A 57,671-nucleotide genomic window follows, 5' to 3' on the forward strand; every position below is an offset into this window, starting at 1 on the left:
AGTTGCAGTATTTGTATCACATTCCGAAACACCAGCAAGATCAATATCTATTCCGCCTTCTTCTCCAGGGTATTCCTCTTTTGTAAGGTTCCATTCAGCAACTAAATTGCCATTACCTCCCCAGCTTTCAACAGTAACACAAACTTCTTGTGGCGCACTTATATTACCATCAGCATCATACACACAGATTACATAGCAAAAAGTACCTGGTTCAATATTAGAATTGAAATCAACATCTAACGTATCATCATCTTCCTTGGCGGTAATAAGCGAAACATTTTTTCCGTTTTTTCCCATAAATCTTTTTAAAGACTTAGCAGATGAAGAGTTAGCATTAATATCAATATCATAATAGCTATCCGCCATAGTGCCGTCATTTGCTTTAAATTGAAGATAAGCCCCTGTTATGGCGGCATCAGAATCAATGGAAACTTCAAAACCTTCTCCTAATAAGGCCGTTTTGCTTGAAGCCGAAACGTCCAACGAAATTGCTTCGTTTGGTGTAGGTGGAGTTCCGTCATTCTTTGTTCCGCCTTGAATAACTACATTATTGGCAACTTCATTTGCCTGTAATGGTGTGTTTTCCAATTCTTCAATAGCTTGGTCGTTCTGATCATTATCCGATTCACTATCCTTACTACAAGCAGCTAATGTTACTACTAGGGCCAGTGCCCAGATTTTTAGATTGTTTGTCATGTTTTGTATTGGGTTATTATTTAAAGCCTAAAAATAAAGTTGAAAAATTGCGTTGTAAAAACTTTGTTGTAAAGCCCATAAAAACAATTGTCAAAGTTCAAAAGATGTAGCTTTGTAAATTATGCTGATAAAATGGAGAAGCCATTTCTTAAACATATCAACACTCCTAAAGACCTCAAAAAATTAACTTTGGATGAGTTACCTCAGCTTGCCCAAGAATTAAGAGAATTTATCATTGATGTTGTATCTACCAAAGAAGGACACCTTGGAGCCAGCTTGGGCGTTATAGAGCTCACTATTGCATTACATTATGTTTTTGATACTCCTAATGATAAATTGATATGGGATGTAGGTCATCAGGCCTATGGACATAAAATTTTAACAGGCAGAAAAGATGTTTTTGAAACCAACCGGCAATTAGGCGGTATTAGTGGTTTTCCAAAAATGAATGAAAGCGAATATGATGATTTTGGAACCGGGCATAGCTCCACTGCAATCTCCGCGATTCTTGGAATGGCAATGGCATCCAAATTAAACAGAGCACATTTAAAACAGCACGTTGCTGTAGTGGGAGACGCTTCCATAGCCAGCGGAATGGCTTTTGAAGGCTTAAATCACTTAGGGGTTTCAGATGTAAATGCTCTGATTGTCCTAAACGATAATGCTATTGGAATTGATCCAAGCGTTGGCGCCTTAAAAAAATACTTGACCAATGTAAAAGCAGGTACCGCTAAAGATGAAAATATTTTTGAATGCCTCAATCTAAACTACACAGGTCCAATTGATGGACATAATGTAATAGGGCTAGTTGAGGAACTTGAGAGATTAAAGGCAGTAAGTGGGCCCAAACTTCTCCATATTATAACAACAAAGGGAAAGGGTCTTAAGAAAGCTGAGGAAAATCAAGTCGTTTATCATGCCCCTGGAAAATTTGATAAAAACACAGGAGAACAACTTAAAAAATCAGATACTGAACAACCTCCAAAATATCAAGATGTTTTTGGACATACCCTAGTTGAGTTGGCCAAAAAAAATAAGAAGATCGTTGGAATTACGCCAGCCATGCCTACTGGAAGCTCCTTGAAATATATGATGGACGAAATTCCAGACAGAGCTTTTGATGTGGGCATAGCAGAACAACATGCTGTTACCCTTGCTGCGGGAATGGCCACTCAAGGACTTATACCATTCTGTAATATTTATTCCACTTTTTTACAACGGGCCTATGATCAAGTTATACATGACGTCGCCTTGCAAAACCTACCCGTAATCTTTTGTTTGGACCGGGCCGGGCTTGTAGGTCAGGATGGTCCAACACACCATGGGGTGTTTGATCTAGCATATTTAAGGTGTATTCCAAATCTTATTGTGTTTGCTCCAATGAATGAAATGGAGCTTCGGGACATAATGTATACCAGCCAAAATGGTCTGGATTCCCCAATTGCAATCCGATACCCTCGTGGGAGAGGCGTGAATTTAAACTGGAAAAACGAATTTAATACTATTGAAATAGGCACAGCTCGCTGTTTGAAGGAAGGTTCTAAGACCGCTATGCTAACTTTGGGTCATATTGGAAATGAAATCTCTACAATCTTGAAAGAATTGGGGCAACCTGAATCAATAGGGCATTACGATATGCGTTTTGTAAAACCTCTGGACAAGAAATTGCTAAAAACTATTTTTCAGAAGTATGAAAATATCATCACCGTTGAGGACGGCTGTAAAATAGGTGGTTTTGGATCTGCAATTTTAGAATTCTCAAATGAAGAAAAATTTTCAAAACCTGTTAAAATTTTTGGTGTGCCAGATAGGTTTGTTGAACATGGAACAATACAAGAAACACGGCAAATAGCTGGTATAGATTTTGATGCATTAAAAACTTACATTAAATCAACCTTAGACCAATGCGATTAATTTGTTTTTCTATTCTTTTCCTTATTGTTTTTTCTACCCAAGCACAAGTAAATCTTCTAAAAGTATTTGAGCCTGACAGCACCGACACAGGCTTTAGGGTGGTTCGGATAAAGGATGTAAAACTCAAATATGTGCCAAGGAGTGCTAAACTCACCGATCCAAGAACTGTGCTAAATCGGGTAAAACCGTTAAGCAAATGGTACAAGCGCTTTAAACCACAATCCTTTTGGGATAAAGTAAACGAGTTTGGCCTCAACATCAACGAAGTTGCTTTTGTAAACTGGAATGCAGGTGGCGATAATTCTGTATCCGCATTGGCAAACATGCGTTTTGTTAGAAACTATAAGTTTAGATATCTAAATTGGGATAATGAATTACGGTTACGATACGGCCTCAATGCCCAAGAAGGCAGACAGCTTAGAAAGACCGATGACCAAATTAGGCTATCCTCTACTGTTGGCTTTAGAAAAGACACCATCACTAATTGGTACTATTCGGTTAAAGCAACGTTCAACACGCAATTCTCCAATGGTTTTAAATACCCAAACAGAACCGCTCCAATTTCAAGGTTTATGGCTCCAGGTTATCTTTTCTTAGGAGCTGGTACGTCTTATATCCCCGAAGGGGGGAAATTCAATTTATATATATCTCCCATCACCCAAAAAGCAACATTTGTTTTAGATGAAAATTTATCCAATCAGGGGGCATTTGGTGTAGATGAAGGAGAACATATATTTATGGAGATTGGTTTTCTTGTCACCAATACTTGGGAGAAAGAAGTGCTGAAAAATGTGTTTATGAACCATCGTCTAAGCCTGTATACAGATTACCTTATAAGTTTTGGCAATATTGATGTGGATTGGGAAGTAACATTCAATTTAAAGGTAAATGACCATATCAATGCAAATATAGGAACGCATCTTATTTACGATAATGATATCAAGTTTGACGAAGTGGTTGCGGACGATGGAACTGTCATTAACCCAGGAATTGCCAGAATACAGTTTAAGCAATCATTGGGTGTAGGGCTTACGTATGCTTTCTAAAACTGTTTCCCCATTATCTTATTATGAATATGTACTGCAGCACTATCTGATAGGCTGGCCACAAAACAACACGTATCCAACAAAATCTTGTAGATAGAGCTTTCCGTGTTTTTATAGTTTTCAGGTAAACTTTGAATCAACAGTTTATCATAATTGGTATGAATTCCTTCTTTCTTGTTGACCAATGCAGTTGTATAAACATCAAGGATATCGGAAATGATTTTGTATCCTGCCAATTCTTTATCAACTACTTCAGTAGATTGATAAACCTTCTCAACGCTCAATTTTATGATATCATCTATTTGTGCTTTATACTTTCCTTTATCCAGTAATGCAGCATCAAAGCTTCCCGTTAGAATCTCTGTTTCATTTTCTTCAAAAACTTCTACAGCATCCATGATCAAAGTATTTATAGCCAATGCTCTTAAATAGCTCAGGCGGTCACTGGATTGCTTCATGGAATTATATTTTTTGGTGTTAATGTTTTCTTTCACCAAATTAATCAGATACTCCAGCGCATATTCCTCAGGAATAAGCTCCAAATTAATTCCATCTTCAAAATCAATAATAGTGTAACAGATATCGTCGGCTGCTTCTACCAAATAAGTCAATGGATGCCTATAAAATCCAACACCTGTATTTTTAGGATTGTCAATCAGCCCTATCTCATCCACGACTTCCATAAAAAAGTCCTTTTCAGATTGAAAAAACCCAAACTTCTTGTCTGCAATATGTTTAGAAGGTTTCTTAGGGAGCGAAGCTTTAGGGTATTTCATAAATGCCCCCAAAGTAGCGTAACTCAAACGAAGCCCGCCTGGAACACCTTCTCTAGATTCCGTTAGTAACTTAAACCCATTGGCATTCCCTTCAAAATCAATCAAATCTTGATATTCCTCATTGGATAGAAGAGCTTTGTACTTTTTTCCGTTTCCTCTTTCAAAATAGCTTCCAATGGCCTTTTCTCCGCTGTGTCCAAAAGGAGGGTTTCCTATATCATGTGCTAATGCTGCCGCTGCCACAATAGCGCCAAAATCACTAAAATGGTACCCATGGATGTCATTCAAATATGGATATTTTGATAGAATCTTCTGCCCTGCAATTCGTCCTAAAGTCCTACCAACCACTGAGACCTCCAAACTATGCGTAAGCCTGGTGTGCACAAAGTCCTTTTTAGAACCTACACTTATGGGTAATGGAATAACTTGGGTCTTGTCTTGCAGACTCCTAAAGGTTGAAGAAAAAATAATACGGTCATAGTCGACCTCAAAACCCAGACGGGTTTCTTCTTGCTCTTTGCGCAGCCTTTTATGCGTATCCCCATGTCTTTTTAAGGAAAGTAATTGTTCCCAATTCATAACCAAATGTATATTAAAGTGCAATATACAGTTTATGTATGCTTCTAGTCATATTAGCAGATATTGCCTTAAACAAAAACCTTTATGGGGCACCTAAGTTTAAACTTAAGTTAATCTTTAGGTTACAATAAATTAGTTTTTCTGTCGGATTTTTGTTCTTGTCTTAAGGCAAAACGGATTTCAGGATATATTAGTTTTTGTCGACTATTCTTTTGAAATCTAAAATATGGCCACCTTGGCCAGGGTGGCCATTATCAAACATAACATAAAACAAACGTTAAATTAACATTGATATTAGTTATTTGCACTCGACAAAAACTAATATTAAAATGAAATTAAAATTCTTGACCATTGGTGTGGTCACTTTCTTTTGCCTTTCTTCCTATTCTCAAGTTGAAGCTCCTAAGTTTGGAAAAGGTCTCCTAAATATTGTCGGAAAAGATAGTACATGGACTATGAAATTTGCAATGCGCATGCAATTTTTGGGCATTGCTACATGGGATAATGGAACGGATAATGGCTTTGTAAATCCAGAGCAGAATTTTCTTGTTCGTAGAGCTAGGTTAAAATTTGATGGATTTGCCTATTCACCAAAGCTTAGGTATAAATTTGAATTGGGATTGTCAAATCGAGATATTTCCGGAACAAGTGAGTTTACAAGCAATGCTCCTCGGTACATATTGGACGCAGTAGTGATGTGGAATTTCCATCACAATTTTGAACTTTGGGTAGGACAAACAAAACTTCCTGGCAATATTGAGCGTGTTATTTCCTCTGGAAACTTACAACAGGTGGACCGTTCTTTGGTAAATAGTAGATTCAATATTGACCGCGATATGGGTATTCAATTAAGACATCATTTTAATCTTACGGATAAATTTTTGGTTCGTGAAAAGTTTGCTCTTTCACAAGGAGAGGGAAGGAATGTAACTACCGGAAACCTTGGTGGTCACCAATACACGGCAAGAATTGAACTACTGCCCTTTGGCAAATTTAAGAGCAAAGGAGATTATGTTGGTGCAGATCTTAAACGGGAAGCAACTGCAAAATTAATGTTGGCGGTTACCTACGATTCCAATCAAGATGCTGTAAGAACAAGGAGTAATTTAGGTTCTTATATGGCAAATGATGTAGGTTTCTATGAAACTACCATCAATACCACCTTTGTGGATGCCATGTTCAAATACAATGGTTTTTCACTAATGGGAGAATACGCCCATAGAGATGCCAAAGACCCAATCGCCAAAAATTCTGATGGTTCAGAAACTGGAGATCTAGTTCTTGTAGGTGATGGGTTAAACCTTCAAACCGGTTATTTGTTCAAAAGCAATTGGGAAGTATCTGGCAGATATACCAATATTAATTTTGACAACATCACCGGCAGAGATACAGAAACACAATACACACTTGGATTATCAAAATATCTTTTAGGCCATAAACTTAAAGTGCAAACAGATTTAAGTTATCTTTCCGTTGACGGCGGCACAGATGAATTGATGTATCGATTACAAATGGATGTTCATTTTTAAAAGAAAACATAACTTTTAAATAACATTGAAAATCAGCAAAGTATAGACATTTGAAAATTATTTTTTAATACTATTATGGACAATATTTACTTCCTAATGATTATCGCCCTAGCTGTTTTGGCAATTGCCGATTTAGTAGTGGGAGTCAGTAATGACGCAGTTAATTTTTTGAATTCAGCTATTGGCTCCAAAGCGATTTCATTCAAATCTATAATGATTATTGCAAGTATAGGTATCGCTTGCGGCGCTATTTTTTCAAGCGGTCTAATGGAAGTTGCGCGTAAAGGCATCTTTAATCCTGGTGAGTTCTATTTTCAAGAAATCATGTTCATCTTTATGGCTGTGATGATTACAGATATCCTGTTACTGGATTTTTTTAATAGTCACGGCCTGCCAACTTCTACCACGGTATCAATTGTTTTTGAGTTGCTGGGTGCTGCGGTCGCTATGTCTTTGTTGAAGATTGGCGCTGCTAATGGAGATTTTTCTGATGTAGTAAACTACATTAACACTTCAAAGGCAGTACAGATTATTTCCGGTATCTTACTGTCCGTTTTTGTTGCTTTTTCTATAGGCGCAGTCGTTCAATGGATATCTAGGCTGTTAATGTCTTATGATTTTGAGAAAAAGGCCAAATGGAGCGGTGCACTGTTTGGTGGAATAGCATTATCTTCAATAGCCTACTTTATCCTTATGAAAGGAATCAAAGGAACTCCGTATGCCAGCGAAACCTTTGATATTATTGGAGGAATGAAAATCAAAGATTTTCTAGAAGCTGAGGTTGTTCCAATTATAATTGTAAATTTTGTGTTATGGTCATTTCTTTCATACATATTAATTTATTTTACCAAGATCAATATCTATAAAGTAATAATTGGTGTTGGCACTTTTGCCCTTGCCCTTGCCTTTGCGGGCAACGATTTAGTAAACTTTATTGGTGTTCCCATAGCTGCTTGGCAAAGTTATGAGGCTTGGGTCGTTTCAGGAGTTCCAGCTACAGAATTTAGCATGGACGTTCTTTCAAAAAAAGTACCTACCCCTACCTTACTTCTTTTTATTTCAGGTATTATCATGGTAGCTACATTATGGCTTTCAAAAAAAGCACGTTACGTGGCAGATACCGAAATTAACCTCTCGAGGGAAGGGGAAGCAAAAGAACGGTTTCAACCCAACTTTATTTCAAGAGGTTTAGTCAGAATAGCATCTAAAGCCTCACTGTATACGATGGGCTTGTTACCAAAAAACTTAAAGGCAAAAATAGACAGGCAATTTGAAAAGCCAACAATTGCGCTGTCACAGGACAGAACCCATAAACTTCCAGCATTTGATATGGTTAGGGCAGCCGTCAACCTTATGGTCGCGGGAATTTTGATTTCTATAGCCACGTCCTACAAACTACCTTTGTCCACAACATATGTAACTTTTATGGTTGCTATGGGTACCTCATTGGCCGATAGGGCATGGGGGGCAGAAAGTGCTGTGTATAGAGTTGCAGGCGTCCTCAACGTAATTGGCGGTTGGTTTGGCACAGCAATAATTGCTTTTATTGCAGCTGGTACGGTTTTAACGCTAATAAATTTTGGTAAAGGAGCAGCAATTGCCATCTTATTGTTTACAGCCATATTGCTATTGGTTCGAAATTATAGTGCCTACAATAAAAAAATTAAGGAACAGAAAGCGGAGGATAGTCTTAATAGAGCTGAAAGCAGTTCAATACAAGGAGTTATTGAAGAAAGTGCCAGTAATATTGCAAATGTTATAAAAAGAACCAATAAAATCTATACCAACTCTATAAACGGATTGGCAAAACAAGATTTAGATCTTTTAAAAAAGAACAAGAAACAAGGCGCCAAACTTTCCTCAGAAATAGAGGATCTTAGAAATAATCTTTTCTTTTTTATCAAAAACCTTGACGAAGCAAATGTAGGAGCAAGTAACTTTTACATCAATATTTTGGGTCATCTTACTGACATTGCACAATCACTTGAATATATTGGCAAAGTAAGCCATACACACGTACACAATAATCATAAAAAGTTAAAGTACAACCAGATTAAAGAACTTAAAGAGTTAGATCTTAGGCTTGAGAAATTATTCTTGGATACACAGCAAATTTTTGAGAACAGAACATTTGAGGAAGTGGGAAGTGCATTGGAAGATAAAAATGCCTTGTTCGAGCTTATGTCGGATAAAATTCAACGCCAAGTTGCCAGAACCAGAACTGAAGAATCAAGTCCAAAAAATACTACCCTTTACTTCTCCATTTTGACAGAAAGCAAAGATTTGGTAGAAGTTATTTTTGAGCTTTTAGAGCTATATTATATAGAGCATGACAGTACCGTAGAACCGGCACGAATAGAAAAACAAGACTAGATTAACCTATCACTATTTTTTTTATGCGTTACCTTCTTTTAATTATAGTTTTTCTTGGTAGCAATGTCTTCTATGCACAAAACCTTACTGCTAAAGAGTTGTTGAACAAATCCATAGCATTCCACAATCCAGACAGCCAATGGGAGCATTTCAATGGAACATTTAATGTTCTTACCAAAAGGCCTGAATCAAGCGACCGATTAAGTTCGATTAAAATGGATCTTTTAAATGAACACTTTAGTTTGTCGGTTAAAAAAGATAGCACTTCCTATAGCTATATTTTTGATAAAGAAAATTGCACTACTAGTTTAAATGGTTCTAATGAAATCTCTGAAGCAGATAGAAAAGCACATAGACTTACATGCGAACGAGGTAAGATGATGCAAAACTACTATACCTATTTGTATGGCTTGCCAATGAAGATAAAAGACCCCGGCACCATTCTCGATGGCACCGTACGAACTAAAACCTTTAAAGGAAAGGAATACCTTGTTCTAAAAGTAAATTATGAAGAAGAAGTAGGTAAAGATGTTTGGTATTTTTATTTTGACCCCAAGACTTATGCCATGGAAGTATATCAGTTTTACCATGATGAAAGTAAAAACGATGGTGAATATATTCTTCTAGAAGGATTGGAAGAGATAAACGGGATAAAAATGCCTAAAACCAGAGCTTGGTATTACAATAAGGATGATAAGTATTTGGCCACTGATATTTTGATTCCGGCAGAAGTAAAGTAATACTTACCTGTAAAAGTTCATTTCATCCATATATTTCCAAACAGGAGCAGGAAGAAGCGGTTTAACATTCTTTCCTTTCTTATGTTCATTACGAATAAAAGTGGATGAAATTTCCATTATCGGGGCGTTCACTTTCATGATTTTTGAATGGCCTTCAAATTGGTTTTCTACTTTGCCATTGGAAATTCTAGGGTATACATATATAGAATAATGCTCTAAAATGGCCTCATAATTCTTCCATTTATGAAAGCTTTTCAAATTATCCTCCCCCATAATAAGTGAAAATTGATATTCTGCACCGTGTTGTTCTTCTAAATATAACAGGGTATTAATGGTATAATTGGGCTGTGGTAAATCAAATTCTATTTTACTGGGCTTCAGTTTGGGATAATCCTGTACTGCTTCAAAAACCATTTGATAGCGATGATGATTATCCAATAAAGATTGTTTTGTTTTAAAAGGGCTTTGCGGGGTAATGATGAACCAAACCTCATCCAAATCCGAAAACTCGACCATATGGTTGGCTATCACCAAATGACCAATGTGAATAGGGTTAAATGTCCCAAAGTACAGCCCTACTTTTTTCATTTATTCAGCTCTCTTTTGAATCTGGCATTTTTGCCCCAACAAATTCCGCAACCATTTTATGCGATTCTTGAAGCGCAACATCCAAATCGTAGTTTTTGATAATCTTATCAAATTGCGGTGCGGTAGCTAGTTCAACCGATGCTTTGGCAACTCGCATATTTATCTTATCGTCACTTTCCGTACTACGTTTTTTAAGCCTTATTTTAAGCTCATCAACACTTGGAGGTTTTACAAAAACTGCCAAGGTCTCTTCAGGAAACTTCTTTTTAATTCGCAATCCGCCTACCACATCAATATCAAAAATTACATTCTTCCCCTCGGCCCAAAGACGCTCTACTTCACTTTTTAATGTGCCATAGAAATTATCTCTATATACCTCTTCCCATTCTAGGAAATCTTCATTTTTGATATGTTTTTTAAACTCCGAAATAGACATAAAGTAATAGTTTATGCCATGTTTCTCTTTTCCTCTTCTAGGGCGGGATGTTGCCGAAACAGAGAAAGCAAGATTGAGCTCCGGTTGCTCAAGCAGATACTTAACAATAGTGGTTTTTCCACTGCCGGAAGGAGCAGAAAAAATAATAAGCTTCCCTCCTTCTTTCATAAAACATTAAGCATTTGCTCCTTGATCTTTTCCAGTTCATCCTTCATTTGAACCACCAATTGTTGCATAGGAGCATAATTGGCCTTTGATCCAATGGTATTGATTTCCCTACCTATTTCTTGAGCTATAAAACCAAGTTTTTTACCATTGGAATCTTGAGATTTTAAGGTAGTTTCAAAGTAATCCAAGTGATTTGCCAAGCGAACCTTTTCCTCTGTAATATCATATTTCTCCAAGTAGTAAATCAATTCCTGCTCAAAACGATTTGCGTCCAATTCAATTTTTAAATCGGCCACAGCTTTTTCCAAGCGTTCACGAACAGTATCCAAACGTTCTGGATCCATTGTCTTTACTTCATCGAGTAGTGCATTTAGGCTCTTTAATCGAGCTATAAAATCCTTTTCCAATACCTGTCCTTCTTCATTACGGAAGTCTACAATTTCCGAAAGGGCTTGCTTCATTGCCTTTTTTATGGCCTCATATTCGGTTTGGTCAATATCTCCCTTATCCGTCTTCATGGTATCCGGCATACGCAAAGCCATCTCCAGTAGCTTCACATCATCTCCTTTAGCAATATTGGCCAACTGCTGCATGTATTTTTTGACTACACCTTGGTTTACTTCAACTGTAGTTTCTTCTCCCGTAATTTCTAAATAGAGTCCAAAATCAATCTTCCCGCGGATTAGTACATCAGCAATCATTTTGCGTAGTTCCAGTTCCTTTTCTCTATAGGATTGAGGGGTTCTTGCGTTTATGTCAAGGCTTTTACTATTGAGCGACTTAAGCTCTATGGTAATTTTTTTGGAAGGAAGTTGAACAACGTGCTTTCCAAAACCGGTCATGGATTGAATCATACAGAATGATAAATTTTGGCAAAGGTAACCAAAATAGGTATTTAGCTCTTTGTTACTAAAAACTGGTTTAATAGTTTAATCCAACTCCCTTACCCAAATGTTTCTGAAGCTTACCCTACTGTTGTCTCCATGGTCCTGCAACATTATTGGAGCTTTTCCGTGAGCTTCGTATTTAGGCCAACCGATATACTTAATGGTCCCTTCTATTACAAAATGATCTTGAACCAAAACACCGTTATGCAGTAATGTCACCGTTGCCGGTTTTACAATGTTCCCTCCTCGGCTAAACTCGGGAGCATGGAAAACAATATCATACGTATTCCATTCACCTGTGGGTACTGAGGCCATTGCCAATGGAACGGATTGTTTATAAACGGATCCTACTTGTCCGTTGGTATAGGTAGGGTTATCGTTGTTGTCCAACACCTGAATTTCATACCGTTGCTGAATAAAAACACCGCTATTTGCCCTGTTTTGACCTTCCCTTTGCACTTCAGCTGGGGATTTCCATTCTATATGAAGTTGCATACTACCAAAATTCATTTTGGTTTGAATGTTTCCTGTCTTGTCCTTTACAGACATGCTAGCATCAGCATTTAAATGCCATTTTACTTCTGTGCTATCTACACTACTAACCCATTGATTAAAATCTTTACCATCAAAAAGAACAATGGCATCACTTGGAGCAGTATTGTCGTTCCCTGGAATAACTCTTGGGGGAACTGGTTCATAAAATTCGGTAGCCTCGGGCGTAGTCGGTTCTTTTTCTTGACCAAAAGCAAAAGTTGCAACCAAGGCAAACAATGCTAAAACAGTATGCGAATATTTTGACATGCTAAAGTTCTTTTATTTTAATATTTCTATACCCAATCACTATGGGTTCACCATGGTCTTGGAATGCAATTTTCCCTGTTTTAAAGTTCCCGAAGGCTTCCCAAGTAGCAAATTTAGAATTGGCCACCATAGCGTCCCAAGCCTCTCCATTTACTGGAAATTCTACGATCTTAACTCCGTTTAAAACCACACTGCCCTCATTAGCTTCATGGTTAATGGATATTAAATAATGATTCCACTCTCCAACAGGTTTAACCACATTCTGAGACGGTGATACCATATCATAAAGTGCTCCTGCTTGATGGCTTGTACCATTCTTTGCATCTGGGTGATCTATATTGTCCAGCACTTGAATCTCGGGCCCTGTAGTATAAGGTTCTGGGTATTTGTCATCTTCAACCACTCCCCACATAATACCACTATTGGCTCCACTGGATACCATCCACTCCACAGAAAGCACAAAATTGGTGTATTCCTTGTCCGTTACTATATTGAAACGCTCTCCTCCTTTTCGCTGTTCAGATGTTTTGTTCAAAAGCATAGCGCCGTTTTCCAAGCTCCAGGCTTCTTCAATATCCCTTCCAGAATAGATATGCCATCCATCCCAAGAAGATCCATCAAACAAAACAGTCCAGTCAGATTCTTCTTGTTCCATTTTTGTTTCAACAATCTCCTCTACTTCCTTAGGACTCTCTTTTGGTTTCTCCTTACAAGCAACTGCGACGATTAGTACAGTTAATAAAACTATTTTTTTCATAATCCCAGTATCTTTTTTAGTTTGTCAGTATCTGTTTCTGCTCCAGCAAAATCATCAAAGGTTTTGGTGGTAGCTTCAATGATATGGTCTTGAATAAATTTAGCACCTTCTCGCGCACCTTGCTCTGGGCTTTTAATACAACATTCCCATTCCATGACCGCCCATACATCACAACCGTACTGCGTTAGTTTAGAGAAAATAGTCTTGAAATCAATCTGCCCATCACCTAAAGAGCGATATCTTCCTGCTCGGTCACCCCAATCGTTATATCCTCCAAATGCACCTTTCTTTCCAGTAGGGTTAAATTCGGAATCCTTTACATGAAACGATTTTATAAACTCATGATAGTGATCTATATAAGCGATATAGTCCAACTGCTGTAATACAAAATGGCTTGGGTCATATAAAATATTTACCCGTTTATGATTTCCGGTGGCTTTCAAAAAACGTTCAAACGTGTCTCCATCGTGTAAATCTTCTCCAGGGTGAATCTCATAACATACATCCACTCCTTCTTCATCAAAATGATTTAAAATGGGTGTCCATCTTTTCGCCAACTCTTCAAACCCCATTTCCACCAACCCAGGTGGTCTTTGCGGCCAAGGATGCGCAGTATGCCAAAGTAATGCTCCGGAGAAAGTAGCATGAGCTTTTATTCCTAGTCTTCGGCTTGCCGTCGCTGCCTTTTTTACTGTTTCAATAGCCCATTCAGTTCGTGCCTTAGGATTGTTCTTCACTTTATCCGGAGCAAAATTATCGAACATAATATCATAAGCTGGGTTTACCGCTACCAATTGTCCCTGTAAATGAGTGGAAAGTTCTGTAATTTCCAATCCATAAGAATTTATTTTTCCTTTGAGTTCGTCGCAATAATCTTGACTCTCCGCAGCTTTGTCCAAATCTATCAAGAATGATTCCCATGTTGGAATCTGAATGCCTTTATATCCTAAACCAGAAGCCCATTTGCAAAGACCATCCAAAGAATTGAACGGAGGTTGACTATCTACAAATTGGGCAAGAAATACCGCCGGTCCTTTTATTGTTTTCATTTAAATCAATTTTTAAGAATTGATAAATCCTTAACGTTTTAGGATTTATCGCCTATATTTAAGAAAAAAACTACGATGTTATTATTTTTCCTGTAGAAAGACATAAATATAGGGATTAGCTAACAATTAAAACAGTACAATAATGAACGAAAATGTTGTTTATGATGCTATTGTTGTAGGAACAGGGATAAGTGGTGGCTGGGCTGCCAAAGAGCTTTGCGAAAATGGCTTAAAGACATTGGTTTTGGAGCGTGGACCCATGGTAAAGCATATTCAAGATTATAAAACCATGAACGATGACCCGTGGGACTACCCTTTAAAAGGCCAATTGAGTGATGAAGAATTGAAAAAATACCCAAAGCAACGTCGCCTAGGATGGGCCCCAAAGGAGGATGTTAAGCATTTTTTTGTAAATGATTTAGAGCATCCCTATCAAGAAACCAAGCGTTTTGATTGGATAAGGGGTTATCATGTTGGTGGCAGGTCGCTAACATGGGGGAGACAAAGTTACCGCTGGAGCGATATAGATTTTGAAGCCAACAAACAAGATGGAATCGCTGTAGATTGGCCAGTCCGTTATAAAGACATTTCGCCTTGGTATGATAAAGTAGAATCTTATATAGGTGTTAGTGGTGAGAAGTTGGGGCTTAAGCAATTGCCTGATGGCCAATTTCAACCGCCAATGGAATTGAACTGTGTGGAAAAAGAGCTGAAAAATGCTATGGAATCTGGGTTTGAAGATGGCAGGCTTTTGACCATTGGAAGGGCGGCCCATATTACTGAAAATACAACTGCGTTTGAAGGCCGAGGGCCTTGTCAATATCGAAGCAGGTGTTGGAGAGGATGTCCATTTGGAGGTTATTTTAGTAGTAACTCCTCAACTTTACCTGCTGCTGAACGCACGGGCAACATGACCTTACGTCCAAACTCCATTGTTCATGAAGTGGTTTATGATGAAAAGCAAAAAAAGGCAACAGGTGTAAAAATAATTGATGCCGAGACCCAAGAAAAAATTGAATTCAAAGGGAAAATCGTATTCTTATGTGCTTCTGCAATGGCCTCAGTAGGGATTTTACTCCAATCAAAATCTAAAACATTCCCAAATGGCATGGGCAACAATCATGATGAGTTAGGTAGAAATATCATGGACCATCACTACCAATTGGGAGCTTCTGCCAAAGTTGATGGTCATTTAGATAAATATTACAAGGGAAGAAGGCCAAACGGCTTCTACATTCCAAGGTTTGTTAACTTGGACGAAAAAACAAAAAGAAAAAACTTTTTACGTGGTTTTGGGTATCAAGGTGGAGCAAGTAGAAATCATTGGTCAGAGATGGTTGCGGAAATGGGTTATGGAAAAGCACTCAAGGAAGCTATTCTAAAACCTGGGGGTTGGGAAATTGGCATGACCGGTTTTGGTGAAATGCTTCCTCATCATGATAATCGAGTAACCTTGAGTCAAGACAAAAAAGATAAATGGGGATTACCCCAATTAGACTTTGACGTAGAGTTCAAAGAGAATGAACTTAATATGCGGGAGGCCATAAAAGAAGAGGCTGTTGCTATTCTAAAAGCGGCAGGTTTTAAAAATGTAAAGTCTTTTGATACTGAAACCGGCCCTGGCTTAGGAATACATGAAATGGGAGGTGCACGCATGGGAAAAGACCCTAAAACTTCCATCTTAAACAAGCATAATCAAGTTCATGACGTGCCTAATGTATATGTTACAGATGGCGCATTTATGACTTCTGCAAATTGTGTTAACCCCTCATTAACCTATATGGCTTTTACGGCCAGAGCGGCCAATCATGCTGCTGAACAATTTAAACAACATAAATTTTCTTAAATACCTACTATGGAAAACGCTTCTGCTCGAAATCTATGGGGTGATTTTCTAGATGCCCATCTAGAATTTGCTTCTGAAGACGCTCCAAAAGTGATACACTTTTGTGACAATGAAAAAGATGCCAATACCTGTGCCGATTTAGTTTGTAAAGATGTTAAACGCGCTACCTCCCAATCTCTTTTAGCTTTGCAATTGCGAAAAGAAGAGCTGCCCAAAATAGGAGATTTTGCCGTGGTTACAGATTGGTCTGGAAAAGCTAAATGTGTTATCCGAACCACTTCTGTCAAATTGGTCCCCTATTTTGCAGTCCATTCTGAGCATGCTAGGCTCGAAGGTGAAGGAGATAAAAGTATAGAACATTGGAGAAAGACCCATTGGGATTATTACACTAGGGAACTTTCTGAATTCAACAGAACCCCATTAGAAAGTATGATTATTGTTTTTGAAAGGTTTGAGAAAATCTTTCAAAGATAATGGCCGCATTTTGCGGCCATTTAAATCTTATTGACAAAAAGGTGTCCTTAGTCCATTTTTACCCAAACATTACCTTGTTTGTGTGAGGCTACGGTACCTTCAATAAAGTTCATACCTCTAACACCATCTTCCATGGTTGGGAATTCCCCATCATTGTATTCCTCTCCTCTAATGGCCTTTGCAGCTCCTAGATAAATATTTGCCATGGAGTCAAAAATCCCTTCTGGGTGACCAGGTGGCATTTTTGATGCTCCTAAAGAGAGTTCCGAATTGTATGCATGTCCTGGCTTATATACTTGAACAGGTTCCGTATCGCTCATTTTATAGAGGAAATTAGGTTTCTCTTGTTCCCATCGCAAAGCTCCTTTTTCACCATAGATGGCAATTGCCAATCCATTTTCCTCTCCCGTAGCAACTTGACTAGATCTGATTACACCTTTTACATGTTCATCCATGCGAATTAGAACAGTGCCGTCTACATCCATTTGATTGTCCTCATACAAGTAATTGAAATCGCATAACAACGATTTAACTTGCAGTCCAGTGGTAAACTCCACCATATTAAATGCATGCACCCCAATATCACCCATACATGAACTTATTCCTGCTTTTGTGGGATCCAATCTCCAGACTGTAGAACGCTTTTCCTTATCGTGGATTACCGTATTTATCCAACCTTGGTAGTATCTGGCATCTACTTTATGAATTTTACCCAATTCACCATTTTTAATCATCTCTCTCATCTGCCTCACCATAGGGTAGCCAGTATAGGTATGGGTCAAAGCAAACACCTTCCCAGAATTTTTATGGGCTTCTTGAAGGGTTTTGGCTTCCTCATAATCCATGGTCATTGGCTTTTCACAGATAACATGAAAGCCATTGTCCAATAGCTTTTTGGCCATAGGAAAATGCAAAAAGTTGGGCGTTAAAACTGAGCAGACCTGAATACGTTCATCTTCGGGAAGTTTTAACTCTTCCTCTACAAGTGTGTCAAAGTCCTTATAAATCCTATTGGTGGGCACATCAATCTCTTTGGCGAAAGCAACATTTTGCTCATAATCTGGATTGAATACGGCTCCAACAATTTCATAATTATCATTAATGAAGGAGGCTACTCTATGAAGCACTCCAATGAGGGAATCGCCTCCCCCTCCAATAACTCCTAATCTTATTTTTTTTGGCATTAATTTTCTTTTTTGATTTAATGTTCTTGTTTTAACCTTTTTTCTTCCAGTTTATTTCTCATCAAAAATAGGATTCCAAAAAGGACAATCAATATTACCGGAAGCCACATGATATTTCCTAAGGTAGCTTGGCCAGCAACAAGGTCCGCTGTCTCCGCAGAAACTCCTGAATCTAATGCCTGGGTGCGTTCTTTATCCAACATTTGACCAATTTTTGGAAGGGAAATTCCTGTAATCAACATTCCAAAACCTCCAATGATAGACATTCCCAATGCTCCTGTTTTATGACTGTACTCACTTACAAATCCAATCATAGTGGGCCAAAAATACATAACCCCAAATGAGAATAAAATAGCTGCGACATATACCATTGGACCCGTTGCGCTTGATAATAAAAACAGTGCAAGGGATGCAATAATCGCTGATCCAAACAATACCCCAACTGGATTGAATTTATGAATAATAGGGCCTGCAAAATATCTGCCCACTGCCATTAGTCCGGTAACAATAGCTAAAATGATAAGTGGTGGTGCCCCCGCTTGGCCTAGCAATCTTTCTATAAATTGACCTGTCCCCAATTCTGTAGTAGCTGTTAATCCCATACATATGAGCATGAAAAGAAATAATGGCGTGAACATTGATTTGACATTTTTACTGATGTCTGATTCTATATTCTCTGCTTTTGGGAATTTTTGACCTAATATTAGGTAGCCATATAGCAATGTGGGTACAATCATTATAGCGATTTGTATTTGCCAAGAGAGTCCAATATTTCCCATTAACTCACCAAGCAATGCGCCAATTACAATCCCTCCTGGAAACCAAACATGGAATTTATTGAGCATCGTGGTTCTGTTTTTGGTATACATGTCCGCAATCAAAGGATTACAGGCCGCTTCTACTGCTCCATTGGCTAAGCCTATAAAGAATGTTGATATTAGTAAGGGAACAAAACTTTTTGCTATTATAGTAAGGATTAAGCCCAGAAGGTGACAAATAAAAGCCACCCATAATATGGGTTTTGGACCAATCTTTGGATAGATAAGTCCTCCTATTATCATTGATACAGGGAAACCGTAGAACGCCATTGAATTCATCCATCCAAGCTGGGTATCATTGAATCCAAATTCAACATTCAGTTCTCCCATAATTCCAGCTCGTAACGCAAAGGTCATTGCTGTAACTATCAATGAGACGCATGAAGCCAAAAACAGTCTATTCTTATTAATATTTTCCATTAAATTATATTTGGTTAGTTACCTATTTGGTTCAAGTTTTATATTCTACTTTCTCATTTTTAAAAACTAAAGCAAACAGTAGAAAAACAACCAAGGCAAATCCTGCAGGATACATCCATATGGTTTGCCAAGTGTGCGTAGCGTCTTCCAGAAGATATGTATCTGTTATTTTTCCTGCTATCCAAAACCCTATTAACATTCCCACACCATAAGTGGCAAGAGTAATTAGACCTTGGGCAGCACTCTTATATTTCTCCCCAGCTTTGGTATCTGTATAAATTTGCCCAGACACAAAGAAAAAGTCATAGCAAATACCATGTAGTGCAATTCCAATAATTAACATGAAGGCAAGCTCACCAGGGTTGCCAAAAGCAAACAATAAATAGCGAATGGTCCATGCCAACATCCCCGCCAAAATGGTCTTTTTAAATCCATATTTTTTAAAGAAATAGGGTAGTAACAACATAAAAAGCACTTCGGATATTTGACCTATGGTCATTTTGCCAGTTGGATTACTTACACCAATTTCTGAAAGAAACGGATTAGCATTTTGGTAATAAAACGCTAAGGGTATACATATGAGCACAGAGGCGATAAAAAAGATGAGAAAATTTTTATCTTTTAAAAGTTTCAATGCATCCAATCCCAGCAAACTTGAAATACTGACCTTTTCATCTTTTGATACTCTTGGAGGAGTCCTTGGAAGTGTAAAGCTAAAAAGACCTAGAACTGCGGAAGCTACTGCAACCATTAAAAAAGTGTTTTTTAGCATCCCTGCCGACCTTCCTTCGGGCGAATCCCAAAGAAATACATAGCTAATAATCAACCCAGCAACAATCCAACCTATGGTTCCAAACACTCTAACCAAAGAGAATTCCTTGGCAGGGTCTTTCATCTGATTAAAAGAAATTGAATTTACTAGAGCCAAAGTCGGCATATATAAAATCATATATCCCAAAACATATGGATAAAAAGCAGCAAAGTCATCTATACCATACATTTGGTACATTAAAAATGCACCTAAAAGGTGCAAAACACCTAAAATTCGTTCGGCATTAAAATATCTATCCGCTATCAATCCTATAATAAATGGTGCTATTATCGCTCCCCATGATTGAGTTGAAAAAGCTTTCGCTATTTCTCCCCCACTGGCATTTAAGTTTTCTCCTAGAAAAGTGCCCAGCGTAACAAACCAGCCTCCCCAGATGAAGAATTCTAAAAACATCATAAAAGAGAGTTGGAATTTTATTTTTAAAGTCATGAATTAGGGAATTTATCTTTTATATAATATGTAGTCCAAAGATTCGGGTTCAATTCCCGCCAATCGGAAATCCATCAAAATTTGTCCCCTATGGTGTGTGGAATGGTTAACTATATGAAAAAGGATATCTTTGAGCTCATTCCCAAATGTTCTTCCTTCACTGTTCTCATAATCTATTCTCTTTGCAAAATCATCTGCATTGGTTATAATTTCAAAAGAAGTTCGTTGGTTTTCATAGTGTATGTCCTGCCAATTTTCAACCTCATGTTTTTGCCAAACATCAAATTCAATTTGCTTTCCTACAATTCTGTGATTCCATACATGATGCGCATTTAGAATATGACTAAACAATTTTATGCACTTCTCAGGAACTTGGTCCATAGATGCACATTGCTCAATGAGCTTTTTATTGCAATAGAAATTATAATCAAAATGCTGGTGTAAAAATCCCTTCATAAACACAGTGTTTTATGCAGATAGATTAAGTAATTTGTTCAATAAGTTTTTGGTGGCAATAATTCCTTCTTCTTCACTAAGCTCATCCCCTTCATATTCTACTCCTACATAACCAGAATAGCCGGAATCTTTGACAATTTTCATCATACGTTCAAAATCGGTATGCGTCTCATTGCCTTGATCATCAAAATCATGGGACTTGGCACTCACAGCTTTGGCGTATGGCATTAGTTCACCTATTCCTTTATATCTATCATATTCCTCAACGCAGGGAGTGTCAAAATAAGACCCATCCTCTCTTTTCACGCAGAAATTCCCAAAATCTGGAAGCGTTCCGCAATTAGGCAGGTTCACTTTTTCCATAACTTCAACCAACATGGCCGCATTAGAGGAAAATCCTCCATGATTTTCCACAATCACATTGATGTTTTTATCTTTTGCATAGTTGGAAAGTTGTGTAAGTCCATCAATAGAAGCAGGAGTCCACTCTTCAGCAATCTTACTGCCCATTAAGTTCACTCTTACGGAATGACACCCAAGTGCAGCTGCGGCATCTACCCATTTAAAATGATCTTCGATGGCCTTTTTTCTTTCCATCTCATCTGCGGCAGATAAATCTCCTTCATGATCAATCATAATAATTAGATTTTCCAATCCATGTTTTTCACTTTCCGCTTTTGATTTTTCTACGAATTTATCCATCGCCTCTTTAGAAAAATTAGCAGCTTTAAGTTCGTCCTCATACAATTGACTTACATATTCCAAACCAGAAAAACCCCACCCTTTTGCTTTTTCAGCAAATAGATATGGGTCTAGTCCTTCTTCCCTAATCATTCTATGTATGGACCACTGCGCTAGCGAAAGCTTGAACATTTGCTCTGGTGCAGCTGGAGTTTCTTCTAGCATTTCCGTGTCTGTTATTTCTTTTTTCTTGCCTTGTTTACATGCATATGTACCCAACAGTGAAAGTGCAATTCCTGCTTGGGCACCATTTTGAATAAAATTCCTTCTCTTCATAAGGGTTGATTGTGTAATATTAAATAGAATTGAAAAACTACAACGTTATAGTAGTGAATTCTCAATAAACATAAGGATTAAATGTAGAAAATTAATTTAATAATTAATACATTTATGAAATAAACAATCCTATTAAATGAGTAAATTTTATTACAACGAAGAGCAGGAATCATACGATGCCATTGTAGTGGGAACGGGCATTAGTGGTGGTTGGGCTGCTAAAGAACTGTGCGAAAATGGACTAAAGACATTGGTCTTGGAACGCGGTCGTATGGTAAATCATATTACTGATTATCCCACAGCAAATCTAGATCCTTGGGATTTTCCAAACAATGGGGAATTATCGCCAGACAAGATTGCCAGACAGGAGAAACAAAATAGAACAGGTTACACTGTAAAAGCTCCTCATAATTTCTGGTTTGTGGACGACATTGATCATCCTTATAATGAAACCAAACGTTTTGATTGGATGAGAGGCTACCATGTAGGTGGACGATCATTGTTATGGGGGCGTCATAGCTACCGTTGGAGTGAAATTGATTTTGAGGCAAATAAAAAAGAAGGTGTTGCCGTTGATTGGCCAGTACGCTATAAAGACATTGCTCCTTGGTATGATAAAGTTGAAAGTTATATAGGAGTTTCAGGAGAACTATTGAATTTACCTCAACTACCAGATGGGAAGTTTGAGCCCATGATGGATCTTAATTGTGTTGAACAACATGTGCGTGAACGCGTTTCTGATCATTTTGATGGACGTGTTATTACAGCTGGTAGAGTTGCACATATTAACAGTGATAAAAAGTTTGATGGTTTAAACCGTAGTTCCTGTAAATTTAGAAACAGGTGTATTAGAGGTTGTCCTTTTGGCGCATATTTCAGCAGTAATTCTTCTACATTACCCGCTGCTGAACGAACAGGGAATATGACTTTACGCCCAGACTCTATTGTGCATGAAGTAATCTATGATGAGAATACAAAAAAAGCCACGGGAGTAAAAGTTATAGATCGTGTTACCAAAGAAGTTTTTGAATTTAAGGCCAAGGTAATTTTCCTTTGCGCTTCTGCTGTAGCATCAACTTCAATTCTAATGCAATCTAAATCTGATAGATTCCCTAACGGAATGGGTAACGATTCTGGAGAATTGGGTCATAACATTATGGACCATCACTTTAAAGCTGGTGCTCGAGGTAAAATGGATGGCTTTGAGGATAAGTATTACAAAGGAAGAAAACCAAATGGGATTTATGTTCCTCGTTTTAGAAACTTGGGAGGTAGCAGTGATATGAAAGACTTTACCCGAGGTTATGGATACCAAGGTGGTGCTGGAAGAGGTGATTATGAAGCCGCCATTGCTGAAGTTTCCCATGGAAAAGAACTTAAAGATGCTGTTTTAAAACCAGGAGGCTGGAACATGAACATGTTAGGGTTTGGAGAAATCTTGCCATACCATGAAAATAAAATGACTCTTGACTATGATAAGAAAGATCAATGGGGTCTACCAACGGTCACTTTTGATGCAGAGATAAAGGAAAATGAGCTCAAAATGCGTAAGGATATGCAAGAACAGGCAGCAGCAATGCTTGAAAAGTCTGGAGTACGCGATATTGAAACTTATGATGAGACTTACGCACTAGGCCTGGGAATACATGAAATGGGTACTGCCAGAATGGGTAGAAATCCTAAAACTTCCGTTTTAAACGGAAACAATCAAGTACATACGGTTAAAAATGTTTATGTTACTGACGGGGCTTTTATGACATCCGCAAGTTGTGTAAATCCCTCACTGACCTATATGGCTTTTACTGCAAGAGCTGCCCACCATGCAGCGCAAGAACTTAAAAAAGGAAACATATAATGGAAAGAAGAGTTGCACTTAAAAATATGGGGCTGGCCTTTGGTTATACCATTGCTGCTCCAACACTTTTGGGAATAGTACAAAGCTGTAATGGCAAGAAAGTATTGGATTGGACTCCGGAATTCTTTTCTAAAGATGAAGGGACCGTTTTACATACTCTGGTAGATATCTTATTGCCAAAAACCGATACCCCTTCTGCCACAGAAGTAAATGTACATGTGTTCTTAGATAAATTTGCGAATGAAGTTCTTCCAAAAGAGCATCAAGATTTTCTAAAAATGGGCATGGGCAAGTTTACTGATAAAGTTTTGGCTTCAGCACAGAAAGAATCTCTTGCAGAGTTGGATGAAGAGGATTTAGAGCCTGTTTTCGCCACATATCTCAAGAAAAGAACAGATGAGGTTGAAGAAGCTCACGAAAAAGCCTTAGAGGCTTATTTTGGAGCTGTAGAAGAAAATGGCGGTGCGGTGCTAGATGATGAAATCTCTCGCTATAGTTTTGCCAATTCATTACGTGATCTTTCAATCTGGTCGTATAAGACCTCAGAATATGTAGGTGAAGAGATTTTAGCTTATTTACCTGTTCCAGGCGAGTATATTGGTTGTGAAGATGAACAAACATTGACCCAAGGTAAGGCTTGGTCCCTATAACATATATCATTTACTGTTAAAAAAGCCCCTTTGTAAGGGGCTTTTTAGTTTCTGAATTTCTTTCAATTCAAAAAAATACCTCAGAAGTCGTTCTTTGTGGGGTGAACTTTTCCGAGGCATCTATTTAATAAACACTATCACATACTGATAAGCTCAGTACAAACTACGATCCACACATCAAACAGTCATCGTCTGCTTGGCCTTCTTTGGCGCGTGCAATCATTTCTTTCATTTCTTCAGCACTCATAGGCTGTACGTCCACTTCTTGTTGACTTGCCGATGTGACTTCTACCTTAAGTACTTCCGCAGTGTTAGGTGTTGCAGCTATTACTTCTGCATCCGCAGCTACACTAACAGGAACTTCTTTCTTCTTAGTATTGTCCAACGTGAACTTAATAGCATCCACGGCCGCTTTAGTACGCAAATAATACATACCCGTCTTCAAACCGCTTTTCCAGGCGTAAAAGTGCATGGACGTTAACTTAGAATAATTGGCATTTTCCATGAACAAGTTCAAAGACTGGCTTTGATCAATAAAATAGCCACGCTGTCTGCTCATATCAATGATATCTTTCATGCTAAGCTCCCAAACCGTCTTGTACAATTCCCTGATATCCTGTGGAATAGTTTCTATATGTTGAATAGATCCGTTGGCACGCATCAATTCTTGCTTCATGCTTTCGTTCCAAAGACCCAAATTTACCAAGTCTTCCAATAGGTGTTTGTTTACTACGATAAACTCACCTGAAAGTACTCTTCGGGTATAAATGTTAGAGGTATATGGCTCAAAACATTCATTATTACCAAGTATCTGAGAAGTAGATGCTGTTGGCATTGGTGCTACCAATAAGGAGTTACGAACACCATTTTTCTTTACTTCTTTTCTCAATTTGGCCCAATCCCAACGTCCAGAAAGTTCTTCGTCTTTAATGCCCCAAAGGTTATGCTGAAACTCTCCTTGTTCAATTGGAGAACCTTTATAAGACGAGTATGGTCCTTCTTCTTTTGCTTGCTCCATGGAGGCAGTAACTGCTGCAAAATATAAGGTTTCGAATATCTCTTGGTTCAGTTTCTTAGCTTCATCACTTGTAAAAGGTAAACGCAACATTATGAAAGCATCTGCCAAGCCCTGTACTCCAAGACCAATAGGTCTATGGCGCATATTGGAATTTTCAGCTTCTTTAACTGGGTAATAGTTCCTATCTATTACTTTATTCAGGTTTTTGGTCACTCTTTTAGTAACCTTGAACAACTCTTTATGGTCAAATTCACCATTCTTTATGAACATTGGTAATGCGATGGAAGCTAAATTACATACCGCTACTTCATCTGGAGAGGTATATTCCAAAATCTCTGTACATAGGTTTGAAGAGCGAATAGTACCTAAATTCTTCTGGTTGCTTTTACGGTTGGCGGCATCCTTGTACAACATATAAGGTGTCCCTGTTTCAATTTGAGATTCTAATATTTTTTCCCAAAGTTCACGCGCTCTTACCGTTTTACGGCCTTTACCCTGAGCCTCATATTGTAAGTATAGCTTCTCGAACTCTTCACTGTGATTTGTAAAAAGCCCTGGGCACTCGTTAGGACACATTAATGTCCATTCTTCGTTTGCTTCTACCCTTTTCATAAAAAGGTCAGAAATCCACATGGCATAGAACAAATCCCGTGCACGCATTTCTTCTTTTCCATGATTCTTTTTCAAATCGAGGAACTCATAGATATCTGCATGCCATGGCTCCATATAGATTGCGAAACTTCCTTTACGTTTTCCACCACCTTGATCCACATATCTGGCTGTATCATTAAATACTTGAAGCATTGGAACAATTCCATTAGAAGTGCCATTAGTGCCCGCGATATAGGATCCAGTAGCTCTCACGTTATGAATAGAAAGACCTATTCCTCCAGCAGATTGTGAAATTTTTGCAGTCTGCTTTAATGTATCATAAATACCATCAATACTGTCATCTTTCATTGCTAGAAGAAAACAAGAAGACATCTGTGGCTTAGGTGTACCGGAATTAAATAAAGTAGGTGTAGCATGAGTAAAGTACTTTTTAGACATCAACTCATAGGTTTCTATAGCAGCGTCTAAATCGTTTAAATGGATCCCGATAGAAACTCGCATCAACATATGTTGTGGGCGCTCTGCTATTTTACCGTTTAGTTTTAACAAGTATGAACGTTCCAATGTTTTAAAACCGAAGTAATCGTAGCCAAAATCACGGTTGTAAATAATGGTAGAATCCAATTTTTCTGAATTTTCAGAAATCACTTCATAAACCTCCTCCGATAGAAGTGGTGCTTTTTTGCCGGTTCTAGGATTTACGTATTCATACAAATCCTTCATAGTTTCCGAGAAGGATTTTTTAGTGTTCTTATGTAGATTGGAAACTGAAATACGAGCTGCCAACTTTGCATAATCTGGATGCGTGGTAGTCATAGTTGCAGCAATCTCAGCTGCTAAATTATCCAATTCAGATGTAGTTACACCGTCATAAAGCCCTTCTATGACCCGCATAGCAACTTTTAATGGATCTACCAGCCCATTAAGGCCATAACACAATTTTCTTACCCTGGCCGTGATCTTGTCGAACATGATCAGCTCTTTTCTTCCATCTCTTTTTACTACATACATGTGGCTACTATTGTTTTAAATGATACGTTTGTTGGTTATACCAGCATACACTTCAATCGCGTCGGAAAAAATTCCAGCGCACTTAGTTAGGTTAAAATCATGAAAACACCAAGGGGTAGTGTTTTCTTAAAGGTTGGTCAATTTAAAAGTCAGCGTCAAAACTGATCTTTTGTGCATCTTCATCTTTTTCTTTGTTCAAAACACCTGCTTTTTGATATTCAGACACGCGCTTTTCAAAGAAATTGGTCTTGCCCTGAAGTGAAATCATATCCATGAAATCAAATGGGTTGGTAGCATTATATACTTTTTCACATTCTAATTCCACCAATAATCTATCGGTCACAAACTCCAGATATTGTGTCATCAATTTAGAGTTCATTCCAATTAAACTTGCGGGAAGTGATTCTGTAATAAACTCTCTTTCAATATTAAGAGCATCTGTTAAAATTGCAGTAATCCGCTCTTTTGGCACTTTATTAATCAGGTGTTTATTGTGTAAATGAACTGCATAATCACAGTGCATTCCTTCATCTCTAGAAATTAACTCATTAGAAAATGTAAGGCCAGGCATCAGGCCTCTTTTCTTTAGCCAAAAAATAGAGCAGAAAGCACCTGAAAAGAAAATTCCCTCAACTGCGGCAAATGCAATTAATCTTTCGGCAAAGCTTGGAGATTCAATCCAGTTTAAGGCCCAATCTGCCTTCTTTTTGATTGCTGGGAAGTTTTCAATGGCCTTGAAAAGAATATTTTTTTCCTTTTCATCTTTTACATAAGTATCTATTAGTAACGAATATGTTTCTGAATGGATATTCTCCATCATAATCTGAAATCCGTAGAAAAACTTTGCTTCCGCATACTGGACCTCACTAACAAAATTCTCTGCTAAATTCTCGTTTACAATACCATCAGATGCAGCAAAAAATGCAAGGATGTGTTTTATAAAATAACGCTCGTCATCATTCAATTTATTATTCCAATCCGTCAAGTCTTCATGAAGATCTATTTCTTCGGCAGTCCAAAAACAAGCCTCGCATTTTTTGTACCATTCCCAAAGATCATCATGCTTAATTGGAAAAATTACAAATCTATCTTCATTTTCTTCTAATATGGGCTCAATGGCTGTTGACATACGTAATTGTTACAAAGTTTATAATTTGGAAAGGAAAATTCCTAGCGAACAGGGCAAACAAAGATTCAAAAATGTAACCAGACTGTAAAGTTTGTTTTATCAAAACCAATGTAAAGTTTTTAACACAACATGTTGAAATCTAGGTTCGCAAGTGATGTTCCTTGGGCTGCTGGGATTATGGCGCCAGTGAAGTTTTTTTGTCAAGATTCAACAATAACAAAAAAGACCAAAAAGTATATTGTAATATACTTTTTGGTCTTAATTATTTATGAAAATTGCGCTTAAAGCCACTTTATTGAATTCCATTACCAAACAGTACGGCCATTTTCAGCTTAACCTTGGAATGTACTTTAATCTTAGGTAGTTCCCCCGAAACCCAAAACCAAAATTCAAAACCTTAGTATAGCCGAAGATTTTATTTTGCAAGCAGTTTCTAAAATCAAGAGGTTGGTTGCTCGGCCGTACACTTGTTTGTTGGTAATGTATATGAACTTGTTCTGTTGAAACACTCTAGTCTACATTGACGACTTTGTCCCAATCTGACTGCATTTTTAAATCTTTACTCTCTAACACAGCAGCAAATATTAGAGTAAATATCAAAATCACGAATAATACAACACACTTTTTCATTGTAGCATCATTAAGGTTGTTTCTTAATTTTTGATAGAGCCAAATTATAAAAGAAAAGACTCCGCCGGGCCTAGTATGTATAATCGGTTGCATTTTATGTATAAATGGTTTTTGGCCTTTTTGACCCTATAAGGCTTATTGGGACAAGCAGTTCCAACTAAAGCAAAGTTCTACAAAATCTCAATACGTTCCTTTTTTTACCAATTATAAGCGCTAAGTGTCCATTAGCACATATTTTTAAATACCTTATACAGAATAGTCCTAAATTTGAAATTGATTTAATATAAAGAATGTTAGAAGCAGTTATTGTAGATGATGAGGTAAAAGCTTTACAAAGTTTAAGTTGGGAGTTGACCAACCTGAGCGATGAAGTTGACATAATTGCGTCTTTTACAGATGCGCATGAAGCTTTGGACTATCTTGAGCGTAATACCCCAGATTGTCTCTTTTTAGATATTGAAATGCCGGCAATGGATGGTTTTCAGTTTATTAAAAATCTAAAGAACAAGGATTTTCCTGTTGTTATTACCACGGCTTATAATCAATATGCACTTCAGGCCTTAAAGAATGAGGCCATTGACTATCTGTTAAAACCCATTGATACTGATGACCTTCAGGTAACCATTTCCAAAATAAAAAAGTACAACACCAAAAATTTGACTATTGACAAGTTGGAGAAAATTTTGTTGAACTTTAATGCGGAATCCCATAGTAAAAAGATAACAATAAACACCGATGGCAAATTGTTGTTCTTAAATAGTGATGATATACTTTATGCGGAATCTGATGGCAATTACAGCACTATTTTTTTAAGCGATGGGCAAAAAATCTTATTGACAAAAAAGCTCAAGGAAGTAAACAATTTATTGCCGGATAACAGCTTTTTTAGAATACATAATTCATATATCATCAACTTAAACAAGATAAAAGAATTTTTGAAAACGGACGGTTATGTGGTTTTGGAATCCAACCATAAAATTCCCGTCTCTAGGCAAAAGAAATCTGATTTTTTGGATATGCTATAACTTCCCAAGACACCTGTGTTTAAAATACAAGCTATAAAAACCGAAAGCCTACATCCGCAAAAAAATATTTTAGTCTTATTTTTTTTCCTTTTTCTGGTTCCATATAGCATCTTCTCTCAAGAAATTCCAGAAGCGTTTAAGGATAAAGCTCGAAGGATTATCCAAATGAACCCCAAGAGCTATCTTTCTTTGGATACCGAGTTGAAATCCGAAAAGAGAGATACTACCTTATTACGATATTTTGCTGATTTGTGCGAAAAGGAAAACTATTTGGAAGGACAATCCTATGCGCTGGACCAAATTGGAGCAAAATACCGTAACATTTCCAAGTTCAAGTTGGCTGTTGATCTTCATGAAAAAGCATTGGAATTAGCCGAAGAAGCCAACAATACCGAACTAAAAGTGAGAGCCCTTAACATGCTAGGCGTGGTTTACAGACGAACCGATGCAATTAAGACCGCCTTGGATTATAATCAAAAAGCCCTAGAGCTTGCTGAGGAGGTAGAGAACCCATCCCACCATATTAAAAGAAACATTAATGTTTCATTAAATTGTATCGGCAACCTCTACCAAACCCTGGAGCAATACGACCTTGCCATTATTCAGTTTAAAAGAGCTTTAAAATTTGAGGAAGAGCTTGGCAATAAGCTAGGTTTAGCAATCAACTACCAAAATATTGGAAATTGTCTGGAACTGAAAGATGATTTAGAAGGTGCGATGGAAAACTATAGAAAGTCGCTTGTTTATAATGAAGAAATCAACTCCGACTACGGTAAGATTATCTGCAAAAACAGTCTTGCCCAGATTTATCTTAAACAAGATATGCCATATGCTGCATTGGTGCTGTTGGAACCTCTACTTGAGCCGTCAAGGACCATAGGCGACTATTTTATTACCCCATTGGTATTTATCAATACAGGTTGGGCACATACAGAATTGGGCAATTATGACAAGGCACAAAATTTTATTATAGAGGGTTTAGAGATGGCACAAACCCATAACATCCCAAGTAATATATTGTATGCCTATCAGAAGCTTTCTGATTTTGAAGAAACCCGTGGCAACTATAAGGTAGCTTACGAGTATTATAAAAAAGCAGATGAGTACGATGAGGAGATTTCCAGTGCTACCAATTTTAGGTACATGAACGATATCATTGTCCGATATGAAGCGGACAAAAAGAATAATCAGATTTCTGTGCTGGCAAAAGAAAATGAAATTGTGCGTCTACGGCTTAGAAAGAATCAGACTACCCTATTGGTTAGCGCATTAATCGTAGGGCTAATTTCTTCCATACTATATATTCTATATCGTCAATATCAAAGTAAGAACGAAAAAAGGGTTCTTACTTTAGAACAAAGCATGCTCCGTAGCCAAATGAATCCTCATTTCTTGTTCAACTCGTTGAACTCGATTAAACTGTACATTATAAACAACGAGCAAAAAAATGCGGTACATTATTTAAACAAATTTTCTAAGTTAATCCGAAAAATATTAGAGGCTTCCTCAGTAAAGGAAATCACTTTAGCAGAGGAATTAGAAACCGTAGAACTATACATGAATATTGAAAACATACGGTTTTCCAATGAAATAGACTTTAAGATTTCGGTGGATAAGAGTATCAATCCAGATAGCATAAAAGTGCCTTCGTTGGCATTACAACCCTTTTTGGAAAATTCACTTTGGCATGGTCTTTCACCTAAAGAAGGTGAAAAAATTATTCATCTAAACGTCAAAAAGAAAAATCAGAGCCATGTATCCATAGAGATCGTGGACAATGGTGTTGGGCGAGGTGTAGCCCAGACTAATAAGGAAAATAGAGTATTAAAAAGGAAGTCTGTTGGTATTCGAATCACCAAAGAACGCTTGGCCAACTTTTCCAAAGATTACCAAAATAGCTTTGAAGTGGATCTTGTTGATTTGTTTGACGAAAACGGCACCCCAAGAGGTACAAAAGTAATATTGGATATTCCTACCGTTTAGCGGTTTCCAACGCCACTTCCTCCAATTCTCTATACCAATCTTCCCCAAATTTTCTAATCAAAGCTTCCTTTACAAACTTGTACACAGGAACCTTCAATTCTTGCCCTAAACTACATGCAGGATCGCAAATTTCCCACTTGTGATAGTTAACAGCAGTGAATTCTGAATATTCTCTTGTTCTAACAGGATACAAATGACATGAAACTGGTTTCTTCCATGTTGTTGCACCATCATTGTAAGCTTCTTCTAAGCCACACTTTGAAATCCCATTCTCTGAAAAAATAACATATGCACATTCACTTTTATTAACCAAAGGAGTTTCCCATTCTCCATCTTCTCCCTTTACAAAAGCCCCTTGTTCCATAATTGCTTCTATGCCCTCTGCGCGCAGATAAGACTTAACATCTTTAAAAATGTCCACTAGCACTTCTGTTTCAGAATCTTCTAAAGGGGCACCGTATTGTCCATCTACGCAACAAGCTCCTTTACAAGCATTTAAATTGCAAACAAAATCGTTACTTATGATCTCTTCAGAAACAATGGTTTTTCCTATTTGGAACATATTACTCTTTGCTTTTTGGGCAAAGGTAATTTAAAACCTAAAAATTGATATTTTCTATACATTTATATGAGATCCAAAAACGCTTTTTACACGTAAATTTGCAAATATATTCACAGTACGATGAACTTCAACATAAAGGAAATAGTAACCGCAAGCATGATTCTTTTTGCCGTTATTGATATTTTGGGCAGTGTTCCCATTATTATATCGTTAAGAAGCAAGGTAGGCCATATTCAGTCCGAAAAAGCTTCCATTGTAGCTGCTTGTATTATGGTGGCCTTCCTTTTTGTGGGCGAAAGTATTCTGGGCTTAATTGGAATAGATGTGAACTCTTTTGCCGTGGCCGGCGCATTTGTCATTTTCTTTTTGGCCTTGGAAATGGTTTTGGGCATTACTCTCTTTAAAGATGATGAACCAGAAAGTGCTTCTGTTGTGCCTATTGCTTTTCCGCTTATTGCCGGAGCTGGAACATTGACTTCTATTTTAGCTTTACGGGCAGAATATCATGTTGAAAACATTATAGTAGCCATTGTAGTAAATATTATCTTTGTATATATAGTCCTTAAGTCCAGTGCCAAAATAGAACGGGTTTTGGGCAAGAATGGACTTAGCGTTATTCGTAAAGTTTTTGGGGTAATCCTTTTGGCAATCGCCGTAAAGCTTTTTGCCACAAATGTTAATCAGATGCTGGGCAACTAACATCATGTTTCTTACTTATGAACAAGACATTTAGTATCGTTTTAATTTTTTTGGCCTTAGGGTTAATCGCATATAATGTCACTTTGGTGGATTTTAAAAACCCTTTTCAAGGTGATAGCACTATTGCATTGATAGGCATTATAGCTTCCTTGTGTGCAGTAGTTCTTCTTTTGATTTTTATGACATCAAAAAAAATCGACAAAAAACTTAAGGAGGATTAATCTTGTAGTTTAAGTGACCCTACTTCAGATTGGTCAAAAATTGCAGCATCTAGTACCTTGACTTTTTCCAGCATTGCATCATGGGTTCCTTTAATTTGAGCTGACAAATTGGGAGAAAATAATTGCTCCGCAATGTTTGCCTTTAAGTATGCCTTTATTTTTTCTTCATAGGCATAAAAGTCCAGACTTATTTTTCTGTTCAATACAAATTGAATGAATTCATCAAAAAGTATATCATCAATTTTATACTCATCTAAAAACTCATTTTTTGTGAAGTCCGAATAACGGGTACGGTCTTTTTCCAAGTGTTCAAAAATAAATCTTGAAAAGAATTCGTACGTATCGTCCATACTCTCAATGGCTTCTTCTTCGTTACTGCCAATGGGAACAAAAACATCTGGAATAATTCCGCCGCCGCCGTATACAATCTTTCCTTTTGGAGTTTTAAATTTTAAAGAGTCTGCAACTTTTATGCTGTCAACAGAAATTAATTCTCCGCTACTGTACCGTTCCATAAATGTTTGGTAGTAGTCTTTGTGCCCTTTCTTATAAGACTTTTGAATGGATCGCCCTGTAGGAGTGTAATATCTTGAAACGGTAAGACGAACAGCAGAGCCATCTCCTAGATCCATTTCTCTTTGAACAAGTCCTTTGCCAAAAGAACGTCTTCCAACAATAGTACCTACGTCATTATCTTGTAATGCTCCCGCAATGATTTCACTTGCTGAAGCTGAACGTTCGTTGATTAAAACATAAACCGGCTTATCTTCAAAATCACCTTTTTTGGTAGCAAAAGCTTTCTTTATTCTACCTTTTTTATTCTTGGTGTAGAGAATAAGCTTATCATCTTCCAAAAACTCATCGGCCAATTTTTCTGCAATACCAAGATAGCCCCCTGGATTATCCCTTAAATCTAGCACCAATTTTTCTGCTCCTCGTAACTTGAGTTTTCTAAGTGCATCTTTAAATTCCCCAAAAGTGGATTCTGCAAAACGGTTGATTTTAATGTATCCCATGTCTCTGGAAAGCATATAGTACGCATCTACACTTTTAATGGGAACCCTGTCTCTGGTTACTGTAACGTTCAAAGTTCTGTTTGTAGATTTTCGGAACACCTTTAAATCTACCTTAGTCCCTATTTTTCCTTTAAGTTTGGAAACAACCACATTGTTTGAAGTTCTTCTCCCAAAAAGAGTATCGTTATCAGCAATCAATATTCGGTCTCCAGGTTTGATTCCACTCATATAACTTGGGCCGTTCTTAATTGTCCTAATAACCGTGATTGTGTCTTTGTACATATAAAAGCTAACGCCTATACCTACAAAATCTCCTTTCATACTTTCAGACACTTCCCTCATTTCACTTTTTGGAATGTAAACGGAATGCGGGTCTAATTTCCCCAAAATATTGTTTACAGTAACGTCTACAATACTATCTGTATTTATTTCATCAACATATTCGTAATCAATATAATCAATCAACCTGTTCAGCTTGTCCTTTTTTGAATTGGTAGAGAACAATTTTTCAGGGGTATCATCAAAATGAAGTTTTCCTCCTATAAAAATTCCGACAGCCACTGCAAGAGCGAGTAGGGTAGGTAATATGTAACTATATTTTTTCTTCATAATTTAAATGGTGGGTTATACCATTTCCTCCAGAATAGGCAAGTGATGGGTAATTACTCCAGCGCGATCCAAAAATTTTAATCCAGAATCGTCTTTGTAAGCGGTTTGATATACAACACGTTTTATACCAGATTGATGTATCAACTTACTGCACTCTCTGCATGGAGATAATGTAATGTATAATGTGGCGCCTTCACAGGATTGTGTTGATGAGGCTACTTTTGATATGGCATTGGCCTCTGCATGCAACACATACCACTTGGTATACCCTTCTTCATCCTCACATACATTTTCAAAACCGGTTGGGGTTCCATTATAACCATCAGATATGATCATCCTATCTTTTACAACAATTGCTCCTACTTGTTTTCTATGACAATAGGAAAGCTTCCCCCATTCTTTTGCCATTCTTAAATAGGCCTTGTCGTACTTTTCTTGTTTACTCTCCTTCATACTTCGGAAATAACCCGATATTTAAATAAATATACCCGCTTTGCAAGACCCTTACAACCTTATTCGATTAAATTTAACGAAGGCCCTACTTGGGAAACGTAGCAATGAGTAATGGTATTGTAATGCAAATGATTAAAATGGACGCTATGGCAATAAAATACGTCCTTTTCACCTTTATCACTTCCTGGATCAAAAAGGCAATGCCAAGAATGGCAAGGATTATAGCAACTTGTGAAAACTCAATCCCTGTTGCAAAACCCAACAACGGCGTTACCCTATCTTCCTCTTCCGCCATTAGCATTTTAAAATAGTTTGAAAACCCAAAACCATGTATTAGGCCAAAAAAAGCAGTTGCCAAGGTGTGCAGATACATTCCCACATTCTTAGCATCCTTGTACACATAAATTAAATTGAACAAACCTGTTAATATGATGGTTACAGGAATAAGGAATTCTATTAACCCTACATCCACCGTAAAAACATCAAAGGCAGACAGCGCCAATGAAGTACAATGGGCAATTGTGAAGATTGTTGCCAAGACAATTACTCTTTTCCAGCTCTTAAACGTAAAGGGAATAGCCAGAGCAGACAAAAATAATATATGGTCGTAAGCTCCAAAATCTAGTACATGATCTAATCCCAATTTTATATAAAACCAAAATTCTTGCATAATTCTATATTATGAAATCCCTCGTTCTTTCTGAATAGTCTCGTAAGCCTTTTGTACTTCCTTAAATTTTTCTTCAGCACCCTTTTTAATAGCCTCGTTCTCAGTTACAACCCTATCTGGATGATACTTCTTTGCCATCGTCCTATAGGCCTTTTTTAACTGATCATCTGTTGCGCTTCTTTCAATCTCCAAAATTTTATATGCGTTATCCGCAGATTTAATAAACATGGCCATGATACTTTCAAAATCATGTTGGCCAACTCTTAAATACCCTGCTAGCTCTCTTAGTTTACCAACTTCGGCCTTACTCACTTGTCCATCAGCTTGTGCAATTCCAAAAAGAAAATGCAACAATTGCAATCTTACCTCATATCTAGTGCGTTGTACCAAAAAGGAGCAGATTCGCTGTGCAGAGATTTCTCTTTTTTTGATTACATCGTTAAAGGTTCGAAAAATAGCATTGGCCTTTTCCTTGCCATATGTACTCAAAAAATACTGTCGCACATAATCCAACTCCCGCTGACTTACCTGTCCATCTGCCTTAATAACAATTGAACATAGTGAAAGTAAGTTCAGTTCAAAATCTGCAGGTGAAACTGTTTGTTGGGTAAAATCTCGAAAAACTGTTCTAGGGCCACTGCTACTGCCGCCAAGATTGTCCAACAAGCTCCCAACAATAAATCCAAGTACCGCTCCTGGAAACCTAAATATAAAATAGCCAAGAAATGCAGCTACCCACTTAATCATCCTTAAAAATATTAAAGCCCAAATATAGGGTTTTGCCCAAGAAAGAAACCCTTAAACGGTGTTAAGGGTGATGAAAAAAATACGACAAAAATCGTATCTTTGAATTCGAAATAAAAAAATAAGACTATGTATCCAGAAGAATTGGTAAAACCTATGAGAGCTGACCTGGCTTCTGCTGGGTTTGAAGAGTTATATACAAGCGAGGCAGTTGAAAATGCACTAAAGCAAGAGGGAACAACTCTGGTTGTTGTAAACTCCGTTTGTGGTTGTGCTGCGGCCAATGCCAGGCCTGCAGCTAAACTAAGCCTGCAAAACAATAAGAAACCTAGCCATTTGGCAACCGTTTTTGCAGGGGTTGACACAGATGCTGTTGATACTGCAAGAAACCATATGGTTCCTTTTCCTCCATCTTCGCCAAGCATGGCATTGTTTAAAGATGGCGAATTGGTTCACATGATAGAGAGACATCATATTGAAGGTAGGCCAGCAGAAATGATTGCTGAAAATTTAATGGAAGCATATAACGAATTCTGCTAATACTTCATTAAAAAAAGAACTTTGGACCACCTCATTTTGAGGTGGTTTTTTATTTTTGTCAATTATGGCTAGAAAGGCAATTGTTATTGGAGCCACTTCAGGTATTGGACGAGAGCTTGCTCTTTTCTATCCAAAAACGATTACAAAATCGGTGTTGCCGTTACCAATTTTCGCCCTGGATTTGTTAATACGACAAAGGGCAATTTTGGGTAGCTTCACCCGAGAAAGCAGCCAATCAAATATTTTCAGCTATCAAAAGAAAAAAGATTGGGTCTATATCTCAAAAAGACGGAGATTAATCGCCATAATTGTCAAGATTTTACCAAATTGGCTCTATAAAAGAATGTAAAGTATGCAAAGGTTGTTTTCTTATCCATTGACCATTCTCTTTTTTATATTCTTTGGTCTGGCTTTAATCATTTTCCACCCCATACAATGGTTTTGTTTAAACGTTCTGGGGTACAGCGCACATAAAAAAAGTGTGGAAATCTTAAATTGGTTTTTAATGCGTTCCACTAATGTCCTTGGTACACGCTACAAATTTGAAAACAAACATGATATTCCAACAGATAGACCTCTAATTATTGTTACCAATCACCAAAGCATGTATGATATTCCACCCATTATTTGGTACATGCGAAAACACCATCCAAAATTTGTTGCCAAAAAAGAATTAGGTCAAGGTATTCCAAGTGTATCCTATAATTTAAGACATGGCGGTTCTGCATTAATAGACAGAAAGGACGGAAAACAGGCCTTGAGCGAAATAGCCAGATTAGGCAGTTATGTTGAGAAAAATAATCGTGCTGCGGTTATCTTTCCTGAAGGTACAAGAAGTAGAAATGGACATCCCAAACCTTTTAAACCCATGGGGTTAAAAATACTTTTAAAAAAAGCACCATCAGCACTTATTGTGCCCATTAGTATAAACAACTCATGGAAAATATTGCGTTTTGGAAAATTTCCGATGGGTCTTGGGTCTTATCTTAAATTTGAGGTTCATTCGCCAATAGAAAATACAGGAGATATAGATGCACTGATTACAGAGGTAGAAAAACAAGTTACAAAAGGCATAAAATACTAAATGAATCACTCACCACTTATCCAAAAAACCATCTCTTTTGTAAAAGAAACACTTAAAAATGCTGAGGGAGGTCATGATTGGTTTCATATTGAACGTGTCTTTAATACTACAAAATTTATATCGGAACATGAAAAAGTAGATGTTTTGGTCGTGCAGCTGGCAGCTCTTTTACATGATATTGCGGACCCTAAATTCTACAATGGTGATGAGAGCGTGGGACCAAAAATGGCAATGGATTTTTTAAACACCCAAGAAGTTAATGAAGGGACGATTGATCATGTAATAAACATCATCAAACACATGTCTTTTAAAAACAGTTTAGAAAAAAACCAAAAGGTATTTTCTTCTACAGAATTAAAAGTAGTACAGGATGCTGACCGACTAGATGCCATTGGAGCCATTGGTATTGCCCGTGCCTTTAATTATGGCGGATTTAAAAACCGGGAACTTTACAATCCAGAAATTTCCCCAAAACTAAACATGACCAAAGAGGAATACAAAAAATCCAATACTCCAACTATCAATCATTTTTACGAAAAGTTATTGTTGCTCAAGGATAAAATGAATACCCCTACAGGAAAAAGGTTAGCAGCAGAAAGACATCAATACATGTTGGGGTTTTTGAACCAGTTTTACTCAGAATGGAATCCTCAAAGTTTAAAAACAAATAGTTAATTCAACTTAATATTGCATTTACTTTTTCTCTGACAGACCACGTGTAAGCCAACCTCTCTTATTTGCTGTAGCAATAGCATAAGGTGTAATCCAAAATAGTCCAAAGGTGTATAAAATACTATATGAGTAAGCCCAGAAGGATTCTGATAACTCATATCGTTTTGCATAGAATATCACTGGAAAGGTGGATAAAACAAGAATGCTAAAAAGTGTTGAACTCACAAACAGCAAAGGATGGGTTATAATAAAAAATAGCATAAACAACAAAAATGGGTAGCTCATAACAATTTTTGAGGACTGACTTAAAAATAAAAGTCTTGTGCCTGTCTTGGATTCCTGTCTAAAATTCTTGAAGACATATTTGGACATTTCTATGTTCTCACGGACATTACTTCTGCCCCATCTGATGAACATCTTGTATAAGCTACGATATTTTTCAGGCACATTGGTGTACGCATAGGCATTTCTTTGGAACAATACATGATGCCCTTGCTTCAATATCATATTGGTCATTGCGCGATCCTCTCCAATGTCCGAGGGTTGCCCCATAAAAGTTTGATTTATCCATTCTGGAAGACAAGCAAAAACAGCAGAGCTCCGATACGCTGCCAAAGCACCTGGAGTACAAAGCACAGAGTTAAGACTACTTTCCGCCGAACGAACGAACTCAAAACTCAATACAAAACTCACATCCAACATTTTAGGCAGCAGGGCCTTCTCATTATTCAAAACCCGAATATTGCCTGCAACAGCCCCACATTGTTCATTTGTAATGAAAGGACTGACCAAATTTCTTAAAGTGTCCTTTTTTACAATAGAATCGCTATCTACTGTCACAAAAATCTCTCCCGTTCCCTCGTTAAAACCAAGGTACAAAGCATGGCGTTTTCCCATGTTTTTGGGTTGTTTATAAATAGTCAAACAATCCCCTAACTTTTTCTTTGCCTCTTGTATCCAGTGCCAAGTATCATCTTGACTACCATCATCAATAGCAAGTAGTTGTAATTTCTCTTTGGGGAAATCGCTCTCTGCCAAACTCATTAATGTATCCCAAACCTGCTTTCCTTCATTATAGGCTGGCACTATTACAGTGCAGGTAGGTAGCTCATCATCTTCAACCGATGCAATTGGTTTATATCGAAGATATTGGTATAGCGTATAAAGGAAAAAAACCGCCTTAAACAAAAACAAGCCACCTGCTACAATCATAAAGGCCAATCCAAGTTTGGAACTCATACGTTCCAAATTAAACTGGGTAAAATCACTTTGCAAAATATACATTAGGTAAGCAGCTCCGAGCATTAATACAAATGTACTTCCCATTACAAAAACGCCCCAGGCATCAGCCGTATCAAAAAACGAACTTATTTTGTTTTTTAAGGTCAAGGCTTTGGGATTATGAATGATATTTTCAGCGTTATTCTTTAAAGTATTTACTGGATTGGATAAAGCATTTCCCTTTTTCATTATTGTGAGATAAATAGTGTCTTAGGGTTATACGTTCTCAATATTATTTTAGATGCATTTTTTTGAAATTTTAACGCAAGATTTTTAGTAAGTGCAAAATCCCTCAAAGGTTGAAAGAGTAGAGAGGTAAAACTCATACTATAACTTTTTGGAACAATTCTGTAAAATCTAATGAACAAAACCGTCAAGTCAAGAAGTAATTACTGCTTTTTTGTATCTTCAAGCCTACAACTAATCCAAGTAAAATGCAAAGAAGAAAGTTCCTTAAAAATGCGGCTGCAGCTTCGGCCGCATTTTCAATTGTTCCAAGTCATGTTTTAGGAAAAACCCATGTACCCCCTAGTGATACCCTTTACGTATCTGCCTTTGGTGTTGGCGGAAGAGGCAGTGGTGTTATACAGGGCCTTGCGGCCACGGGCCATGTAAAATTTGTGTCGTTCTGTGATGTAGATGACAGACGCGCACAACAGACCTACGAGCTTTTTCCAGATGTAAAACGATTTAAGGACTTTAGAAAAGTTTATGACAAACATTTAAAAGATATAGATGCAGTGATGGTTGCTACCCCAGATCATACTCATGCCACTATTGCACTTCCTTTTATGCGTGAAAAGAAACATGCATATGTTGAAAAACCGTTGACACACAATATTCATGAAGCCAGGTTAATGACCAAAGTTGCTGCCGAAAATGGTATTGTTACACAAATGGGAAATCAAGGAGCATCTAGTGATGATAGCCGTATTGCACGTGAATGGGTCGAATCTGGAATTATAGGAAAAATACATACGATTGATTGTTGGACCAATCGCCCTGTATGGCCACAAGGTGTGCCAATACCTGTTGAAAAGCAAAGAACACCTAAAGAATTGGACTGGGACCTTTGGTTAGGACCAGCAGCAATGCGCGATTACAATGCTGCGTATTTGCCATTTAAATGGCGTGGCTGGTGGGATTTTGGAACAGGTGCATTAGGCGATATGGGCTGTCATATTATGGAAACGCCATTTAGTGTGTTGAATTTAGGTTATCCTAAAGAAGCGGAAGCTAGTTGTACTTCTGTTTGGGTTGGCGATTTTGTAGAAGCTGATTATAGCCCTTCATGTCCGCCTTCTTCTAAAATACACTTGAAATTTGAACATGAACATCATGGTGATATTGCATTGAACTGGTATGATGGTGGATTAAAACCTGACCTTCCAGATGAGTTGAAAGATGACGAGACCATTGGCGATGGTGGTGGTGGAACGGTTATGTATGGTGATAAGGGAACTTTGGTATGCGATACGTATTCTAGAAATGCCCGTTTGTTACCATCAGAAATGATGAGTCTATACAAATCTCCTCAAGCCAAGTACCCAAGAGTGCCTGGTAGTATGGATGGTCATATTGCCAATTTTGTTGATGGTTGTATGAATGGAGCTGCTACCTCTTCAGATTTTGCAAAATCAGGACCATTGACGGAAACCGTTCTTATGGGTAATCTAGCTGTAAAAGCTTATCAATACAAAGTCCTACAGGAAGGGAAAAAAGTTGGCGACTGGGCTCCTTATGACTACCCTGGAAGAAGAAAGTTGTTATGGGATGGGGAAAATATGAAAATCACCAATTACGATAAAGCCAACGAATGGGTCTCTAGAGAGTACCGCAAAGGCTGGGAACTTACTTGACCCACTTTTCCTTTACAAATAGATTGTGAAGTTTAGGGTAATCAATCCTCAGTAAATAATTTAGGATTGGTCACCCTAATTCCATTTGGATTTTCAAGAAAATAGTCTGCTATGGTTTTATACAATTGTAGATGCTCTTCAACCCCGTTCCAATTCCAATATTTATTGATTTCATCTTCTGTAGTATGGATGGGGCCAAATGGCAATGGTTTGGCAAAAGAACCATCTTTTAAACGATCACCTACCCAAATGCTCACCGCGGGAATTCCATTGCTTAGGAATGATGCTGTATCAAAATTCTTGTTTAGACCATCTACCCAATTGGGACTATTGTAATGCCATCCTGAAGGTCTTAAAATTGACTCGACCTTATCAATGAAGTCAATTCCCTGTCTTGGCAGAATAAAATAGTCTGTTCGAATACCAGAAACGTTCAATCCATCAATATTTAGGCAAATAATAATCTCATTACTGGGGAGCAAAGGGTTGTTCACATAATATTTGCTGCCATGTCTCCCAAATTCTTCTGCTGCGGTTGCAACAAATACGATATTATGTCTTGGAGTTTTTTCATTAGCAAAAGTTCTGGCCAATTCAATTAGTGCTGAAACTCCCACGGCATTATCCCTAGCGCCATTATAAATGGAATCCTGTTGACCAGGTTCTTTTCTGATACCATAGGCATCATAGTGGGCGGTAAAAACAATGGACTTATCGCTTGGTTCTGCCGCATCTAAATATCCAATTATATTAGTCTCCAATCCTATTGATTCTGGAACAGAAAATTTTTGATAAAACGAATTTCCATTATGCGGTTTAAGGCCATTGTTTTTAAACTGTTTTGCTATATATGCAGCGGCGAGTTCAATTCCTTTACTTCCTTGGCCCCTTCCTTCCAATTCATCAGAAGAAAGATATGCTGTATGCGATTTTATTCTTTCCTTTAGCTGAGCTTGCATTGAAAGAGTCAACATAATAAGCGTTAATCCCAGTATTTTGGTTTGAGTTTGTTGCTTCATTTTTAAGCGATGTATTTATCTTGAAGAACCAAAAAATTTGTATTGGTTACATTTGATCGTGATTTTTTATCTATGAAAAACTTAAACAACCTGCGCATGAACGTAGTCCAAACCTCAGAAAATGGTGTGGTCAATGAGGAAACGATATTTAATTTTAGACAATCGGGAAATATGGTTGAAGCTAATTATTCTGGCGGGCAGATCGCTCAAGGATTTCTGGTGGGCAAAATTCAAGGAGACATTTTACAGTTTAGCTATTGCCAGTTACAAACAGATGGTGAATTGGACAATGGTATTTCCAAATCTGAAATAAGTGTAAAAACCAATGGCAAAATTAGGTTAACGGAACATTTTGAATGGGCCTCTAGAGAAGGTCAATCTGGAGTAAACATTTTTGAAGAGTTCTAACTTCTTTAAACCAACCGTGGTCATAATACTTATGTACAGTCGTTACACGTACCGGATATCAATCCATTAAAATTTTCCAATACATACCCTTCAGGCAAACTGATGGACGCTTCTTTTTCAAGACATTCTACTTTTCCACATTGGATACATCTAAAATGGAAGTGGTTATGGTTGTGTTTTTTTTGGGTACAGTTAAGACAAAAGGCAAAGTACTGCTTGCCATCGTCCCCTATTATTTTGTGCACAATACCATCCTCACAAAAGCGGTTCAATACCCTGTAAATGGTTGCCCTGTTCACCTGGGAATCCAGTTTTGACTGAATCATTTCATGGTTCATCGCTTGGTTCTCTGCTTTGAGCAGTTCGAGAATTTCTTGTGTGGAGTGGGTTTGTCTTCTTTTCATTTTTTAATGCGACATTGTTGCAATAATATAAATTCTCTTTATCTTCGCCAAATATTTTGGAATACAATTTTTAGTCAAAACAATCATCATGAAAGATACAAACCAATTTGAAATCATAATTATTGGAGGAAGTTATGCGGGACTATCTGCTGCATTGGCCCTGGGAAGATCCCTGCGAAAGGTTCTCGTCATTGATAGCGGAAAACCATGCAATCGCCAAACACCACATTCGCATAACTTTCTTACCCAAGACGGAAAAACTCCCAAAGAAATAGCCACTGTTGGCCGCGAGCAAATTGCAAACTATAAAACCGTTGAGCTTTATCAAGGCCTAGCCGTGGAAGGTGTTAAAACCGCCCATGGATTCGCAATTACTACCCATGAAAACAAAACTTTTGTCGCAAAAAAGTTGATTTTTGCCACTGGGGTCAGGGACATTATGCCAGATATTGATGGATTCGCTGAATGTTGGGGCATTTCCGTCATTCACTGTCCTTACTGTCATGGTTATGAAGTACGAAATGAAAAAACCGCAATTCTTGGAAATGGGGATTATGGTTTTGAGTTTTCACAACTGATCCACAATTGGACAAAAAGTCTGACCTTGTTTACCAATGGCAAATCCACATTGACCAATGAGCAAACCAGCTTATTGCAAAAAAGGGACATTGAAATTTACGAGGGAGAAATAGACCGATTTGAACATCTAAACGGTAGACTGGAACATATTGTATTTAAAGATGAATGTGAAATGAGCTTAAAAGCCATTTACGCCCGGGTACCGTTCGTTCAAAATTCGGATATTCCAACAAAACTGGGGTGCGAGCTCACGGACGATGGGCTACTACAAATTGATTCTTTTCAAAGGACCTCTGTTGATGGTATTTATGCTTGCGGGGACAGCACTATTTGGATGCGATCTGTTGCCAATGCCGTTGCCACCGGTGCAAACGCCGGGGCCTTCTTGAACAAGGATCTTATAAAAGAAGCGTTTTACCAGAATTGATCTAGATTCCTGGTAATTTCTTCTTTAAATGTTTTCTCACCAATTCATTTTTGGTTAGCTCAATCGCCTTTTTAAGAGCGGCTTCATACTCATCCTGATTGTCAGCTTCCATCAAAAGCTCCGCCTTAATTGCAAAGAAAAGTCCAGAGCTGCTAAAATCTGTTTTCTTCTGCAGTGTTCTTAGTCCTTTGATTCCTTCTGCTGCACCGTGCACTTTGGCATAAGGGATAATTTGGTTCAAAGCCAGCATGGGCGAGTATTGTCTCTTTAACTGTATATCGTAGAGTTCCAATATACTTTTCCAATCTGTTTTTTGAAATGTCTTGGCAACACAATGGTAATATGATCGAGCGGCTTCTAAATGATAATTAGAGGGCAATTTATCCTCTGTTCCGGAACTCTCTAAATGACGAATTCCTATTCTAACAAGTTCTTGGTTGTATTTGGATCTATCCTGATGTTCTAAAGTAACTAACTCTCCTTGCTCATTTAAACGGGCATCAAAGCGTGAAGCATGAAAACACATTAAGGCTATTAAGGCCGTTAAATTAGGGTGTTTACAATATTGGTTCTCTTTTAATAACAGCGCCAAACGTAAGGCTTCATAACAAATGTCCCTTTTAAGAACACTAGACCCAGTAGTTGCGGCATACCCTTCCGTAAATAGCAAGTAAATGATCCGAAGGACTTTGAACAATCGAGACTGCAACCCCATTTGTACAGGAATCTGTAAAAACTGAACTTCATCTCTAAACTTCTTTTTTGCCCTGGTAAAAGATTTGGCTACAGTTTCTTCCTTTTTTAGTAAGGCCTCTGCTAATTCTTTGTTACTAAAACCGCCTATGAGCTTAAGACTCAATATAACCTGATATTCCTCAGATAGAGAAGGATGACAGCAGGCAAATATCATTTTTAACTGGCTGTCAGATATGGTATCATCCAAAGAAACTTCCCTTTCTGGAGAAACTTCTCCGTTATTGTTCAGATGTTTGTCGTCGAGAAAGTCCATTTTCTTGCCCCGTCGTAGTACATCTATAAGCGCATTGTTGGCAACACGATACAGCCAAGCTGTTGGATTATCTGGTACTGACTTATATCCCCAAACTTGCATCGCCTTTAAAAAAGTGTCCTGGGCCACATCCTCAATTTGTTCCAAATGGGAAATCCCAAATTTATTGGTCAATACGGCCACCACCTTTCCATATTCATTTCGGAAAAGATGGTCAATGGTGTTGGTCAGGTTGTTCTCAATCATAGTTAAACCAAAAAAAAGCCTGATATCCATCAGGCTCTCCTTCATTGTTTTTAGGGGGTTACTGAATGTTCATTGGTACAATTTCCCTTATTTCCAAAATACTGCCATCGAAACCAAAGTGCGGATTCCCTTTTGATATTTCCAAGGCTTCGTTCATATCCTTAGCGGAAACAATGGTATAACCTCCAATTACCTCCACGCCTTCTGCAAAGGGTCCATTAGTGACCAAGTCACCCTTTTTATGTACTACCTTGCCTTCTTGGGAAAGCGGAAGCCCTTCTATAAGCTTGCCCTCTTCTTTTAGCTGTTCTAACCATTTTTTCCAATCCTTGGTTAAACTATCTTTTTCTTCTTGGGATAACTTGTTGTAGTCACCATACCCGCCCCTGAACAGATATAAAAAATTGCTCATGACATTAGTTTAATGACCATCCATAGACATAATTTCCCGCACCTCAACATTGCTTCCTTCGTAATCAAAAATGGGACATTCTTTTGAAATCTCTACAGCTTCGTCCATATCTTTTGCAGATACAATCAAATAACCGCCAACCACTTCCGCGCCTTCGGCAAATGGACCATTGGTTATTAATTCACCTCTGTTATGCACCACTTTTCCATCCACTCCCAAGGGGAGTCCATCCAATAGTTGGCCTTTTTCTTTTAAACCACCCATCCATTGGCCCCAAACCTGCATATGCGCTTGTTTCTCTTCTTGAGATAATTGGTTGAAGTTTTCGTCTCCTCCACGGAATAAATACAAAAAATTGCTCATTGTTTTTAGTTTTATGTTCGTCCATGACAAACTGATTTATACTTTGCTTACGCTCTAATGACGAAGATGAAAGTATGGATTGGACAATCTTTATAAATTTATTTAAAATAATTTCATTTGACCATCTTTATACTGTTCATGTAAATCTTTATTGAGTTTTGGAAAGTTCTTCCCCTTAAAATACCGAAGTCTTGCAAGTCTGGCCATATCATGAATTTGTTCGGCTATCTTTCCCTCGCCTCTGTTTCTAAGTCCAAATCGACTGTCGTTAAGTGAGCCTCCATGGCAATCTTGAATTAAATGCAATACTTTTTCAGCTCTATCTGGCATTGCTTTTTTAATCCAATCTGTAAAAAGCTGTCCAATGGCCCCATTCAAGCGAACTATGGTAATAGCAAATGACAATGCTCCATTATCTGAAGCCGCTTTGGCCAATTTTAAGAGCTCATGGCTATTGATTCCCGGTATCATTGGCGCCAACATTACATTAACGGGAATCTTATTTTCTGATAATACTTTTATGGTTTTTAACCTCTTTTGAATGGACGCCGTCCTTGGCTCCAATTTCCTCCTTGTTTTTTCTGAAAGCGAGGTCACAGAAACATTTACACCTACCAATTGATATTCGTTTAGCTCCTTTAAAACATCTAAATCCCTAAGAATAAGTGCATTCTTGGTGATAATGCCAACGGGGTGCCGGTATTTTAAAAAGACCTCCAAGCACTTTCTAGTGATTTCAAACTTTTTTTCTGCTGGCTGATAGCAATCTGTATTGCCAGACATGACAATCGTCTGCGCTTTCCAATTTTTGTGCTTGATCTTGGCTTCAAGCAATTCAGGAGCTGATTTTTTAATCAAGATTTTACGTTCAAAATCTAACCCAGCACTATATCCCCAATATTCATGTGCATTCCTTGCATAACAATAAATACAACCATGCTCACAACCCTGATAGGGATTCATGGAATACATCATACCAACATCTGGACTGTCCACTTTGTTTACAATGGTCTTAGGAAAAATAGGGATGTACTCGGTCTTGTTATTTTCTGCTTCTTCACCTTCTAGCCTACAGAATTCCAAAAAATCCTCTCGCATTTCATACACATGCTGAAGAAATCTATTGGATGTATTTTTTTGGGCACCACGTCCTTTGAGGAATTCTTGATCATTCAATTTATTGGATTTATTCCAAATTTATGGAAATAATCCATCATCAATTGTTAAGATTACTTTTTTTGCAAGCTTATAAACTTGAAGTCCTTGAATTCCAAATTCAGCATGTTCTCATCCTGAACAGCCATTTCAAATTCTGAAAAACCTGTTTCGGAATTTCTGCTTTCATTAAAGGTTTCATAGAAAGCTCTACCAAAATTGGTGTCTGCTACCTCAGTAGTAAACATTTCTTTGATTAAAAGTTTGTTTTCGGATGCTGAATATTCTCCTCCAAAAGTATTCGCGGAAGTAGTTCCTGCGAATTTTTCATCTTTTGAAAAAATGATTGATATGACCTCTCCAGAATTTGGGCCTAAGGTTGGCCCTGATGGGCTAGAGTTATGAATGGCCACAATTTGCCACTCTCCAACTATACTTTGATTACTAGAAACTCCTGAATCATCATTACAACCACAACTTAAGCATAAGACTAAAACGGCTATTATAGAAACAAAAGGGAATGATTTCATAAAATCGCATTTAAACCTAAGAGGCATTAAAACACGAAACGTTGCTTAAATTTCTAAAGAAAAGATACTTTGACCAATTGCTTTTTGCTTCCTCTTTTTGCATAGAAGAGCATATTGTTAGAATCAATAGCCTTAAGTGGTTTAGACACCATTAATGGTAATCTAGCTTCTTGGTTATCAATTATTTTCTCATAGTCCATAACACCATTTTCATCCAAAGAAATCATAAATACATTACGGTTTCTGCTCAAACCCTGCTTAAAAATAAGACGTTCGTTGTTAATCAGCTGTGGGTTTTCTGAGGCTGTACATATAAAGAAATAGGTCTTTCCGTCTTTACAATAAGAACTATAAGAGGCATATGCACCATCGCCTTGGGTTACCTCGGCTTTGTTTATGTTTCTGGCCCAAGCTAAATCTCCATTGGTGTTTAGTTTAGCACTTACAATGTCATTATGGTGAAAACGCTCAAGTCTAATACGTTGACCAGCACCGGTAACTTCCATGCTGTTGGTTACGAAATACTCTTCCGCATTGAAAAAGATTTCTCCTTCCTTAGTCACTTCAACACTTTTAAAGACTAAATTCTTTATTACTTTTTCTTCATCTCTACCAAACTTATCTTCCATAAACTGTTGGGAAAATGGATTGTATTTTTTGGAGTTGATGCTCAAAGAGATGGGATTCATATCAAAATAGGCAATACCATTGTATCGGTTATCCTTTCTGTCCGCATAAAACCCCGTACAGACCAGTCTGTCATTCAAAACTATAGGAAACAACCCTTCCGAATACTTTCCTGGGTCATCAAACGATTGTGTTTGGCTTCCATTTTTAGAAACCTTAATCAATTCATATTGGAATTTACGCTCATCAACACGAAAACGCTTCTTTTTAAAGTAAGCCTTTCCAACAATGTATGCCGTCTCTAAGTCTGAAGTTATCGCTAAGTTTTCAAAAGCATAGTTTTTTTCTTCAATTTCATATGAAAAATCATGCTCAAACCTTTTGTTCAGTGAAGTATCATAGAGATGGATAATATGTTTGTTAACCTTTCCTTTCTTGTGATGGGTACTAATTACAAAGCCTGTTTTCTCCTGATTAAAAAGAATGGCAGTTGAAAATCCTTTAGAGAAATTACGATTATAATAGTTTTTCCCTACTGGATTCTGTACTTGCTCCGATGCTATGGAAAGTAGTTTTTGTGGCTTAAAATTAAAATCGATTATAGGGCTTTTGTGCACCGTATATTCATATTGGCCACGTTCATAGTTATAGTTAAGAAACAAAAGGTTTAATTGACCATTTTTAAGAAATCCATCAACAAAATCCAACCCTTTAAGCTTGTAATTAAACTCGGAAACCAGTTCCAGGTTACTATTATAGCGCTCAATTAGGTATCCTTTTGGTTTTAAAATAATCCCTTGATAGTAGGCCCTAACCAACAGATATCCCCCTTCGCCATCATCTGCAATGGTCATTAAATTAGAATAACGGTATCTATCACTGAATTTTTCGCCAAAATCATAGGAAACCGGCATTTTCTGGGCATTCCCAATAACTCCTATTAAAAGAAGACACAGTAATACTATTCTTTGTTTCATCATAGTTGGTTTGGTTAGACCAAAGGCTATGAACCAGGAAAATCTGCTTTTCGCTTTTCTAAGAAGGCTGAAGCACCTTCTTTAAAATCATTGGTTCCGAAACAGGTTCCAAAAGCATCAATCTCCGCGGCATAACCATTTACATCATACTTAAAACCAGCATTTACCGCATTTATTGCATATTTTATTGCCACAGAGGAGTTATTCGATATCCTGCTTACTATTTTGTTGCATAACGGCAATAGTTCTTCTTGCGGAACTGCATAATTGACCAAACCATAGGTCAACGCTTTCTCCGCATCTATCATACCTGCCGTCATAATCATTTCCATTGCCCTACCCTTGCCAATAAGCTGTGGTAGGCGCTGTGTACCGCCGTAACCAGGAATAACTCCCAAAGACACTTCTGGCAGTCCCATTTTTGCATTTTCACTTGCAATTCTAAAATGACATGCCATTGCCAATTCCAATCCTCCTCCAAGGGCAAAACCATTTATAGCTGCAACTACGGGCGTAGATAGATTTTCTACCATATTGAAGAGCAGTTTCTGGCCTTCCGCAGCCAATTGCCAAGCTTCTTCCACAGAAAAGTGTGCAAATTCAGAAATATCTGCTCCAGCTACAAAGGCTTTTTCTCCAGTTCCGGTAATTATAATGGCCTTGGTTTCGTTATCCTCATCCAATTCTTTAAAAGCCATATGAAGTTCATCAATAGTTCTTTTGTTAAGGGCATTCAGTTTTTTGGGCCTATTGATTGTAATGGTAGCAATATTATTTTCTTCTTCGATATAGATATTTTCGTAATCCATTTTAAGTCGTTGTTATTTGTTCAGCGTTAACGGTAAAATTAAAAAAACCCTTCCTACAAAGAGCCATAACTTTTAACTATCAACTTGAAAATTATCCTTTTGGAAATCTTACCGTGAATACGGTTCCCTTACCCTCTTGAGAGGTAAAATCTATAGTGCCATTGTAGTTTTCCACAATGTTTTTAACCATTCCCAAACCAAGTCCCATTCCGCTAGACTTTGTGGTAAACTTAGGTTCAAAGATTTTCTCTTTGAATTCATCCGCTATTCCAACCCCATTATCCGCAACCGAAATTTTTACCTGTTCCCCTTCCGACGCTACCGTGACCAAAATTCTTGGCGATTCTACTTCAGGAAGGGCTTGGGTTGCATTTTTAATTAAATTGGTAACAACTCTAATTAACTGCGTACGGTCCAACTTGGCTATAATTTCCTTTTCATCTGTGATGAAATGAATGTAGTCTTCATTGAAGATATCCAAAGCCAGTTTAACAATCTTAACCACATTTAAAGTTTCGTTTTGTTGTGCGGGCATATTGGCAAAATTTGAAAACGCAGAAGCGATATTGCTCATGGTATCAATCTGTTGAATCAGCGTTTTTGAAAACTCCTTTACCTTGGTCTCGGCCTTGGGATCTACTGGGTCAAATTTGCGTTCAAAACTTTGAACCGTCAACCTTAAAGGTGTTAGAGGGTTTTTGATTTCATGTGCTACCTGCTTTGCCATTTCTCGCCATGCTTGTTCACGCTCACTACGGGCTAATTTTACAGCACTTTCCTCCAATTCATCTATCATTCTATTATAAGAATCCACCAATTTCCCAATTTCCTCGCTTGGGTTTTCAATAAAGATTTTTTCATTGCGTTTGGTCAAGTCCGTCTGACTCATTTTATCAGAAATCGTCTGTAAAGAGCGAGTAATGTATTTTGAAATAAAATAAGCTAGTATAATCGCAGAAAGCAACATCAGTAAATACACCCCTCCCAATCGGAACAAAAACTCTCGAAGCTCCATATTGTTGAAGGAGTTATCTTCAAAATATGGAAGGTTCATAATACCAATAGGTTTAAACTTTAAATCATTGATATACATGTATGAAGCCTGATAATTATCTCCAGCGGTTGCTTTTTCCTCTACGTATCGCTTATTTGGACTCGCAAACAAATTATTCAATACTTCAGCATCCAAGCAATTGGAAATAGAATCTGCTTCAAAGCTTGGTCGTGAACTTTTGACCAATGTCCCCTCGAGGTCGTAAATATTGAAGTTAACATTCTGGACATCAGCTATCTTATAAATTTCATCATTAAAAATATATTCCAAATTTTCTGGAGTAGCAGGGTAGGTAGTCTCTTTTAAAACGTAAGAAATACTCTGTAGAATCTGTTCCTCTTTTCTCTCCAATCGGATTTCATGATAGTCTTTGCTCTGCTCCCTAGATTGATATATTGTTACTGCTGCAATCAACACGGATGCTATGACCACCAGCAAAATCATGGTGATAAAAATGCGAGAACGAAGTGATAGTTTTTTAAACAATCTTGAGCAAGTTTGGGAATAAAGTTAACAATAATCAAGCCAACTAAAGTTCATGTTTAATGCATATGTTTTAAGCCCATGCCATAATTTGAAACTTACTCTTGAATTTTTAAGCATTGGGATTTTTATCCCTAATCCGTTTGTATAATCTAATACCAAGCATCAGTAAAATGGCCAAAACAAAAATGCCAACAACCCCATAAACCCAGTTAAAGGCGTTTTTTAAAACCACCAAGAATACAATTGCGAAAAGTACGAGCGTGGCCACTTCGTTCCAAATCCGCATAAAACGAGAGGTGTATTTTACCTCATCTTGTTGTAAATGCTTAAAAATTTGATGACATTTTAAATGATAAAAAATAAGCAGTGCCACAAAGGCCAGTTTCACATGCATCCAGGATTGTTGTAACCAAGCTGGCATTAAAACAAGCAACCAAATAGCAAATATTGTACATAAGATGGCTGAAGGCCAGGTAATAATATACCATAATCGTTTGGTCATTAGTTTCAGCTGTTCAGCAAGGATTTCTTTATCTGGAGAGGGTTTCTGCCATGCTTCAATATGATAAATGAATAAACGTGGTATGTAAAACAAACCTGCAAACCATGTCACCACAAAAATGAGATGGAGTGACTTTATGTAGTTATAATATTCCAATTATAATTTTTTTTCATACTAACGCTAGAGCCTAGAGCCAACTGGATAATAAAAGCACGGATTCACTAATTCCTAAACCCTAGTTGCCTATAGCCTAATAGCACCGACACCAGCATCCCAAAGTTTTTTATTGAACTTAGGAATTGAAGTTTTCATTAAAGTAGTTGACCTTGCTTTCAAAGTTAACCATTGTGCATCAAGTGCTGCCTTTCTGTCTTTGGAAGGTTGATTAACTCTCGGAATTGTACTATTCGTGGCATCAATTAAAAACAGATATTCCGCAGTGAATTTATTAGGGAAATTCTCAACGTCATCATAAGCCTTAGACTTACGTTGAATCATATCTTTATCCCATGCATCCAATTCTTCCAATAGCTTTTCTCCTTCAGCTTTAACAGTAACATCTTTAACATCCTTCAAAACTTCCTTTAGTTGCCCTTGCACTTTATGCAGAGAGTTTACCGTATTATGCATTTCCGTCAAACGCTGTTCCATTTCCGTCATAAACGCATGGTACTCTGCATACTGTTCTGGAGTCGTTTTGTATGTAGGCATGGCAACAATCTTACCCTCAATAGTCTTTGTCTCGCCAGCAGCCTTGAGTCTTATAGTATACGTTCCAGGAGGCACAACATGACCTCCAAATCGTGATTCTATATACGCACCAGGGATTCCAGGTAGAATTGGGGTTTTCATATCCCAAACAAAACGGTTTAATCCTTTTTTCTTTGATAAAATCGGCGCAGGTCTTGGGCCTCCTCCATTATGTGGTTTGTAATTTTTGTCCTTCTCCGAAGAAAAGCTTCTCATCGTTTTTCCAGAAGCATCCAAAATATCCATAGTAATTACGGTAGAATCATTCAATTTGGGCAATTCATAGTATAAGACCAATCCGTTTGCTGGGTTTACACCCGACAATGTATTCATACCCTTAAAATCATCGGTATTTCCGCTCATAGGGCCATACCATGAACCGTTCATGGCATCATTGGGTTTGTATAACTTCACCCCTTTTTGCGTAGATTCATATTGAGATAACATTGCTAAATCATCCAATATCCAAAATGCTCGACCTGAAGTAGCGACAATCAAATTGCCTTGATGGATTTTAATATCCGTAATTGGTGTTTTAGGAAGGTTTAATTGAAACTGCTTCCAGCTTTTACCACCGTTCCATGAAAGATATAGCCCTTTTTCAGTGCCTGCATAGAGTAAATCTTTTCGTAAAGGGTCTTCGCGAACCACTCGGGTAAATGCTCCATTTGGAATTCCTGAATTGATATTGGCCCAAGTTCGTCCGTAATCCGTGCTCTTATAAATCGCCGGAGTATGGTCATTGAATTTATACTTTGTCGTGGCAATATAAACAGTAGCTTTATCATGCGGAGAAACTTCAATAGCATTTACTAAAGACTCGCCTAAATTCTTCGGAGTAATATTCTGCCAACTCTCACCATTATCTTTTGTGATATGTACATATCCATCATCACTTCCTGTATAAAAAACACCAGCTTCATGTGGAGATTCTAACACATAGGCCAAGGTGCCATAATTTTCTGCGCCAACAGCTTCATTAGTATATGGACCACCGCCCTTACCTTGCTTGGCATCAATATCGCGTGTTAAATCGGGAGACATTTCTTCCCAAGTAACACCCATATCACGGGTTCTTAATAAAAGTTGCGCGCCGTGGTAAAAGGTATTCTCTTCATGCTGCGAACGTAAAGTTGGTGCGTTCCAGTTGTAGAGGTACTTCATGTTTCTTGCTTCACGTCCTAAATACTGAATAGGTGCGGCCATGACCTGCGTTGATGCCTTGGATTCCATATCCAATACATCAATTGTTCCTAAATAACTACCTCCCATCACATATCTAGGATTGTCCGGATCAAAGGCTAAAAAAGCACTTTCACCACCAGCAGAAGGGCTAAAATCAGACATTGTAATTCCTCCACTTCCAACAGACATATTCGCTACCATTGCCGAAGAATAATCTTGTTGACCGGCATAAATATTATAAGGAAAGAGATTATCGGTATTAATTCGATAAAACTGGCCTGTTGGCATATTTACTTGTGAAGACCATGTTTTTCCAAACTCAAAAGTAACTGCCGCACCACCGTCATTAGCGATGACCATGTTTCGAGAATTCTTGGGATTGATCCACAAGTCATGATAATCGCCATGGGTTCCTGTAATGCGTTCCCAATTTTTCCCACCATCTAAAGAGCGAAGCGCTGGAGCACTTAGCACGTAAACAATATTTTCGTCTTGAGGATCGGTAAATACTTCAATATAATACCACGCACGTTGTACTAAACGATTATCCCCACTGATCATACTCCATGATTTTCCGGCATTGTTCGAAACAAAGAGTCCTCCCTTGTCTTTATCCGTATCACTTTCAATTAAGGCATAGACCTTATTCGAATTTGCTGGACTCACAGAAATCGCCATCTTTCCTTTCTCTTCAGGAAGACCTTCAGTCATCTCAGTCCAAGTTTCACCTGCATCGGTTGATTTGTACAAGCCGCTTCCCTCACCTCCACTAACTACCATATTGGGTTTACGTTGGTGTTCCCACATAGCGGCATACATTACCTCTGGATAATTGGCATCCATGGAAAGTTCCACAGCTCCGGTCAATTCATTAACAAAAAGAGTATTCTTCCAAGTCTTTCCGCCGTCTGTAGATTTGTACACACCACGTTCTTTATTAGGGCCATACAATTGTCCTTGCGCAGCCACATAAACAATGTCAGGATTGGTCGGGTGAATAATAATACGTGAAATATGTTGGGTTGCTTTCAAGCCCATATGCTTCCAGGTTTTTCCAGCATCAGTAGATTTGTAGACTCCATCTCCATAAGATGTCATTACACCCCGAGGAGCGTGTTCTCCCATCCCTACATAAACAATATTTGTATTAAAGGTCGATACTGTTACGGCTCCAACCGAACCCATTTCAAAATAACCATCCGAGATATTGTTCCATCGCTGTCCAGCATCCTTAGTCTTCCATAATCCACCTCCGGTGGTTCCCATATAATAGGTCATTGGGTTACCCACTACTCCTGAAGCAGTAACAGAGCGACCCCCTCTAAAAGGGCCAATATTTCTAAATTTTAAGGGTTTGAAGTATTCTTCGGCGGTTTGTCCGAAGCTTAAAGTAATTGATAATAGGATTAGTAATTGTAACGTTTTTTTCATTTTGATTGAATTCATTATTGGTATGCTAACCATTCTTAATCGACAATGCCCATTCTAGTTAGTAGAAAACTCGCATTCATATTTTGACAAACCCCTTCTTTAAAAGTATAGTCAAAGTAAAGTTCTCCATTTTTAATTTGAGCATCAAAGTAATAATTTTTGACCTCATTTAAGCTATCTGCCAAAGAACATAAGCTTAAATCATGAGTAGCAATAATACCCGAAGCTTTTAGCCGTACCAATCTTTCAATGAATTTTTTAGATCCTACAGCCTTATCAGTACTATTTGTTCCCTTTAAAATCTCATCCAAAATAATAAAATGAGACTCTTTTTCTATGGTATCAATGATTACTTTTAATCGCTTTAGTTCGCTAAAAAAGTAGCTTTCATCATCAGTTAAGCTATCAGTTGTTCGCATACTGGTAATTAATTTTACTGGATTGTAATTAACATCTTCAGCGCAAAGCGGCAGCCCAACATTGGCCATTACTATTTGAAGACCTACGGTGCGCAAGAATGTGCTTTTACCTGCCATATTTGCCCCCGTAATCACAAAAAACTCATCCTTGCTAATTTCAAAATCATTGGCTATGGCTATTTCAGGATTTAATAATGGATGTGCAGCTCCTTTACAATCCATTGTTTTATTATTGTTTATGAGCGTTGGATAAACATATCTATCATGATTAAAAGCGTAGTTCCCCAAACTACTATAGGCATCAAAAAAAGCAATGGTCTCAAACCATTTTGGCACTTCTTTTCTATTCTCTAGAATCCAATCTTCAATAGACTTACAGATGTACAGGTCACGTAAAAAAAAACTATTGGCCACTATGCTTATAAGAATATTATTTCGTTGATCCAGAGCATCTAACAACTTGGAGAACTTTTTTAATAGTGCTGAACTTGAATTCTCTTCTCGAACCACCTTATTTTGTTCTCTACTTAAATAATTAGCATTAAATTTTTGGGTTTCAAGCAATGAGATTAATCGTGCATACTGCCGAAAAGTACTTTGAATTTGTGTGGTATGTACAGCTAGTTTGTTAATGTCCTTTAAATACCTTCCGCTAATTGCCAGCCCTAAAAGAAACACTCCAAAAACAATATAACCCGATAAAAAATCTAAAAAGTAGAGTGCCCAAACTGCAATTGATAA

The 57,671-nt window shown here is 37.7% G+C and carries 54 protein-coding genes (2 of these 54 only partly in view); 20 read left to right on the forward strand and 34 right to left on the reverse strand.

Annotation, left to right across the window (positions count from 1 at the left end; translation table 11 throughout):
• On the reverse strand, positions 1-696 hold the 5' portion of the coding sequence (locus SJY44_RS01740) for a hypothetical protein (RefSeq protein ID WP_396591025.1). It extends 420 nt beyond the left edge of the window; only the first 696 of its 1,116 coding nucleotides appear in the window; its start codon is at positions 694-696; its stop codon lies off the left edge, out of view.
• A 132-nt stretch (positions 697-828) separates the two neighbouring features.
• Here SJY44_RS01740 and dxs point away from each other — a divergent pair, with 132 nt between their 5' ends.
• On the forward strand, positions 829-2,610 hold the full coding sequence (dxs, locus tag SJY44_RS01745; protein ID WP_396591026.1) for a 1-deoxy-D-xylulose-5-phosphate synthase: 1,782 nt from the start codon (positions 829-831) through the stop codon (positions 2,608-2,610).
• On the forward strand, positions 2,601-3,656 hold the full coding sequence (locus tag SJY44_RS01750) for a DUF3078 domain-containing protein (protein WP_396591027.1): 1,056 nt from the start codon (positions 2,601-2,603) through the stop codon (positions 3,654-3,656). Before dxs ends, SJY44_RS01750 begins: the two co-directional genes overlap by 10 nt.
• Here the strand turns inward: SJY44_RS01750 and dgt are convergent.
• On the reverse strand, positions 3,653-5,011 hold the full coding sequence (gene dgt / locus SJY44_RS01755; RefSeq protein ID WP_396591028.1) for a dGTP triphosphohydrolase: 1,359 nt from the start codon (positions 5,009-5,011) through the stop codon (positions 3,653-3,655). The genes SJY44_RS01750 and dgt overlap by 4 nt on opposite strands.
• 329 nt (positions 5,012-5,340) lie before the next feature.
• On the opposite strand from dgt, the gene SJY44_RS01760 reads away from it, so the two are divergent.
• The 3 genes from SJY44_RS01760 (at position 5,341) to SJY44_RS01770 (ending at position 9,653) form a co-directional block, all read left to right on the forward strand.
• Positions 5,341-6,540 carry a porin gene (locus SJY44_RS01760; RefSeq protein ID WP_396591029.1) on the forward strand — a complete coding sequence of 400 codons (1,200 nt, stop codon included), beginning with the start codon at positions 5,341-5,343 and terminating at the stop codon, positions 6,538-6,540.
• Positions 6,541-6,615: 75 nt separating this feature from the next.
• Positions 6,616-8,913: an anion permease gene (locus SJY44_RS01765; protein ID WP_396591030.1), complete on the forward strand. Its 2,298-nt coding sequence runs from the start codon at positions 6,616-6,618 to the stop codon at positions 8,911-8,913.
• Between the two features lie 23 nt (positions 8,914-8,936).
• A complete protein-coding gene (locus SJY44_RS01770; protein WP_396591031.1) occupies positions 8,937-9,653 on the forward strand; it encodes a DUF6503 family protein in 717 nt (238 codons plus the stop codon).
• Positions 9,654-9,656: 3 nt separating this feature from the next.
• Here SJY44_RS01770 and nadD read toward each other — a convergent pair whose 3' ends face one another.
• The 6 genes from nadD to SJY44_RS01800 form a co-directional block, all read right to left on the reverse strand.
• Positions 9,657-10,241, reverse strand: coding sequence for a nicotinate (nicotinamide) nucleotide adenylyltransferase (gene nadD, locus SJY44_RS01775; protein ID WP_298923045.1), 585 nt, complete (start codon positions 10,239-10,241; stop codon positions 9,657-9,659).
• A 4-nt stretch (positions 10,242-10,245) separates the two neighbouring features.
• Positions 10,246-10,845, reverse strand: a complete 600-nt coding sequence (gene gmk / locus SJY44_RS01780; protein ID WP_298923047.1) for a guanylate kinase — start codon at positions 10,843-10,845, stop codon at positions 10,246-10,248.
• Positions 10,842-11,699, reverse strand: coding sequence for a YicC/YloC family endoribonuclease (locus tag SJY44_RS01785; protein WP_298923049.1), 858 nt, complete (start codon positions 11,697-11,699; stop codon positions 10,842-10,844). Before SJY44_RS01785 ends, gmk begins: the two co-directional genes overlap by 4 nt.
• 75 nt (positions 11,700-11,774) lie before the next feature.
• A complete protein-coding gene (locus SJY44_RS01790; RefSeq protein ID WP_396591032.1) occupies positions 11,775-12,533 on the reverse strand; it encodes a DUF1080 domain-containing protein in 759 nt (252 codons plus the stop codon).
• 1 nt (position 12,534) lies between these two features.
• Positions 12,535-13,290: a DUF1080 domain-containing protein gene (locus SJY44_RS01795; protein ID WP_396591033.1), complete on the reverse strand. Its 756-nt coding sequence runs from the start codon at positions 13,288-13,290 to the stop codon at positions 12,535-12,537.
• Positions 13,287-14,339 carry a sugar phosphate isomerase/epimerase family protein gene (locus SJY44_RS01800; RefSeq protein WP_396591034.1) on the reverse strand — a complete coding sequence of 351 codons (1,053 nt, stop codon included), beginning with the start codon at positions 14,337-14,339 and terminating at the stop codon, positions 13,287-13,289. Before SJY44_RS01800 ends, SJY44_RS01795 begins: the two co-directional genes overlap by 4 nt.
• Positions 14,340-14,481: 142 nt before the next feature.
• Between SJY44_RS01800 and SJY44_RS01805 the strand changes: the two genes are divergently transcribed.
• Both SJY44_RS01805 and SJY44_RS01810 read left to right on the forward strand, forming a co-directional pair.
• Positions 14,482-16,185: a GMC oxidoreductase gene (locus tag SJY44_RS01805; RefSeq protein WP_396591035.1), complete on the forward strand. Its 1,704-nt coding sequence runs from the start codon at positions 14,482-14,484 to the stop codon at positions 16,183-16,185.
• Positions 16,186-16,194: 9 nt separating this feature from the next.
• Complete coding sequence (locus tag SJY44_RS01810; RefSeq protein ID WP_298923058.1) at positions 16,195-16,659, forward strand: ASCH domain-containing protein; 465 nt, start codon at positions 16,195-16,197, stop codon at positions 16,657-16,659.
• Positions 16,660-16,706: 47 nt separating this feature from the next.
• Here the strand turns inward: SJY44_RS01810 and SJY44_RS01815 are convergent, their stop codons facing one another.
• The 5 genes from SJY44_RS01815 to SJY44_RS01835 are packed head-to-tail and all read right to left on the reverse strand — an operon-like array spanning position 16,707 to position 21,815.
• Positions 16,707-17,843: a Gfo/Idh/MocA family protein gene (locus tag SJY44_RS01815; protein WP_298923060.1), complete on the reverse strand. Its 1,137-nt coding sequence runs from the start codon at positions 17,841-17,843 to the stop codon at positions 16,707-16,709.
• Positions 17,844-17,860: 17 nt separating this feature from the next.
• The gene (locus SJY44_RS01820; RefSeq protein ID WP_396591036.1) at positions 17,861-19,081 is read right to left on the reverse strand and encodes an MFS transporter; all 1,221 of its coding nucleotides are present in this window, start codon (positions 19,079-19,081) and stop codon (positions 17,861-17,863) included.
• A gap of 31 nt (positions 19,082-19,112) precedes the next feature.
• Positions 19,113-20,342 (reverse strand): nucleoside permease, encoded by a 1,230-nt coding sequence (locus SJY44_RS01825; protein WP_396591037.1) that lies wholly within the window; start codon positions 20,340-20,342, stop codon positions 19,113-19,115.
• A 12-nt stretch (positions 20,343-20,354) separates the two neighbouring features.
• Positions 20,355-20,798, reverse strand: a complete 444-nt coding sequence (locus SJY44_RS01830) for a DinB family protein (protein WP_396591038.1) — start codon at positions 20,796-20,798, stop codon at positions 20,355-20,357.
• Positions 20,799-20,810: 12 nt separating this feature from the next.
• Entirely contained in the window at positions 20,811-21,815 is a 1,005-nt protein-coding gene (locus SJY44_RS01835) for a sugar phosphate isomerase/epimerase family protein (RefSeq protein ID WP_396591039.1), read from the reverse strand.
• A gap of 136 nt (positions 21,816-21,951) precedes the next feature.
• Here SJY44_RS01835 and SJY44_RS01840 point away from each other — a divergent pair, with 136 nt between their 5' ends.
• Both SJY44_RS01840 and SJY44_RS01845 read left to right on the forward strand, forming a co-directional pair.
• Positions 21,952-23,670, forward strand: a complete 1,719-nt coding sequence (locus SJY44_RS01840) for a GMC family oxidoreductase (RefSeq protein WP_298923070.1) — start codon at positions 21,952-21,954, stop codon at positions 23,668-23,670.
• On the forward strand, positions 23,670-24,320 hold the full coding sequence (locus SJY44_RS01845; RefSeq protein WP_396591040.1) for a gluconate 2-dehydrogenase subunit 3 family protein: 651 nt from the start codon (positions 23,670-23,672) through the stop codon (positions 24,318-24,320). The genes SJY44_RS01840 and SJY44_RS01845 overlap by 1 nt, the downstream gene beginning before the upstream one ends.
• Positions 24,321-24,483: 163 nt before the next feature.
• Here the strand turns inward: SJY44_RS01845 and SJY44_RS01850 are convergent, their stop codons facing one another.
• Positions 24,484-26,961, reverse strand: a complete 2,478-nt coding sequence (locus SJY44_RS01850) for a ribonucleoside-diphosphate reductase subunit alpha (protein WP_396591041.1) — start codon at positions 26,959-26,961, stop codon at positions 24,484-24,486.
• A gap of 142 nt (positions 26,962-27,103) precedes the next feature.
• Positions 27,104-28,090 (reverse strand): ribonucleotide-diphosphate reductase subunit beta, encoded by a 987-nt coding sequence (locus SJY44_RS01855; protein WP_298923076.1) that lies wholly within the window; start codon positions 28,088-28,090, stop codon positions 27,104-27,106.
• 920 nt (positions 28,091-29,010) lie between these two features.
• Here SJY44_RS01855 and SJY44_RS01860 point away from each other — a divergent pair.
• Positions 29,011-29,745 carry a LytTR family DNA-binding domain-containing protein gene (locus SJY44_RS01860; protein WP_163420952.1) on the forward strand — a complete coding sequence of 245 codons (735 nt, stop codon included), beginning with the start codon at positions 29,011-29,013 and terminating at the stop codon, positions 29,743-29,745.
• 165 nt (positions 29,746-29,910) lie between these two features.
• On the forward strand, positions 29,911-31,728 hold the full coding sequence (locus SJY44_RS01865) for a tetratricopeptide repeat protein (protein ID WP_396591042.1): 1,818 nt from the start codon (positions 29,911-29,913) through the stop codon (positions 31,726-31,728).
• Here SJY44_RS01865 and SJY44_RS01870 read toward each other — a convergent pair.
• Positions 31,718-32,290, reverse strand: coding sequence for a DUF3109 family protein (locus SJY44_RS01870; protein ID WP_396591043.1), 573 nt, complete (start codon positions 32,288-32,290; stop codon positions 31,718-31,720). The two genes, SJY44_RS01865 and SJY44_RS01870, sit on opposite strands and share 11 nt — an antisense overlap.
• 120 nt (positions 32,291-32,410) lie before the next feature.
• Here SJY44_RS01870 and SJY44_RS01875 point away from each other — a divergent pair, with 120 nt between their 5' ends.
• Positions 32,411-32,989 carry a MarC family protein gene (locus SJY44_RS01875; RefSeq protein ID WP_396591044.1) on the forward strand — a complete coding sequence of 193 codons (579 nt, stop codon included), beginning with the start codon at positions 32,411-32,413 and terminating at the stop codon, positions 32,987-32,989.
• Positions 32,990-33,006: 17 nt separating this feature from the next.
• Entirely contained in the window at positions 33,007-33,210 is a 204-nt protein-coding gene (locus SJY44_RS01880) for a hypothetical protein (RefSeq protein WP_298923087.1), read from the forward strand.
• On the opposite strand, the gene SJY44_RS01885 is transcribed toward SJY44_RS01880, so the two are convergent.
• The 4 genes from SJY44_RS01885 to SJY44_RS01900 all read right to left on the reverse strand — a co-directional run bounded on the left by SJY44_RS01885 (position 33,207) and on the right by SJY44_RS01900 (position 36,705).
• A complete protein-coding gene (locus SJY44_RS01885) occupies positions 33,207-34,835 on the reverse strand; it encodes a S41 family peptidase (RefSeq protein ID WP_298923088.1) in 1,629 nt (542 codons plus the stop codon). The genes SJY44_RS01880 and SJY44_RS01885 overlap by 4 nt on opposite strands.
• Positions 34,836-34,850: 15 nt before the next feature.
• A complete protein-coding gene (locus SJY44_RS01890; RefSeq protein WP_298923089.1) occupies positions 34,851-35,288 on the reverse strand; it encodes a dCMP deaminase family protein in 438 nt (145 codons plus the stop codon).
• 85 nt (positions 35,289-35,373) lie between these two features.
• A complete protein-coding gene (locus SJY44_RS01895) occupies positions 35,374-35,958 on the reverse strand; it encodes a HupE/UreJ family protein (RefSeq protein WP_298923090.1) in 585 nt (194 codons plus the stop codon).
• Between the two features lie 9 nt (positions 35,959-35,967).
• The gene (locus SJY44_RS01900) at positions 35,968-36,705 is read right to left on the reverse strand and encodes a TerB family tellurite resistance protein (protein ID WP_396591045.1); all 738 of its coding nucleotides are present in this window, start codon (positions 36,703-36,705) and stop codon (positions 35,968-35,970) included.
• 126 nt (positions 36,706-36,831) lie between these two features.
• Between SJY44_RS01900 and SJY44_RS01905 the strand changes: the two genes are divergently transcribed.
• From SJY44_RS01905 to SJY44_RS01920, 4 genes are all read left to right on the forward strand, one after another.
• A complete protein-coding gene (locus SJY44_RS01905; protein WP_298923092.1) occupies positions 36,832-37,242 on the forward strand; it encodes a BrxA/BrxB family bacilliredoxin in 411 nt (136 codons plus the stop codon).
• A gap of 64 nt (positions 37,243-37,306) precedes the next feature.
• Positions 37,307-37,591, forward strand: coding sequence for a hypothetical protein (locus SJY44_RS01910; RefSeq protein WP_396591046.1), 285 nt, complete (start codon positions 37,307-37,309; stop codon positions 37,589-37,591).
• A 3-nt stretch (positions 37,592-37,594) separates the two neighbouring features.
• The gene (locus tag SJY44_RS01915; RefSeq protein ID WP_396591047.1) at positions 37,595-38,326 is read left to right on the forward strand and encodes a lysophospholipid acyltransferase family protein; all 732 of its coding nucleotides are present in this window, start codon (positions 37,595-37,597) and stop codon (positions 38,324-38,326) included.
• A complete protein-coding gene (locus SJY44_RS01920) occupies positions 38,327-39,001 on the forward strand; it encodes an HD domain-containing protein (protein ID WP_396591048.1) in 675 nt (224 codons plus the stop codon).
• Between the two features lie 18 nt (positions 39,002-39,019).
• Here SJY44_RS01920 and SJY44_RS01925 read toward each other — a convergent pair whose 3' ends face one another.
• Complete coding sequence (locus tag SJY44_RS01925) at positions 39,020-40,468, reverse strand: glycosyltransferase (RefSeq protein ID WP_396591049.1); 1,449 nt, start codon at positions 40,466-40,468, stop codon at positions 39,020-39,022.
• 245 nt (positions 40,469-40,713) lie between these two features.
• Between SJY44_RS01925 and SJY44_RS01930 the strand changes: the two genes are divergently transcribed.
• Positions 40,714-42,138 (forward strand): Gfo/Idh/MocA family protein, encoded by a 1,425-nt coding sequence (locus SJY44_RS01930; RefSeq protein ID WP_396591050.1) that lies wholly within the window; start codon positions 40,714-40,716, stop codon positions 42,136-42,138.
• A gap of 41 nt (positions 42,139-42,179) precedes the next feature.
• Here SJY44_RS01930 and SJY44_RS01935 read toward each other — a convergent pair whose 3' ends face one another.
• Positions 42,180-43,157 carry a M20/M25/M40 family metallo-hydrolase gene (locus tag SJY44_RS01935; protein WP_396591051.1) on the reverse strand — a complete coding sequence of 326 codons (978 nt, stop codon included), beginning with the start codon at positions 43,155-43,157 and terminating at the stop codon, positions 42,180-42,182.
• A gap of 96 nt (positions 43,158-43,253) precedes the next feature.
• On the opposite strand from SJY44_RS01935, the gene SJY44_RS01940 reads away from it, so the two are divergent.
• Complete coding sequence (locus SJY44_RS01940; protein ID WP_298923105.1) at positions 43,254-43,565, forward strand: n-acetylglutamate synthase; 312 nt, start codon at positions 43,254-43,256, stop codon at positions 43,563-43,565.
• 29 nt (positions 43,566-43,594) lie between these two features.
• Here the strand turns inward: SJY44_RS01940 and SJY44_RS01945 are convergent, their stop codons facing one another.
• The gene (locus SJY44_RS01945; protein WP_396591052.1) at positions 43,595-43,969 is read right to left on the reverse strand and encodes a Fur family transcriptional regulator; all 375 of its coding nucleotides are present in this window, start codon (positions 43,967-43,969) and stop codon (positions 43,595-43,597) included.
• Between the two features lie 88 nt (positions 43,970-44,057).
• Here SJY44_RS01945 and SJY44_RS01950 point away from each other — a divergent pair, with 88 nt between their 5' ends.
• Complete coding sequence (locus SJY44_RS01950) at positions 44,058-44,975, forward strand: NAD(P)/FAD-dependent oxidoreductase (protein ID WP_396591053.1); 918 nt, start codon at positions 44,058-44,060, stop codon at positions 44,973-44,975.
• A 1-nt stretch (position 44,976) separates the two neighbouring features.
• Here the strand turns inward: SJY44_RS01950 and SJY44_RS01955 are convergent, their stop codons facing one another.
• The 11 genes from SJY44_RS01955 to SJY44_RS02005 form a co-directional block, all read right to left on the reverse strand.
• Positions 44,977-46,275, reverse strand: a complete 1,299-nt coding sequence (locus SJY44_RS01955; protein WP_396591054.1) for an RNA polymerase sigma factor — start codon at positions 46,273-46,275, stop codon at positions 44,977-44,979.
• A 13-nt stretch (positions 46,276-46,288) separates the two neighbouring features.
• Entirely contained in the window at positions 46,289-46,642 is a 354-nt protein-coding gene (locus tag SJY44_RS01960) for a YciI family protein (RefSeq protein ID WP_298923111.1), read from the reverse strand.
• 9 nt (positions 46,643-46,651) lie between these two features.
• A complete protein-coding gene (locus tag SJY44_RS01965) occupies positions 46,652-47,005 on the reverse strand; it encodes a YciI family protein (protein ID WP_396591055.1) in 354 nt (117 codons plus the stop codon).
• Positions 47,006-47,107: 102 nt separating this feature from the next.
• Positions 47,108-48,181: a PA0069 family radical SAM protein gene (locus SJY44_RS01970; protein ID WP_396591056.1), complete on the reverse strand. Its 1,074-nt coding sequence runs from the start codon at positions 48,179-48,181 to the stop codon at positions 47,108-47,110.
• Between the two features lie 53 nt (positions 48,182-48,234).
• A complete protein-coding gene (locus tag SJY44_RS01975) occupies positions 48,235-48,690 on the reverse strand; it encodes an META domain-containing protein (RefSeq protein ID WP_396591057.1) in 456 nt (151 codons plus the stop codon).
• A 53-nt stretch (positions 48,691-48,743) separates the two neighbouring features.
• On the reverse strand, positions 48,744-50,294 hold the full coding sequence (locus SJY44_RS01980) for a hypothetical protein (protein WP_396591058.1): 1,551 nt from the start codon (positions 50,292-50,294) through the stop codon (positions 48,744-48,746).
• Between the two features lie 26 nt (positions 50,295-50,320).
• Entirely contained in the window at positions 50,321-51,103 is a 783-nt protein-coding gene (locus SJY44_RS01985) for an enoyl-CoA hydratase/isomerase family protein (RefSeq protein ID WP_396591059.1), read from the reverse strand.
• 91 nt (positions 51,104-51,194) lie between these two features.
• Complete coding sequence (locus tag SJY44_RS01990) at positions 51,195-52,601, reverse strand: ATP-binding protein (RefSeq protein ID WP_396592111.1); 1,407 nt, start codon at positions 52,599-52,601, stop codon at positions 51,195-51,197.
• Between the two features lie 151 nt (positions 52,602-52,752).
• Positions 52,753-53,301, reverse strand: coding sequence for a CopD family protein (locus SJY44_RS01995; RefSeq protein WP_396591060.1), 549 nt, complete (start codon positions 53,299-53,301; stop codon positions 52,753-52,755).
• An 87-nt stretch (positions 53,302-53,388) separates the two neighbouring features.
• Positions 53,389-56,511 (reverse strand): glycosyl hydrolase, encoded by a 3,123-nt coding sequence (locus SJY44_RS02000; RefSeq protein ID WP_396591061.1) that lies wholly within the window; start codon positions 56,509-56,511, stop codon positions 53,389-53,391.
• A 35-nt stretch (positions 56,512-56,546) separates the two neighbouring features.
• Positions 56,547-57,671, reverse strand: partial view of a DNA mismatch repair protein MutS gene (locus tag SJY44_RS02005; protein WP_396591062.1) — the 3' portion only. It continues 648 nt past the right edge of the window; the window shows 1,125 of its 1,773 coding nt (coding positions 649-1,773); its start codon lies beyond the right edge, outside the window — the gene reads right to left on this strand; its stop codon occupies positions 56,547-56,549.

This window comes from Allomuricauda sp. R78024, assembly GCF_044596045.1.
Lineage (GTDB): Bacteria > Bacteroidota > Bacteroidia > Flavobacteriales > Flavobacteriaceae > Flagellimonas.

Bases quoted from the DNA above. Each gene is read 5' to 3' on its own strand.
- dxs (WP_396591026.1), top strand. From the start codon at position 829: ATGGAGAAGCCATTTCTTAAACATATCAACACTCCTAAAGACCTCAAA.
- SJY44_RS01750 (WP_396591027.1), top strand. From the start codon at position 2,601: ATGCGATTAATTTGTTTTTCTATTCTTTTCCTTATTGTTTTTTCTACC.
- dgt (WP_396591028.1), bottom strand. From the start codon at position 5,011: ATGAATTGGGAACAATTACTTTCCTTAAAAAGACATGGGGATACGCAT.
- SJY44_RS01760 (WP_396591029.1), top strand. From the start codon at position 5,341: ATGAAATTAAAATTCTTGACCATTGGTGTGGTCACTTTCTTTTGCCTT.
- SJY44_RS01765 (WP_396591030.1), top strand. From the start codon at position 6,616: ATGGACAATATTTACTTCCTAATGATTATCGCCCTAGCTGTTTTGGCA.
- SJY44_RS01770 (WP_396591031.1), top strand. From the start codon at position 8,937: ATGCGTTACCTTCTTTTAATTATAGTTTTTCTTGGTAGCAATGTCTTC.
- nadD (WP_298923045.1), bottom strand. From the start codon at position 10,241: ATGAAAAAAGTAGGGCTGTACTTTGGGACATTTAACCCTATTCACATT.
- gmk (WP_298923047.1), bottom strand. From the start codon at position 10,845: ATGAAAGAAGGAGGGAAGCTTATTATTTTTTCTGCTCCTTCCGGCAGT.
- SJY44_RS01785 (WP_298923049.1), bottom strand. From the start codon at position 11,699: ATGATTCAATCCATGACCGGTTTTGGAAAGCACGTTGTTCAACTTCCT.
- SJY44_RS01790 (WP_396591032.1), bottom strand. From the start codon at position 12,533: ATGTCAAAATATTCGCATACTGTTTTAGCATTGTTTGCCTTGGTTGCA.
- SJY44_RS01795 (WP_396591033.1), bottom strand. From the start codon at position 13,290: ATGAAAAAAATAGTTTTATTAACTGTACTAATCGTCGCAGTTGCTTGT.
- SJY44_RS01800 (WP_396591034.1), bottom strand. From the start codon at position 14,339: ATGAAAACAATAAAAGGACCGGCGGTATTTCTTGCCCAATTTGTAGAT.
- SJY44_RS01805 (WP_396591035.1), top strand. From the start codon at position 14,482: ATGAACGAAAATGTTGTTTATGATGCTATTGTTGTAGGAACAGGGATA.
- SJY44_RS01810 (WP_298923058.1), top strand. From the start codon at position 16,195: ATGGAAAACGCTTCTGCTCGAAATCTATGGGGTGATTTTCTAGATGCC.
- SJY44_RS01815 (WP_298923060.1), bottom strand. From the start codon at position 17,843: ATGCCAAAAAAAATAAGATTAGGAGTTATTGGAGGGGGAGGCGATTCC.
- SJY44_RS01820 (WP_396591036.1), bottom strand. From the start codon at position 19,081: ATGGAAAATATTAATAAGAATAGACTGTTTTTGGCTTCATGCGTCTCA.
- SJY44_RS01825 (WP_396591037.1), bottom strand. From the start codon at position 20,342: ATGACTTTAAAAATAAAATTCCAACTCTCTTTTATGATGTTTTTAGAA.
- SJY44_RS01830 (WP_396591038.1), bottom strand. From the start codon at position 20,798: ATGAAGGGATTTTTACACCAGCATTTTGATTATAATTTCTATTGCAAT.
- SJY44_RS01835 (WP_396591039.1), bottom strand. From the start codon at position 21,815: ATGAAGAGAAGGAATTTTATTCAAAATGGTGCCCAAGCAGGAATTGCA.
- SJY44_RS01840 (WP_298923070.1), top strand. From the start codon at position 21,952: ATGAGTAAATTTTATTACAACGAAGAGCAGGAATCATACGATGCCATT.
- SJY44_RS01845 (WP_396591040.1), top strand. From the start codon at position 23,670: ATGGAAAGAAGAGTTGCACTTAAAAATATGGGGCTGGCCTTTGGTTAT.
- SJY44_RS01850 (WP_396591041.1), bottom strand. From the start codon at position 26,961: ATGTATGTAGTAAAAAGAGATGGAAGAAAAGAGCTGATCATGTTCGAC.
- SJY44_RS01855 (WP_298923076.1), bottom strand. From the start codon at position 28,090: ATGTCAACAGCCATTGAGCCCATATTAGAAGAAAATGAAGATAGATTT.
- SJY44_RS01860 (WP_163420952.1), top strand. From the start codon at position 29,011: ATGTTAGAAGCAGTTATTGTAGATGATGAGGTAAAAGCTTTACAAAGT.
- SJY44_RS01865 (WP_396591042.1), top strand. From the start codon at position 29,911: ATGAACCCCAAGAGCTATCTTTCTTTGGATACCGAGTTGAAATCCGAA.
- SJY44_RS01870 (WP_396591043.1), bottom strand. From the start codon at position 32,290: ATGTTCCAAATAGGAAAAACCATTGTTTCTGAAGAGATCATAAGTAAC.
- SJY44_RS01875 (WP_396591044.1), top strand. From the start codon at position 32,411: ATGAACTTCAACATAAAGGAAATAGTAACCGCAAGCATGATTCTTTTT.
- SJY44_RS01880 (WP_298923087.1), top strand. From the start codon at position 33,007: ATGAACAAGACATTTAGTATCGTTTTAATTTTTTTGGCCTTAGGGTTA.
- SJY44_RS01885 (WP_298923088.1), bottom strand. From the start codon at position 34,835: ATGAAGAAAAAATATAGTTACATATTACCTACCCTACTCGCTCTTGCA.
- SJY44_RS01890 (WP_298923089.1), bottom strand. From the start codon at position 35,288: ATGAAGGAGAGTAAACAAGAAAAGTACGACAAGGCCTATTTAAGAATG.
- SJY44_RS01895 (WP_298923090.1), bottom strand. From the start codon at position 35,958: ATGCAAGAATTTTGGTTTTATATAAAATTGGGATTAGATCATGTACTA.
- SJY44_RS01900 (WP_396591045.1), bottom strand. From the start codon at position 36,705: ATGATTAAGTGGGTAGCTGCATTTCTTGGCTATTTTATATTTAGGTTT.
- SJY44_RS01905 (WP_298923092.1), top strand. From the start codon at position 36,832: ATGTATCCAGAAGAATTGGTAAAACCTATGAGAGCTGACCTGGCTTCT.
- SJY44_RS01910 (WP_396591046.1), top strand. From the start codon at position 37,307: ATGGCTAGAAAGGCAATTGTTATTGGAGCCACTTCAGGTATTGGACGA.
- SJY44_RS01915 (WP_396591047.1), top strand. From the start codon at position 37,595: ATGCAAAGGTTGTTTTCTTATCCATTGACCATTCTCTTTTTTATATTC.
- SJY44_RS01920 (WP_396591048.1), top strand. From the start codon at position 38,327: ATGAATCACTCACCACTTATCCAAAAAACCATCTCTTTTGTAAAAGAA.
- SJY44_RS01925 (WP_396591049.1), bottom strand. From the start codon at position 40,468: ATGAAAAAGGGAAATGCTTTATCCAATCCAGTAAATACTTTAAAGAAT.
- SJY44_RS01930 (WP_396591050.1), top strand. From the start codon at position 40,714: ATGCAAAGAAGAAAGTTCCTTAAAAATGCGGCTGCAGCTTCGGCCGCA.
- SJY44_RS01935 (WP_396591051.1), bottom strand. From the start codon at position 43,157: ATGAAGCAACAAACTCAAACCAAAATACTGGGATTAACGCTTATTATG.
- SJY44_RS01940 (WP_298923105.1), top strand. From the start codon at position 43,254: ATGAACGTAGTCCAAACCTCAGAAAATGGTGTGGTCAATGAGGAAACG.
- SJY44_RS01945 (WP_396591052.1), bottom strand. From the start codon at position 43,969: ATGAAAAGAAGACAAACCCACTCCACACAAGAAATTCTCGAACTGCTC.
- SJY44_RS01950 (WP_396591053.1), top strand. From the start codon at position 44,058: ATGAAAGATACAAACCAATTTGAAATCATAATTATTGGAGGAAGTTAT.
- SJY44_RS01955 (WP_396591054.1), bottom strand. From the start codon at position 46,275: ATGAAGGAGAGCCTGATGGATATCAGGCTTTTTTTTGGTTTAACTATG.
- SJY44_RS01960 (WP_298923111.1), bottom strand. From the start codon at position 46,642: ATGAGCAATTTTTTATATCTGTTCAGGGGCGGGTATGGTGACTACAAC.
- SJY44_RS01965 (WP_396591055.1), bottom strand. From the start codon at position 47,005: ATGAGCAATTTTTTGTATTTATTCCGTGGAGGAGACGAAAACTTCAAC.
- SJY44_RS01975 (WP_396591057.1), bottom strand. From the start codon at position 48,690: ATGAAATCATTCCCTTTTGTTTCTATAATAGCCGTTTTAGTCTTATGC.
- SJY44_RS01980 (WP_396591058.1), bottom strand. From the start codon at position 50,294: ATGAAACAAAGAATAGTATTACTGTGTCTTCTTTTAATAGGAGTTATT.
- SJY44_RS01985 (WP_396591059.1), bottom strand. From the start codon at position 51,103: ATGGATTACGAAAATATCTATATCGAAGAAGAAAATAATATTGCTACC.
- SJY44_RS01990 (WP_396592111.1), bottom strand. From the start codon at position 52,601: ATGATTTTGCTGGTGGTCATAGCATCCGTGTTGATTGCAGCAGTAACA.
- SJY44_RS02000 (WP_396591061.1), bottom strand. From the start codon at position 56,511: ATGAAAAAAACGTTACAATTACTAATCCTATTATCAATTACTTTAAGC.